Here is a 57,420-nt window from a genome sequence, read left to right as displayed (position 1 = left end):
CGACGTGCTGGTGATCGACACCGCCGCCGGGATCGGTGAGTCGGTGGTGAGCTTCGTGCGCGCCGCCCAGGAAGTGTTGCTGGTGGTCTGCGACGAGCCGACCTCCATCACCGACGCCTACGCCCTGATCAAGCTGCTCAATCGTGATTACGGCATGAACCGTTTCCGGGTCCTGGCCAACATGGCGCAGAGCCCGCAGGAAGGGCGCAACTTGTTCGCCAAGCTGACCAAGGTCACCGACCGTTTCCTGGACGTTGCCCTGCAGTACGTCGGCGCCGTGCCGTATGACGAATGCGTACGCAAGGCCGTGCAGAAGCAGCGCGCGGTGTACGAGGCGTTTCCACGCTCCAAATGCTCGCTGGCGTTCAAGGCCATCGCGCAGAAAGTTGACACCTGGCCGTTACCGGCGAACCCGCGCGGCCATCTGGAATTTTTCGTCGAACGTCTGGTGCATCACACCAGCGCAGGGCCCGTGTCATGACAGCAAGTGGGTATCGCATGTACAGCAAATCATCCCGTGATTCCCAATACGAGCTGATCGAGCGCTATGCGCCTCTGGTCAAGCGAATTGCCTACCACTTGCTGGCGCGTCTGCCGGCCAGCGTGCAGGTCGAAGACTTGATCCAGGCCGGCATGATCGGCTTGCTCGAAGTCTCGACCAAGTACGACTCCACCAAAGGCGCCAGCTTCGAGACCTACGCCGGGATTCGCATCCGCGGCGCCATGCTCGACGAGGTGCGCAAGGGTGATTGGGCACCGCGTTCGGTGCATCGCAACACGCGCATGGTCAGTGACGCGATTCGATCAATTGAAGCAAAAACCGGCCGCGACGCTAAAGATCACGAGGTTGCGGCCGAACTCCAATTGAGTCTCGATGATTACTACGGGATTTTGAACGATACCTTGGGCAGCCGACTGTTCAGTTTCGACGACCTGCTGCAGGACGGCGAACATGAAGGGCTGCATGAGGACGGCGCAAGCCAGTCGCTCGAGCCGTCGCGTGACCTGGAAGATGAACGTTTCCAGAGCGCGTTGGCTGAGGCCATTGCCAATTTGCCAGAGCGTGAGCGCCTGGTGTTGGCGCTGTACTACGACGAAGAGCTTAACCTCAAGGAAATCGGTGAGGTCCTGGGTGTCAGCGAATCGCGGGTCAGTCAGTTACACAGCCAGTGCGCAGCTCGTTTGCGAGGGCGTTTGGGAGAATGGCGAGCGCGTTGACAGGCAACGCGGCGGACCCATTGGGGCCGTGTTACCTGTAAAGCCGGCTGTGCAGAGCGTTCGTGGGAAACAAGAGAGACAAGGCTTGAGCCGGTCAGCGCAGACGCACATCGCGTGCGTCGCGCCGTGGTTCATGCCTGTTGATTTGCCAAGCCCGTCGTCGTTTCGTGCAGCCCGGTCAGCGAGCTGTACCGGTTTTGATTGAACGCGCGTCCAGGTGCTGGGCGCGTTAAAGACTGCTTGGAGGTCGAATTGGACAAGAACATGAAAATCCTCATCGTTGATGACTTCTCAACGATGCGGCGGATCATAAAAAACCTGTTGCGTGACCTTGGGTTCACCAACACGGCGGAAGCAGATGACGGCACGACCGCATTGCCGATGCTGCAAAGCGGCTCTTTTGACTTTCTGGTAACGGACTGGAACATGCCTGGCATGTCCGGCATCGACCTGCTGCGTCAAGTCCGTGCCGATGAGCGCCTGCGCAGCTTGCCGGTATTGATGGTCACCGCTGAAGCCAAGCGTGAGCAGATCATTGAAGCCGCCCAGGCCGGGGTAAACGGTTACGTGGTCAAGCCTTTCACAGCGCAAGTGCTGAAAGAAAAAATCGAGAAGATATTCGAGCGCGTCAATAGCTGATGTTCGCTGCGAGGGCGCTATGGATTCCAAAGATTCGACAATGGGTGACTTTGAGTCGACCCTGAAGAAACACGCACAAGAGCTGGTCGCAAGCCTTGAAAAAGGCAAGTTCGGCGAAGCCGTGCAACTGATCCATGAGCTGAACCAGACCCGCGATCGCGGCCTGTATCAGGAAGTCGGCAAGCTGACGCGTGAGCTGCACAGCGCCATCGTCAACTTCCAGATCGACCCGACCATGCCGCAAGCCGAAGAAGTGTCACAGATCACCGACGCCACCGAGCGCTTGTCGTACGTGGTCCGGCTGACCGAAAACGCGGCCAATCGCACCATGGATCTGGTGGAGCAAAGCACCCCCTTGATGAACGGACTCACGGCCGACGCCAAAGCGTTGAGCGCCGATTGGGGCCGCTTCATGCGTCGCGAAATCGGTGCCGAGGAGTTTCGTGATCTGGCCAAGCGTGTCGACGGTTTCCTGACACGCAGCGAGCAGGAAACCCACGAGGTTGCCGGCCACCTGAACAACATCTTGTTGGCTCAGGATTATCAAGACCTCACCGGTCAGGTGATCAAGCGCGTTACTCAGTTGGTGACCGAAGTCGAAAGCAATCTGCTCAAGCTGGTGCTCATGGCCAGCCAGGTCGACCGCTTTGCCGGTATCGAACACGACCAGGAACTGTTCCGTCAGCAAAAAGAACAAGAAAAACTTCATTCCAAGGGTGAAGGTCCGCAGATTCATGCCGATAAACGTGAAGACGTCGTATCCGGTCAGGATGATGTAGACGATCTGCTATCCAGCCTGGGTTTCTAGGTTCTGAGTAAGAAGGCGTTGTGAGCCTGCTGCGTGTTGATTGACCGCACCCGGCTCACCCGCTGACGACTTCGCGCATGACCTGGATCGGTTGACGGTTAATTTTAGGAGCACCCCCCCAATGAGCTTCGGCGCCGATGAAGAAATCCTTCAGGATTTTCTGGTTGAGGCCGGCGAGATTCTGGAGCAACTGTCCGAGCAACTGGTCGAGCTGGAAAGCCGACCGGATGACGCTGACTTGCTCAATGCAATTTTTCGCGGTTTTCACACTGTAAAAGGGGGCGCCGGCTTCCTCCAGCTCAATGAGCTGGTTGAATGCTGCCACATCGCGGAAAACGTCTTCGACATCCTGCGCAAAGGTGAGCGCCGGGTCGATTCCGAGCTCATGGACGTGGTGCTCGAGGCGCTGGATGCGGTCAACGCCATGTTCGGCGAGGTGCGCGAACGTACCGATGTCACGCCGGCAACGCCTGAACTGCTCGCTGCGCTGGCGCGTCTGGCCGAACCTGCATCTGCCGAGCAAGTGGCCGCAGCGCCGGTGATTGCCGAGCCTGTGGCTGAGGCGTCCGATGACATCACGGACGACGAATTCGAACAACTGCTGGACTCGCTCAACGCCGTCAAGGCTCAGGCTGCCGGTGGCACAGTGTCCGCGCCGATTGCCGCGCCCGTTGCCGCACCCGCCGCACCTGCCGCACCTGCTGCTAATAGCAGTGACGACATCACCGACGCTGAATTTGAGTCCTTGCTTGACCAGTTGCATGGCAAAGGTCAGTTCGCCGTGGACGCCGTTGCACCGCCCGCGGCGCCCGCACCAGCGCCTGCTGTGGCGAGCACGTCATCGGACGAAATCACTGACGACGAATTCGAAGCGCTGCTCGATCAGTTGCACGGCAAGGGCAACTTTTCAGCCGAGTCTGCTGCGAGTGCTCCGGCTGCCGCGCAGCCACCGGCCGCGCCTGCTGCCCCTATCGCGCCTGCCGCTGCCAATGGCAAGCCGTCGGACGAGATCACCGACAACGAATTTGAAGACCTGCTCGACCAGTTACACGGCAAAGGCAAGTTCGAACCCGATGCGATCACCATCGCTCCAGCGGCCGTTGCCCCGGTAAAGAAAGCCGAGCCCGTCAAGGCCGAACCGGCGAAAGCCGCTGCTCCGGTCGCAAAACCTGCAGCGCCAGCGCCCGCCAAAGCGGCAGCGCCTGCGGCCGAGAAGTCAGAAGCCGAAACCACCGTGCGCGTCGACACCGCGCGGCTCGACGAAATCATGAACATGGTCGGCGAACTGGTGCTGGTGCGTAACCGCCTGGTGCGCCTGGGTGCCAACAGCGCTGACGAAGCCATGTCCAAGGCCGTGTCCAATCTGGACGTGGTCACCGCTGACTTGCAGACCGCCGTGATGAAGACGCGGATGCAGCCGATCAAGAAAGTCTTCGGCCGTTTCCCGCGACTGGTTCGCGACCTGGCGCGTCAGTTGAAAAAAGAAATCGCTCTTGAGCTGGTCGGTGAAGAAACCGATCTGGACAAGAACCTGGTGGAGGCACTGGCCGACCCACTGGTCCACTTGGTGCGCAACGCGGTCGATCACGGTATCGAATCCCCGGAAGAGCGCGAAGCGTCGGGCAAACCCCGAGGTGGGCGCGTGATCTTGTCTGCCGAGCAGGAAGGCGATCACATCCTGCTGTCGATTTCCGATGACGGCAAAGGCATGGACCCGGCTGTGCTGCGGGCGATTGCCGTCAAGCGCGGCGTCATGGACAAGGACGCTGCCGACCGCTTGAGCGACAGTGACTGCTACAACCTGATCTTCGCGCCGGGCTTCTCGACCAAGACCGAGATTTCCGACGTGTCGGGGCGTGGCGTGGGCATGGACGTGGTAAAAACCAAGATTGCCCAGCTCAACGGCTCGATCAACATCTACTCGACCAAGGGCCAAGGCTCGAAGATCGTGATCAAGGTGCCGTTGACGCTGGCGATCATGCCGACGCTGATGGTCATGCTGGGCAACCAGGCGTTCGCATTCCCACTGGTCAACGTCAACGAAATCTTCCACCTGAACCTCTCGACCACCAACGTCGTCGACGGTCAGGAAGTGGTCATCGTGCGCGACAAGGCGCTGCCATTGTTCTACCTCAAGCGCTGGCTGGTCAGCTCTGCCGCTCACGAAGAACAGCGTGAAGGGCATGTGGTGATCCTGTCGGTCGGCACGCAACGCATCGGCTTTGTCGTCGATCAGTTGGTGGGCCAGGAAGAGGTGGTCATCAAACCGCTGGGCAAGATGTTGCAAGGTACGCCGGGCATGTCGGGCGCCACCATTACCGGTGACGGACGCATCGCGTTGATCCTTGATGTACCGAGCATGCTCAAGCGTTACGCCACGCGGCGTATTTGATTCTGGGTGAACGGGCCTCTCGAAGGCCTGCTCGCTCTATGGAGTTTTTATGGCAGTCAAGGTTCTTGTCGTCGACGATTCAGGGTTTTTCCGTCGCCGTGTCTCGGAAATTCTCTCTTCGGACCCGACCATTCAAGTGGTTGGTACAGCGACTAACGGCAAGGAAGCCATCGAACAAGCCTTGGCGCTCAAGCCTGACGTGATCACCATGGATTACGAGATGCCGATGATGGATGGCATCACGGCGGTGCGTCACATCATGCAGCGCTGCCCGACGCCGGTCCTGATGTTCTCGTCGCTGACCCACGAAGGTGCCCGGGTAACCCTCGATGCGCTGGACGCGGGGGCGGTGGATTTTCTGCCGAAAAATTTCGAAGACATCTCGCGCAACCCTGACAAGGTCAAGCAGATGCTCTGCGAAAAGGTCCATTCCATTTCGCGCAGTAACCGTCGGTTTGGCGGCTATGGCAGCACACCGACACCGGCCGCTGCGCCTGCGAGCGCCGCGCCGTCAGCGGTCAGTTCGCTGCACAGCGCGCCCGCAACGCCACGGCACGCGCCAACGCCTGCGCCGCGTCCGGTGGCTCACGCGGCACATTCTGCGTCCGCGCCCCATGCGCCTTCCTCCCCGGCACCTAAACGCAAGGCCTACAAGCTGGTAGCGATTGGTACTTCCACGGGCGGTCCGGTGGCGTTGCAGCGGGTATTGACGCAACTGCCGGCGAACTTTCCGGCGCCTATCGTGTTGATCCAGCACATGCCGGCAGCGTTTACCAAAGCGTTCGCCGAGCGTCTGGACAAGCTGTGTCGCATCAGCGTCAAGGAAGCCGAAGACGGCGACATCCTGCGTCCGGGCCTCGCCCTGCTGGCGCCGGGCGGCAAACAGATGATGGTGGACGGACGCGGCGCGGTGAAAATCCTGCCGGGTGACGAGCGCCTGAACTACAAGCCGTGCGTGGACATCACCTTCGGTTCCGCGGCCAAATCCTACGGCGACAAAGTGCTCGCGGTCGTGTTGACCGGCATGGGCGCCGACGGTCGCGAAGGCGCGCGCCTGCTCAAACAGGGCGGCGCTCACATTTGGGCGCAGGACGAGGCCAGTTGCGTGATCTACGGCATGCCGATGGCCATCGTCAAAGCGGACCTGGCGGACGCGGTTTATAGCCTGGATGACATGGGTCGTCACTTGGTCGAGGCCTGCATCTGATGGACGTTCTGAGCCTGATCGGGATCATCCTCGCGTTCGTCGCCATCATCGGCGGCAACTTCCTGGAAGGCGGACACCTGGGCGCCTTGCTCAACGGTCCGGCGGCCTTGATCGTGCTCGGTGGCACGCTGGCGGCGTGTCTGTTGCAGACCCCCATGAGCGCGTTCAAACGGGCGATCCAGATCTTCATCTGGATTCTATTTCCGCCGCGCGTGGACATGGCCGGCGGCATTGATCGTGTCATCAACTGGAGCCTGACGGCGCGCAAGGAAGGCTTGCTGGGTTTGGAATCCATCGCCGATTCCGAGCCTGATCCTTACTCGCGCAAAGGCCTGCAACTGTTGGTGGACGGCGCTGAGCCCGAAGCCATTCGCGGCATTCTGGAAGTGGATTTCATCACCCAGGAAACCCGCGATATTCAGGCCGCGAAAGTCTACGAAAGCATGGGCGGCTACGCGCCTACCGTGGGCATCATTGGCGCCGTCATGGGCCTGATTCACGTGATGGGCAACCTCGCCGACCCCAATCAGCTGGGCAGCGGCATCGCGGTGGCGTTCGTCGCCACTATCTATGGCGTGGCCTCGGCCAACCTGATCCTGCTGCCGGTGGCCAACAAGCTCAAAGCCGTTGCGATCCGTCAGTCGCGCTATCGCGAAATGCTGCTCGAAGGCCTGCTGTCGATTGCCGAGGGTGAGAATCCGCGCTCCATCGAACTGAAGCTGCAAGGCTTCATGGAGTGAGGCACTGACCATGGCCCGACGTCGGCGGCACGAAGAACATGAAAATCACGAACGGTGGCTGGTGTCCTACGCGGACTTCATCACCTTGCTGTTCGCTTTCTTTGTCGTGATGTACTCGATTTCGTCGCTCAATGAAGGCAAATACAAAGTGCTGTCCGAGGCGCTGGTCGGGGTGTTCAACGAGCCCGAGCGTAGCGTCAAGCCGATCCCCATTGGCGAGCAGAAACCCCAGACCGTCAGGCCAGCCGACCCGTTAGTGGTCGAAAGCGAGCAGAACGATACCGCCATCGGGCAGACCACAGACGATCCGCTGAAAAAAATGGCCGATGACGTCAATACCGCTTTCGGCGATTTGATCGCCTCCAAACAAATGACGGTGCGCGGCAACGAGCTGTGGATCGAAATCGAGCTCAACTCCAATCTGCTGTTCGGCAGCGGCGACGCGATGCCCAGCGACAAGGCGTTCGATCTGATCGACAAAGTGGCGAAAATCGTTAAACCGTTCGACAACCCGATCCACGTCGAAGGCTTTACCGATAACCAGCCGATCAATACTGCGCAGTTCCCGAGCAACTGGGAGCTGTCGTCGGCGCGCTCATCGAGCATCGTGCGCATGCTCGCCATGGACGGGATCAATCCCGCGCGCTTGGCCTCGGTCGGTTATGGTGAATTTCAACCGCTGACCTCCAATGCAACAGCCGATGGAAGAGGGCGCAACCGCCGCGTGGTGCTGGTGATTTCACGCAATCTGGAGGTGCGCCGCAGCTTGACCGGTTCCGGTACCGCAGCTAACGCAAAACCCGATGCCGCGATGCGCCGGGCTGGCACACAAACTGCACCTGCAGCAGCAAAGCCGCCGCAAGGCGTCAAATCTTCGTCATCCGCCCCATAATCAGTCTCGGTCGTGGTTTGACCGGCGGGAAAAACGAAACATGAGAGTGTGGGCAGTCGCCAATCAGAAAGGGGGAGTCGGTAAGACCACCACCACCATCGCGTTAGCCGGATTGTTGGCTGATGCCGGCAAGCGTGTGGTCGTCGTCGATCTCGATCCCCATGGCTCGATGACCAGCTACTTCGGCCACAACCCCGATGAGCTCGAGCACAGTTGCTTCGATCTGTTTCTGCACAAGGGTGTGGTGCCGGACGGTTTACCCGGCCAATTGCTGCTGCCCACCAGCGACAGCCGTATTTCCCTGCTGCCCTCGAGTACCGCACTGGCGACCCTTGAGCGTCAGTCGCCGGGGCAGAGTGGCCTGGGCCTGGTGATTGCCAAAAGCCTGGCGCAGCTGTGGCAGGATTTCGATTACGCGATCATCGACAGTCCGCCGTTGCTGGGCGTGTTGATGGTCAATGCCCTGGCCGCCAGCCAGCAGTTGGCGGTGCCGGTGCAGACTGAGTATCTGGCCGTAAAAGGCCTGGAGCGCATGGTCAATACGCTGGCAATGATCAACCGCTCGCGCAAAGTGCCGTTGCCTTACACCATCGTCCCGACGTTGTTCGACCGCCGCACTCAAGCGTCCATGAGCACTTTGAGACTGCTGCGCGACACCTTTCCCGAGCATGTCTGGAATGCCTATGTGCCGGTCGATACGCGCTTGCGTGATGCCAGCCGCGCGGGTGTGACGCCGTCGCAGTTCGACAATAAAAGCCGTGGCGTGCTGGCCTATCGGGCGTTGCTCAAACACCTGCTCACCGAACAACTCGTCGGGCAGGTGGCTTGAGATGGCCGCTGATCACTTATCGCCGCGCGATGTCATGCGGCATTCAAGTCAGCCGCCCCTTCAGCCGATACAACATTCAGGCGGCAATCGCGTTACTTATTTTCGGGCTCCACTATGAACCGCCCTCTGGACATTGCATCACGACCACAACTGGCGCTGCAGAACTACCTTGATGCGTTGCTGCAGGACGCGACCGAGGAGCTGCTGGCCGAGCCTGTTGCTGTCGACGATTTCGAAGCGGCCGTGCGCGAAGAACAGGCCCATGACGCCCGTTTGAGCGCGGTTGTAAAACCGGTGGCCGTTGCCATAGCAGCTGCAACGCCTGCGCCCGTGACCGCAGCGGTACTGATGGCCGATGCTGTTCGTGCTGCTCCGATTGCAGCCTCGGCGCCTGTGGTCGCTCGCGTTGTTGAAGCGCCGGTGATCATCAGTCCGGTCGTGCCGGTAATGGAAATACCTGCGCTGATCGAGCCGGTGGTGGAGGTTCATCTGCCGTCCCAGCGCAACCCGACACCACCGCCGACACCGGATGCACGCCCGGCCTGGGCTGCCGAGCCGTTCGAATGCCTGTTGTTCGACGTCGCAGGGCTCACATTGGCCGTGCCGCTGGTTTGCCTGGGGTCGATCTATCCGTTGGCCGGTCACGACCTGACGCCGCTGTTCGGTCAGCCGAACTGGTTTCTGGGGATTCTGCCCAGCCAGGCCGGCAACCTGAAGGTGCTGGACACGGCGCGCTGGATCATGCCGGATCGCTACCGCGACGATTTTCGTCAGGGGCTGCAATACGTGATTTCGGTGCAGGGCTACGAGTGGGGGCTGGCGGTTCATCAAGTCAGCCGTTCGTTGCGTCTGGACCCAAGCGAGATCAAATGGCGCTCCCATCGCGGACAGCGGCCATGGCTGGCGGGCACGGTGATTGAACACATGTGCGCGCTGCTGGATGTTTCCGAGTTGGCCGAGCTGATCGCCAGTGGCGCGGTCAAGCAAATGCACACGATCAAGTAACGTAATCAAACAAACACGGGCCGGCGTACGCAATGCCGGCCGTACAGCGCAACAGGCAAGGGGTTGGGGTTATGAATAAGTCGTCAGCACAGGGTTCCGAAGATCCGATTCTGCAGTGGGTCACCTTCCGCCTGGACAACGAGTCGTACGGCATCAACGTGATGCAGGTTCAGGAAGTGCTGCGTTACACCGAGATCGCGCCGGTCCCGGGTGCGCCGAGCTACGTGCTGGGCATCATCAACCTGCGCGGGAATGTCGTGACCGTGATCGATACCCGTCAGCGCTTCGGTCTGCCGCCGGTTGAAGTCAGCGATAACACGCGTATCGTGATCATCGAGGCCGACAAGCAAGTGGTCGGGATCATGGTCGACAGCGTGGCTGAAGTGGTCTATCTGCGTCAGTCGGAAGTCGAAACCGCGCCAAACGTGGGCAACGACGAGTCGGCCAAATTCATCCAGGGCGTGTGCAACAAGAACGGCGAACTGCTGATCCTCGTCGAACTGGACAAAATGATGTCCGAAGAAGAGTGGTCCGAGCTGGAGAGCATCTGATTGATTCTTGAGGTTGCGGTAATTTTTCTGGCGGTGTTGTGGCTCGCGAGCGTCGCGATGTTCATGGCCCACACCAAACGCCAGCGCACATTGGCCACGCAGCAGCTCGAAGCCGATTCGCTGCGTGACCAACGCATCCGCGAGTTGGCCCGACGCCTGGAAAACTACCAGGGCGGCACGGTCAGAATGGGCGAAGAACTCCATGAGCTGCGCGCCCTCGTCGCGCCGCTGCCGGACAAAATCACCGTCCTCGAACAGCGCGATCCCTCCACCTTGTCCTTCGCCCAGGCGGCTCGCCTGGTCACCATGGGCGCCAGCATCGACGAACTCACCCAATCCTGCGGCCTGACCCAGGCCGAGGCGCAGTTGATGACCAAAGTGCATGGCACCGGGAAGGGGTGAGGGGTATTCGCTGATTTCATGATTTGATCGTGTCCACGCGCCGCGTAGGCATGCCGCCCCCTCAAGCCCTGCGTCAACCGGGACGCAGAGCGTCCGTCACTGCATTGCCACGCAAAGCGTGGGAATGATCAAATTCGCTGCGGCCACCCCATTCAGCTAGACGCACATCCTTGTAGGAGCTGACGAGCCCGAGCGAGGCTGCGATGCGGTACATCTGACACACCGCTATCGGTCGAGCGCGACCCCGGAGCCTTCGGCAGCTCCTACAAATATTTTGTGTTGACCACACATTGCAGGGTAACCACAAACCCGTGGGAGCGGACCTGTCCGCGAAAGGGTCGGTACAGTCGACGTATCTGTAGCGTCTGTTCCTCAGTCTTCGCGGACAGGTCCGCTCCCACGGTTATTCGGTGAGTCGTGACGATGGGCACTTTGGCCGTCTCGCGAACAAGTTCGCTCCTGCAGAGAGCTGTATCGCTCAACGGGGCGTGATATCCCGCTCCACTGGCCCGGCGTCGGGATCGTACCCCACCGGAAATTTGCCTTTGAGCTGCCAGGCAAACGCGATGATTTCGGCGATGGTCAGGTACAGCGCTTCGGGGATGCTGTCGCCCAGTTCCATGCGCGCCAGCAGTTTCACCAGTTCGGCGTTTTCGTAGATCGGGACTCGGTATTCCCGAGCCATGGCCAGGATCGCTTCGGCCAGGGCGTCATCACCTTTGGCGGTCAGCGTTGGGGCTTGCTGGCCGTCGTAGTTGAGCGCGACGACTTGGCGGGGTTGGGCGTTTGGTGTAGTCATCAGGCGTTTTCGTCCACCCAGCGTTGTTCAAGCACGGTGCGTGTGCCTTGGGGCGGGACGCCGGTGTTGCAGGCAAGGTCGCCGACGTTCAGGCCGCAATTCACCAATCTTGCACGTAAGTTGCTCAACTCACTGTCGATCAGCGCGGCGCTGGACGCGCGTTCGGCCCACATCTGGCTCGACAGACTGCCGCCTAAAAGCTGCGCCTGAACCTGCAACGGCCCCAGCGGCTCAAGATCGAAGGCCAGTTCTACGCGCCAGAGTTTTTCTTTCTCTTTCACCTCGCGCTCCTCTTTCGGGGATTCGCGTTCCGGTGTGTCCTCGCGCTGCACTTTTACTTGCAGCGGCACGATGTCGTGGGCGTTGCGCATGGGGATTTCCAACTGCCAGGTCGTGATCTGCGTGCCATCGGCGGCGGTGCGGGTCTGTTCCAGTCCGCCCAACTGATGGCTTTGCAGGCGCGACACCGCCGCCGCCGCCAGTTTGAGCAGGGTTTCCAGGTCGTCCTCGTTTTCAGGATTGCCGAGCAAACGAGCGGGCAGAGGAAAGCTGGTGGGCGTGGTGCGCGCCGCGACCTGGCCGAGCATGCCTAGCGCGCTTCTGACCATGTTCGGCATCGCGCGGGCCAGCGTGTTGGCAGCAGCCGCTGCGTTGTAATTCACATTGTCCGGCAGGCCCGGCAGGATTTGCGAAATCAGCCGCAACAGGTTGGCCTTGGTGTCAGGCACCAGCGTGGGGTTGAGCCCGGCCATCAACCGCGATTCCATGAACAAGCCGCTGCCGTTAAGCGCCTGAGCGACTCCCTTGGGTGTCGTCATCTGCTGCACATCCGGCAAATCGGCCAGCAGTTGATCGATACTCGCTCGCAGCGCCGCGGGCATGTCGCTGGTCTGAGGCAGATTCTGCAATGCCCCCAGCAAACCCTGCAGCGAACCCTGACGGCTCTGCTGGGTAGTCAACTGCTGGGCCAGTGCCAACTGATCGAAACGGTTGGGCAGCGCGACAAAATTCAGCGCCTGGCTGTTCTGCACCTGAGCGCTGAGCAGGCTGCCCGCCCTGAGCGGCTGAGGGCTTTCGATAATCAGGTTGCTGCCGGCCAGCGCACTGTTGAGCAGGGTCACGATCGAACGGTAAGCGCCCGGTTGCCCGGAATCGGCCGGCAGCGGCTGCCCGTTCAACGGGTTAATGAGTTGGGTAGTCAGCACCTTGGCCTGCAGCAATGTACCCACCGGCAACTGCTGGGTGTTGATAGTGGTCAAGCTGTTGGCGACGGACTTTTGCAGGTCCAGCACGCTGATGGTCAACGTGTCTGCCGAACCTTGCGCGACGTTAACGCTGGTGCCGGGGGACAGCGGCAAGGTGCTGGTGACGGGGAAAGTGGTCTGGCGGCCATTGTTCAGCGTCAGCTTGAGCAACAGCTGAAAGTCCTGATCGAGCTGTTTGAGGCTCACAACCTGCGCGTCGGCCGTCTGTCCGGCAGGAAGCAGCCCATCGCGCGGCTGCAGCAATTGCAGCACTTGCGCCGGCGGCACACCGGCGCGCAACAAGGCCGTGGCGGCGGTCACCGGAGAGAGATTGGGAATATCGCCTGTCATCGAATACCGACCTGTGAAAAATTTGCCATCTTGGTGCCCGGAGATGGCATGTATAATCGCGCCGGCCGTCGCCAGCGCAGGCTGTTTAAGCCTGCATCAGTATAGCGGCCGCCTCAATGGCTACTTGAACCGCTCTTCAATACCTGCGTTAAGAAAAGAAGGTCCGCATGCCGATCCCTGTCCTGGAAGCCTCGGCGCTTGCTTGCGAGCGCGACTGGCGAATGCTGTTCGAAAACCTCGAGCTGCGTGTGACAGCGGGCGACATGCTGCAGATCAGCGGCCCTAATGGCAGCGGCAAAACCAGCCTGTTGCGCCTGTTGTCCGGCCTGATGCAGCCCACCTCGGGCTCTGTACTGTTCGACGGCCAGCCGCTGAATCAGCAAAAGTCGCAACTGGCGAACAACCTGTTATGGATCGGCCACGCCGCAGGCATCAAGGATTTGCTTACTCCTGTTGAAAACCTCACTTGGCTGTGCGCGCTGCACACCGGCGCCGCCACTGACGCCATCTGGCAAGCGCTGGATGCCGTGGGGCTGCGGGGCTTTGAAGACGTGCCGTGTCACACCCTGTCGGCAGGGCAGAAGCGTCGGGTGGCGTTGGCGCGGCTTTATTTGCCGGGCCCTGCACTGTGGATTCTCGACGAACCCTTCACCGCCCTCGACAAGCAAGGCGTCGCGCAACTGGAGCAGCATCTGGCTGAACACTGCGAGCAAGGCGGCGCGGTGGTGCTGACCACCCATCACACATTGAGACGCGTACCGGCGCGCTACAAAGATATCGATCTGGGGCAATGGGCCGTATGAGTCATGTGTTTACCCTGCTGATCGCCCGCGAAGCACGCTTGCTGTTTCGCCGTCCCGCCGAGCTGCTCAACCCGCTGGTGTTCTTCGCCATCGTGATCGCCCTGTTCCCCCTGGCGGTCGGCCCCGAAAGCCAATTACTGAAAACCATCTCGCCCGGACTGGTCTGGGTCGCGGCCCTGTTGTCGGTGTTGTTGTCGCTGGATGGGCTGTTTCGCAGTGATTTTGAAGACGGTTCACTTGAACAGTGGGTGCTTTCGTCGCACCCTCTGGCGCTGCTGGTGCTGGCAAAAGTGCTGGCACACTGGGCGTTTTCCGGTCTCGCGCTGGTGTTGCTGGCCCCGGTGCTGGCGCTGATGCTCGGCTTGCCGACTGAATGCCTGCCGGTGCTGTTGCTCTCGTTGCTGCTGGGCACGCCCGTGCTCAGCCTGCTCGGCGCAGTCGGCGCAGCGCTTACCGTTGGGCTCAAGCGCGGCGGTTTGCTGCTGGCGCTGTTGATTCTGCCGCTGTACATCCCGGTGCTGATTCTGGGCAGCGGCGCGTTGCAGGCCGCCCTTCAAGGCATGCCCGCGACCGGTTATCTGCTTTGGCTTGGCAGCCTGACAGCACTGGCGATAACCCTGACACCTTTTGCAATTGCCGCTGGCCTGAAGATCAGCGTCGGCGAATAATCGGGTTTTGACTGAGCGGACAACTTTCTGCTCGTCGCCCTAAAAAGCTTCAGCCAAAAGAAGCGCTTTCAACGAACACCGTGATCAAAGGCAGCGTGATGAACACAAGCGCCAAAGCTAAAAACGGCATCAGTTGGGCCTGGTTTCACAAGCTGGGCTCACCCAAATGGTTCTACGGCATCAGCGGCCTTCTGTTGCCGTGGCTGAGCATTGCCGCCGCGTTGCTGATTGGCATTGGCGTGGTCTGGGGCCTGGCCTTCGCGCCACCGGACTACCAGCAAGGCAACAGCTTTCGCATCATTTATATCCACGTGCCATCGGCCATGCTGGCGCAATCCTGCTACGTGATGCTGGCGGTGTGCGGTGTGGTCGGTCTGGTCTGGAAGATGAAGATGGCCGATGTCGCGCTGCAATGCGCAGCCCCCATCGGTGCCTGGATGACTGCCGTCGCGCTGGTGACTGGCGCAATCTGGGGCAAGCCGACCTGGGGCTCATGGTGGGTGTGGGATGCGCGACTCACATCGATGCTGATCTTGCTGTTTCTGTACTTCGGGCTGATCGCGCTGGGCAATGCGATCACCAACCGCGACAGCGCGGCCAAGGCCTGCGCGGTGCTGGCGATTGTGGGCGTGATCAATATCCCGATCATCAAATACTCGGTGGAGTGGTGGAGCACGCTGCACCAGGGCGCGACCTTCAGCCTGACTGAAAAACCGGCGATGCCCGCAGAAATGTGGCTGCCGCTGCTGTTTACGGTGCTGGGTTTCTACTGCTTCTTTGGCGCCGTGCTGTTGCTGCGCATGCGCCTGGAAGTGCTCAAGCGCGAAGCCCGCGCCAGTTGGGTCAAGGATGAGGTCCTGAAAAGCCTGAAAGGACGCGCCTCATGAGTTTCGATTCCTTCGGCGATTTCCTCGCCATGGGCAAGCACGGTCTGTTCGTCTGGAGTGCTTACGGCATCTGTCTGGCCGTGCTGGTCATCAATGTGGCGTTGCCATTAATGGCGCGTCGGCGTTACCTGCAACAAGAGGCGCGTCGTTTGCGCCGGGAGAGCTCCAAGTGAATCCGCTGCGCAAAAAGCGACTGTTGATCATCGTCGCGATTCTCGTCGGTGTCGGCATCGCCGTGACCCTGGCCCTCAGCGCCCTGCAGGAAAACATCAACCTGTTTTACACCCCGACCCAGATCGCCAGCGGCGAAGCCCCCCACGACACGCGGATTCGCGCCGGTGGCATGGTCGAGAAGGGCTCGCTGGAACGTTCCGGCGACTCGCTGGACGTCAAATTCGTGGTCACCGATTTCAACAAATCGGTGACCATCACTTACCGTGGCATCCTTCCGGACCTGTTCCGCGAAGGGCAGGGCATCGTCGCCCTCGGCAAGCTCAACGCGGATGGCGTAGTCGTTGCCGATGAAGTGCTGGCCAAGCACGACGAAAAATACATGCCGCCTGAAGTCACCAAAGCCTTGAAAGACAGCGGCCAACCGGCGCCGGGTTCGTCTTCCATGCCAGCCAAACAGGGTTAAACACCATGATTCCTGAACTCGGCCATCTGGCCATGATTCTGGCGCTGTGCTTCGCCATCGTGCAGGCCGTCGTGCCTCTGATCGGCGCCTGGCGCGGCGACCGTTTGTGGATGAGTCTGGCGCAACCGGCGGCGTGGGGGCAGTTTGCGTTCCTGCTGTTCTCGTTCGGCTGCCTGACTTACTCGTTCATGGTCGACGATTTTTCCGTGGCCTACATCGCCGAAAACTCCAACAGCGCGTTGCCTTGGTACTACAAGTTCAGCGCGGTGTGGGGCGCGCACGAAGGTTCGCTGTTGCTGTGGGCGCTGATTCTCGGCGGCTGGACCTTTGCCGTGTCGATCTTTTCCCGGCAATTGCCGCAGGTGATGCTGGCGCGTGTACTGGCCGTGATGGGCATGATCAGCATCGGATTTCTGCTGTTTCTGATCCTTACCTCCAACCCGTTCAATCGCATCCTGCCGCAGATCCCGCAGAACGGCCGTGACCTCAATCCATTGCTGCAGGACATCGGCCTGATCGTCCACCCGCCGATGTTGTACATGGGCTACGTCGGGTTTTCGGTGGCGTTCGCGTTCGCTATCGCCGCGTTGCTGGGTGGTCGCCTTGATGCTGCGTGGGCACGCTGGTCACGGCCGTGGACGATTGTTGCCTGGGCGTTCCTGGGTATCGGCATCACGTTGGGTTCATGGTGGGCGTATTACGAACTCGGCTGGGGCGGCTGGTGGTTCTGGGATCCGGTGGAAAACGCCTCCTTCATGCCTTGGCTGGTCGGCACAGCGCTGATCCATTCGCTGGCCGTGACCGAAAAGCGCGGCGTGTTCAAAAGCTGGACCGTGCTGCTGGCGATTGCGGCGTTTTCCCTGAGCCTGCTGGGAACCTTCCTTGTGCGCTCGGGCGTGCTGACGTCGGTGCATGCGTTCGCGTCCGACCCGGCGCGCGGCGTTTTCATTCTGATCTTCTTGTTGATGGTGGTCGGCGGTTCGCTGACGCTGTTCGCCGTCCGCGCGCCCGTGGTGAAAAGCCACGTCGGATTTGGCCTGTGGTCGCGGGAAACGCTGCTGCTGGGCAACAATCTGGTGTTGGTGGTCGCAGCGTCGATGATCCTGCTCGGCACGCTCTACCCGCTGGCGGTCGATGCGTTGAGCGGGGCGAAGATGTCGGTGGGGCCTCCTTATTTCAATGCGTTGTTCGTGCCGTTGATGGGGCTGTTGATGGCCGTTATGGCCGTGGGCGTGCTGGTGCGCTGGAAAGACACGCCGGTCAAATGGCTGCTGGGCATGCTCGCGCCGGTACTGGTTGGCAGTGCGGTGCTGGGCACCGTCGCTGCCTTTGCCATGAGCGATTTCCATTGGGCGGTGCTGGCGGTGTTCATGCTCGCCGCCTGGGTCTTGCTGGCCGGTGTGCGTGACTTGTTGGACAAGACTCGCCACAAGGGCCTGATCAAAGGCGCACGCTCGCTGACCCGAAGCTACTGGGGCATGCAGTTGGCGCACATCGGCATTGCGGTACTGGCGCTGGGTGTCGTGCTGTCGAGCCAGAACAGCTCCGAGCGCGACCTGCGCCTAGCCCCCGGCGAATCCATGGAACTGGGCGGTTACATGTTCGTCTTCGAGGGCGCCCAGCATTATCAGGGTCCGAACTTCACGTCTGATCGCGGGACGATCCGCGTGCTGGAAGACGGCAAGGAAGTCACCGTGTTGCACCCGGAAAAACGCCTGTACACCGTGCAGCAGTCGATGATGACCGAGGCCGGGATCGACGGCGGCTTTACTCGGGATTTGTATGTTGCCCTGGGTGAGCCGCTGGACAACGGCGCGTGGGCGGTGCGGGTGCACGTCAAACCGTTCGTGCGCTGGATCTGGTTCGGCGGGCTGATTACTGCGTTGGGCGGTTTGCTGGCAGCGCTGGACAAACGTTATCGGGTCAAAGTGCGTAGCAAAGTCCGTGACGCGCTGGGCATGTCGGGAGCGGCGGTATGAAGCGTTGGATGTTGTTGATTCCGCTGGTCCTGTTTCTGGGCATGGCGGCGTTTCTTTATCGCGGGCTGTACCTGGACCCGACCGAGCTGCCGTCGGCGCTGATCGACAAGCCGTTCCCGGAGTTTTCGCTGCCAGCGGTGCAGAGCGATAAGGTCATCACCCGCGCGGATCTGTTGGGCAAACCGGCGCTGGTGAATGTTTGGGGCACCTGGTGCATTGCCTGTCGCGTGGAGCATCCGGTGCTCAACAAGCTGGCGCAGCAGGGCGTGGTGATTGTCGGGATCAACTACAAGGACGTCAACGCTGACGCCCGGAAGTGGCTGAGTGAATTCCACGACCCGTACCAGATGAATATCCGTGACGAAGCCGGCAGCCTGGGCCTGAACCTTGGGGTGTACGGCGCGCCGGAGACTTTCCTGATCGACAGCAAGGGCATCATTCGCTACAAGCACGTCGGCGTGATCGACGAGACCGTCTGGCGCGACAAACTGGCCGGGCAGTATCAGGGTCTGGTTGATGAGGCCAAGCGATGAGGCGGGTGCTGCCATTTAAGAACCGTGGGAGCGGACCTGTCCGCGAAGAGGCCCGTGAGCCCAAAACATCTTTGGGGGCCGGCGGATGGCATTCGCGGACAGGTCCGCTCCCACGGATATATCGCGTCGTACTTGCGGGACTGTTTGCATTGGCCTGCGCGGGCACCGCCCAAGCAGCCATCGACGCCTACACCTTCAAAAACGAAGCCGAGCGCGCGCGATACAGCGAACTCACCAAAGAGCTGCGCTGCCCCAAATGTCAGAACCAGGACATCGCCGACTCCAATGCACCCATCGCCGCCGATCTGCGCAAGGAGATCTACCGCATGCTCGGTGAAGGCCAGAGCAATCAGCAGATCATCGATTTCATGGTCAACCGCTATGGCGAGTTCGTGCGCTACAAGCCCGAATTGACGGCGCGCACCTGGCTGCTGTGGTTCGGTCCTGCCGGGTTGCTGTTGGGCGGTGTGGTGGTGATCGGCGTGATGGTCGGTCGCCGCCGAGCCAAGCGTACTACTGAGACCGATGAGCTTTCCGACGAGGAGCGTCAGCGCCTCGCCCACCTGTTGGATAAAAACCACGAATGATTGATTTCTGGCTAGTCGCTGGCCTGCTGTTGCTGGTCGCTTTGGGTTTTCTGCTGATTCCCGTCCTGCGTGGTCGTCGCCTGCAAAGCGAAGAAGACCGCACCGCCCTCAACGTCGCGCTCTATCAGGAACGCCTGGCTGAGCTGCAAGGCCAGCAGGAGGAGGGCGTGTTGTCCGGCGCGCAAATGGACACCGGTCGCGCCGAAGCTGCCCGTGAACTGCTCTCGGACACCGAAGGCGTCGGCCCTGAACGTGTTTCGCGGCTGGGCAAACCGCTGCCGCTGCTGGCCGCTTTGTTGGTGCCGGTGTTGGGGTTTGCGCTGTATATGCATTTCGGCGCCAGCGACAAGGTTGAGCTGACGCGTGAGTTTTCCCAGCCACCGGGCTCGCTGGTGGAAATGACCAGCCGTCTTGAGCGTGCGGTCAAGGCGCAGCCGGATTCAGCCGAAGGGCTGTATTTCCTGGCGCGGACCTACATGGCGCAGGATCGCCCGGCCGATGCTGCCGCGATGTTCGAGCGCGCGGTAAATCTTGCCGGACGTGAGCCCGAGCTGCTGGGGCAGTGGGCGCAGGCGCTGTATTTTGCCGGGAACAAGCATTGGTCGCCGCAGATTCAGGCGTTGTCCGATGAGGCGTTGAAGCTTGATCCGAAGGAAGTGACCAGCCTTGGGCTCAAGGGCATTGCGGCGTTCGAGGGCCAGCGTTATCAGGAGGCGGTGGATTACTGGAAGCGATTGCTGGCGGTGCTGCCAGCGGATGATCCCTCACGCTCGGCGCTTGAGGGCGGTATCGCCCGGGCGGCGGACAAGGTCGTGGCGAACGGTGGCAAGCTGACCGAAACGCCGGTCGTTGCAGCCAAAAGCGCGTCGCTCAAAGTGCGGGTGACGCTCTCGGACGCGCTCAAGGCCAACGTGCTGCCGACCGACACAGTGTTCGTGTTCGCGCGCGCGGTATCGGGGCCGCCTGCGCCGTTGGCGGTCAAGCGGGTGACCGTGGCTGATCTGCCGGTGGATGTGGAGCTGAGCGATGCTGACGCAATGATGCCGCAGCTGAAACTGTCCAACTTTCCCGAAGTCCAACTCGTTGCCCGGGTGTCCCGCGCAGGCCAGCCCACCGCCGGTGAGTGGATCGGTCGCAGTCAGCCGCTGCCCAGCAATGTGACTGCCGCTCAGGCTTTGACCATCGACAGCCCCGATAAGTAGCCCTGATCCGAGAGAGTTTTCGCTTATGTATCGTGTCGCCCGTTTTGCCTTGTTGAGTGTGGTGGTGGCGCTGAGCGCTGCCTGTGCGGTCCAGCGTCCCGGCCCGCAGAGTTCCGAGCCGATCCAGACCATTCCTGGCGGCCCGTCGCCGACCCCGCAACCGGGGACGCCGCGCACCAAGCCACAGCCTTCTGCGCCCAAGCCTGCGCCGAAAACCTCCTCGCACTTCGCGCCACCGCCCGGCGGCAACAGCCATTGGGATGCAAGCCTGGGCGTTCATGTGCTGGACAACGTGCCAAACACCTTCTACCGCCAGCGCACCTACTACCGCTGGAACAACGGCTGGACCTGGGCCACCTCGCCCAGCGGCCCATGGCAGGAAACCGACTCCAGCGGCGTGCCACCGGGGCTGAGCAAACAGTTCGGCAATTAACGACTTCTTGTAGGAACTGTCGAGCACCGCAAGGCTGCGATGGCGGTGTACCAGGTGTACCGGATCGCAGCCTTCGGCAGCTCCTACAGTTCCAGCGTCGGACGCAAAACCCGTGGGAGCGGACTTGTCCGCGAAGGCGTTTGTCCAGGCGCTGGAGATGTATCGTTTGTTCTGGCCTCTTCGCGGACAGGTCCGCTCCCACAGGTTCGGTGTCGTGGCAGAACAACAAAAAACGGCGACCTCTTCAGGTCGCCGTTTTGTTTAGCCGGGCCGATTACTTGGCCGGGTAAATCTGATCGAACACCCCGCCATCATTGAAATGGGTCTTCTGCACGGTTCGCCAGTCGCCGAAGGTTTTCTCCACCGAGAGGAAGTCGACTTTCGGGAAGCGGTCCGTGTACTTCGCCAGTACTGCCGGATCGCGGGGGCGCAGGTAGTTGGCGGCGGCGATTTCCTGGCCTTCTGGTGACCACAGGTATTTCAGATAGTCCTCGGCCAGTGCGCGGGAGCCTTTCTTGTCGACCACTTTATCGACAACGCTCACCGGCGGTTCTGCTTCGGCGGAGACGCTCGGGTAGACCACTTCGAATTGATCGCGACCAAACTCGCGAGCGATCATTTCGGCTTCGTTCTCGAAGGTGATCAGCACGTCGCCGATCTGGTTGGTCATAAACGTGGTGGTCGCGCCACGGCCGCCGGTGTCCAGCACTGGTACATGGGCGAACAATTGACCGACAAACTTCTTGGCTGCCGCTTCGTCGCCGCCGTTCTTGAGCGTGTAACCCCACGCCGACAGGTAGGTGTAGCGACCGTTGCCCGACGTTTTCGGGTTAGGCACGATCACTTCCACGCCGTCCTTGATCAGGTCGTTCCAGTCCTTCAAGGCTTTGGGATTGCCCTTGCGCACGATGAACACCGTGGCCGAGGTGAACGGCGCGCTGTTATTGGGCAGGCGCGTCACCCAGTTGTTCGGCACCAGTTGGCCATTGTCGGCCAGGGCGTTGATGTCGGTGGCCATGTTCATGGTGATCACGTCAGCCGGCAGGCCGTCGATGACCGAACGCGCCTGTTTGCTCGACCCGCCAAAAGACATCTGCACCGCGACCTTTTCCTGATGTTCGGCTTCCCAATGCTTCTGGAACGCGGCGTTGTAGTCCTTGTAGAAGTCGCGCATCACGTCGTAGGAGACGTTGAGCAAAGTGGGCGCGGCCTGAGCGGCGCTGCCAAAAGCCAGTCCTGCGGCGAGCAGAGAAGCGGCGAAAAGTTTGTTCACTGCGAATTCCTTTTGGTGGTCGGCGTGTTGTTGTTATGAGTACGGGATGGCGAATTGCCCGCGACTATAACCAAAGTTCATCAGGCGTTTAAAGACTAAAAACTCATGTGCTTATGTCGGGTTTGCCATGCTCACCGGCCGCGATGCTATCGACCTTGGGGAACAGCGCATTGCCGCATCGCGAGCAAAACGCAGCGGCCGGTTCGTGGCTGTCTTTAGCGCACACCGGGCAATCGTGTTGCTGCTGTTTGCCGCGCATAGCGTTGGACAGTTCGGCGGTGAAGATCCCGGTCGGCACCGCGATGATCGAATAACCCATGATCATCACCAAAGAGGACAGAATCTGCCCCAGCGGCGTCTTGGGCACGATGTCGCCAAAGCCTACGGTGGTCAGCGTGACAATCGCCCAGTAGATGCCCTTGGGAATACTGGTGAAACCATGCTCCGGGCCTTCGATGACATACATCAGGGTGCCGAACACGGTCACAAGCGTGGAAACGGTGAGCAGAAACACCGTGATTTTCTGCCGGCTGCCGCGTAGGGCTGATAGCAGGTAATTGGCCTGCTTGAGATACGGGCTGAGCTTGAGCACGCGGAAAATCCGCAGCATCCGCACCACCCGCACGATCAACAGGTACTGCGCATCGGCGTAATAGATCGCCAGCACGCCGGGCAAAATCGCCAGCAAGTCGATGAGCCCATAAAAGCTGAAGGCGTATTTGAGGGGTTTTTCCGAGGCATACAAACGCGCCATATATTCAAGCGCGAAGATGGCGGTGAAGAACAACTCCAGGTAACTGAAGAACATGCCGAAGTCGCGATGGACCGATTCGATGCTGTCGATGACCACTGTGAACAGGCTGCAGAAAATGGTCACCAGCAGGATTTTGTCGAAGCGCCTGCCCGCCGTGGTGTCGCTTTGAAAGACGATGATGCGTAAGCGTTCGCGCCAGGTTGTGTTGCTGTCCATGGGGATTTCCGATTGGTAGATCGGGTGAGCCTAGGAGCATTCGGTTCAGGAGCGCAACCGGTGATCGATTGCCGACTGGCGCAACAGCCGGCTGCTGGCCTGCACCAGCCAGCAGGCGAGGATGAACGGCGCGGTGAGTGTCGCCACCCCGAGCCCGGAAAACCCCGGTTGCAAGAGGATCGCCAGCATCACGGCAATCGCCGGCAGCCACGGTTTATAGCGTTTGTCACCGAACGCCAGCGCCGCCAGTGCGGGGTTGTAACCGGCAAGCCCGAGCAGCGCTGCACTGGTTTCGTGCTGCCACACGGCGAACGCAATACCGGTGATGCAGCCCAGCGTTGCCCACAGTGCAGCGGTCCGATTGGCGAACAGCAAGCCTGCGCCAATCAATACGCCGGCCAGCGGGTGATCCAGCAGAAACACCTGCCCCAGGCCTTGGGGAAGGGCGTGCAACAGATCGGTGCTTGCGGCAGTTGTGGGGGTCGACAGCGGGTCGGCAAACATCAGCAGCAGCCAGCTCAACAGCACGAAGGGCGCGGTGTAGGCCTTGAGGCATGTGGCGCGCGGGGTGCGTTGCAGCCAGGCGTGCATCAGCATTGCGCTCAAACCGCCGCAGGCCATGACCAGTAACGGCAACATCGGCGACCACGGCAGGCGATAGCTGATCAGCAGCCCCAGCAGTACGCCGTTGTAACTGTAAAGCCCGGCCTGGCGTTCGGCTTTGGGGTATCCCCGTCGCTGAGCCGTGAGCAGCCCGGCGACCGCGCCCAACAACGCACCGCCTAGCAGCGAAGGTGCGGTGATCAGAATCGCCATCACGCAGAACACGCCGCACACCGGGCTGCGTTGCAGGAGGACTTGGCTGAAGCCGTTTAGCAGACATTCCGCCCAGTCTGGGCAGTGGGAGGCGGGCAGTGATTTCATATTATGTATTCAATAATTGTTGTTATTGTATACATAGTGGCGAAAGTTAAAGGTGTGTCAAGTCGCCTGATCAATCGCGCCTGACTCCATCTCCTCCAGGAGCTGCCGAGCCCGTGTGAGGCTGTGATCGCGGTGTGTCAGACACACCACATCGCAGCCTCGCGCTGCTCGTCAGCTCCTACAGGTTTTGTGTTTGTCCTGAGTTTCGGTAGCGGTCAAGATTCTGTTGGAGCGAGGCTTGCCCGCGAAGCTGACAACGGGGTCTGCCTGACACACCGCATTCGCAGCTTCGCGGGCAAGTCGGATTGCCGCCCACTCGCTCCAACAGGGATTCAGGGAGTTGCATTTACACGCGAAACTGGCGCAGCAACCCGTTCAACTGCTCACTCAGCCCTTTGAGATGAACGCTCGCCGCCGTGGACTGCTCAGCCGCCAGCGCGGTGCTTTGCGACAGTTGCGCGGCTTGGGTGACGTTCTGGTTGATGTCCTCGACGACATGGGATTGCTGCAAGGTCGCGCTGGCAATCGAGGCGTTCAGGCCATTGAGATTGCGCAGCGCCTGGCTGATGGACGTCAGGCTCTTGCCCGCCAGATGCGCCTGTTCGATGGTCAGTTGCGAGGCGCGGCTGCTGTCGCCGATCACCTTCACGGCGGCGTCGGAATGGGTCTGCAAGCGCTCGATCATCGCCTGAATCTCGGCGGTGGACTTTTGCGTGCGCTGTGCCAATAACCGCACCTCGTCTGCCACGACCGCAAATCCTCGTCCCTGATCACCCGCTCGTGCGGCCTCGATGGCAGCGTTCAACGCCAATAGATTCGTCTGTTCGGCAATCGAACTGATTACCTCCAGCACACCGCCGATCTGCGTGGTCTCGCTGGACAGTGTGCGAATGACGTCTACCGCCTGATTGATGGTGCCCGACAGGTGATCGATCTGCTTGAGGCTGCTGTCGATGTTGGCCTGACCCTGTTGCGCCTGGGACTCGGCGTCGCGCATCTCGCTGGCCGCGTGCTCGGCATTCTTGGCGACATCCTGCACGCCATAAGTCACCTCGTTGACTGCGGTTGCCACCAGCTCCATTTGTTGGGATTGCTGCTGACTGCGTGTCTGGGCCTGATCGGCATTGCTGCCCAGATCTGTCGACGCCTGGCCCAGCCCGACCGCCGAAACCTGCAACTGCGTGATCACCCCGCGAAGCTTGGCGGTGAAGGCATTGAAGTGCCGGGCCAGTTGCGTGACCTCGTCATTGCCTTCGGTTTGCAGGCTGCGGGTCAGGTCGCTTTCGCCACTGGCAATGTTGGCCATCGCCTCCACTGTTGCATTGAGCGGTCGGACGATGCTGCGGGCAATCAGGATCACCAGCAACGCCATGATCAGGACGATGCCCAGGCTGATGGAAGCAGCCTTGATGACCTGCTGCTGGAATTCCGCCTGCACGTCATCCACATAAACGCCCGAACCGATGATCCAGCCCCACGGCGCGAACAGCGAGATGTACGAGGTCTTCGCGACCGCATCAGTGGCGCCGGGCTTGGGCCAGCGGTAATTGACGATGCCGGCGCCCTTGGCTTTGGCCAGGGTGACCATTTCGTTGAATACTTGAAAGCCGTCGGGGTCCTTGATGGCGGACAAATCCTGACCCACCAGCTTGGGGTTGGCCGGGTGCATGATCATCACCGGGCGCAGGTCGTTGATCCAGAAATAGTCAGTCTGGTTGTAGCGCAGGCCGCGCAGGGCATCCATCGCCTGCTTCTGCGCTTGCTCGGTGCTCAACGTGCCGGCAGTCTCCAGCCCGTGGTAATAATCCAGCAAGCCGCTGGCGGTCTGGACGACGTGCATGGTCTTCAGTGCCTTGGCGGCGTACAGGTCGTCATGCACTTGTTTGAGCATGGCCACGGCCAAGGTAAAGAGCATCAGCACAGCGACGATAAGGATCAGCCATAGCCGCCGACTGATCGAAAGATTGCGCATATTCATAACCGTCACTCCGTCTGTTTTCTTGTTGTTCTGCCCTGGGTGCGCACGATTGCTCGTCAGCCGCTTCAAACCGCTGCGCCTGTTCGCTCAGTCCTCTACAGGCTCTCGGCTATAGATGAATAAACCTGAGGTCCAGGCTTGGGTTTTCTTGCGAATTCCCCGGCAATGGCAGAATCGGCCTACAACCGGAGGAAGAGCAGAGCCTGAAATACCGAGGTATGGCGAAAGGCTTACACGAAGACGAGAGGTTCGCTCTATGGCGCACACCGGCAAACCGGTAGATTTGGATCCATCAACTGCAGTGAAGGAAACGCCGCAGGATCAAGGACGATCGACCATGGCCCGGAGGGCTGCCGACAGGATGTTGGAATGGTCTTGGAAAAACCCGCTTCGGCGGGTTTTTTGTTGCCTGCAAAAAGCCGCTCACTCAAACGAATGGATGCCTTCAAACAGGCTATCCATCGCGCTGTCACCCGCCTTTCGACCGAATGTTGACGGGAAATTGAATTTCCTGACTTTCTGCTGCTCACAGTACGGACACAACCCGCGTCCAGGACAGGGCCGGCCGGGCAGGTATGGGAAGAATTTATTGTGGATGCGACGTCAATGGCAACATTAGAGCAGAACAAAGGACTCATTCTGGTGGTCGAGGACGAGTCGATCATTCGCGATTTCGTGTGTGAAATTCTCGGGGATGAGGGTTTTAGCACTTACGCATTGGAAAGTGCGGACGCCGCTGAGAAGTACCTCGACGAGCATGCAGCCGAAGTTTCTCTGTTACTGACGGATATCCTGATGCCGGGCGCCATCAACGGCGCAGACCTGGCGAACCTGTCAGGCAACAAATGGCCGCAGATTCCGATCCTGATCATGTCCGGCCATGAAACCCCCGAGAGTTCCGGCGTCGTTCACGAAGTCACGTTTATTCGCAAACCGTGGAGTTTTGGCCAGTTGCTAGATGGCGTCGACAAAGCCCTGCAGATGCAAAAAACCAGTTGAACCGTCGGGTGTCGCCCATTGGCCTGACAGTTACTTATCAGGCTCGCACCCTTTAAGCACCAAACGAATGATCGTCTCGGCAGCCGCTTCGTAATCGCTGTCGTCGAGCTTCGCTTTGCCGGTGACGGTCGAGATCTGCCAATCGAAATCAGCGTAGGTCTGGGTCGCGGCCCAGATGCTGAACATCAAATGGTGCGGATCGATGGGCGCGATCAAACCGCTGTCGATCCAGCCCTGAATGCATTCGATGTTGTGCCTTGCCTGCCCATTGAGTTGTTCCACCTGATCGGTCGTCAGGTGCGGCGCGCCGTGCATGATTTCGCTGGCGAAGACTTTCGAGGCGAACGGCAGATCCCGTGAAATGCGAATCTTTGATCGGATATAGCCACTGAGCACTTGCGCCGGCACGCCTTCGCGATTGAAAGGCGTCGAAGCCTGAAGAATGGGCTCGATGATGCTTTCCAAGACCTCGCGGTAGAGGTTTTCCTTGGATTTGAAGTAGTAATAAACGTTGGGCTTGGGCACACCGGCCTTGGCGGCGATGTCGCTGGTCTTGCTGGCGGCGAAACCCTTGTCGGCGAATTCTTCACTGGCCGCGCGCAGGATCAGTTCTTTGTTGCGCTCGCGAATGCTGCTCATAGACCGGATCGTTCCTTGCCTGTACGGCGGTCGCGCATGGTAGCACCGACCTCGCGGCAGGCTCAAGATTGGTGCATGGGCAGACCGGCAGCGTTGCAGGCGCTATGCTGGCGCCTATTCACTTGAGGAAACAAACCCATGGCGGGAAGCAGTTTGCTGGTATTGATCGACGACATCGCCACCGTGCTGGACGACGTCGCGCTCATGACCAAAATGGCAGCCAAGAAGACTGCTGGCGTGTTGGGCGATGACCTGGCGCTCAATGCCCAGCAAGTCTCCGGTGTGCGAGCCGAGCGCGAATTGCCGGTAGTGTGGGCCGTTGCCAAAGGCTCGTTTCTCAACAAATTGATTCTGGTGCCGGCTGCGCTTGCGATCAGCGCGTTCATTCCCTGGGCGGTCACGCCACTGTTGATGATCGGCGGCGCCTATCTGTGCTTCGAGGGCTTTGAAAAGCTTGCGCACAAATACCTGCACAGCCGGGCTGAAGATGAGGCCGGCCACGCCAGATTGACCGAGGCCGTTGCAGATCCCGCGACGGACCTGGTGGCTTTCGAGAAGGACAAGATCAAAGGCGCTGTGCGCACGGACTTCATCCTTTCGGCAGAGATCATCGCCATCACTCTGGGCACCGTGGCCGACGCGCCGTTGATGCAGCAAGTGATCGTGCTTTCCGGCATCGCCATCGTCATGACCATCGGCGTTTACGGGCTGGTGGGCGTGATCGTCAAGCTCGACGATGGCGGTCTGTATCTCAGCGAACTCAAAGGTGACAGCGCGGTACGTCGCGGGCAGCGGGCGTTCGGACGTGGCGTGCTTATTGCTGCGCCATACATGATGAAAAGCCTGTCGGTGATCGGTACCGCAGCGATGTTTCTGGTAGGCGGCGGCATTCTGACCCACGGCGTTCCAGCGCTGCATCACTGGATCGAGCAGGTGACGCTCGCGACTGCGGGGGCGATTGGGGGTTTCTCGGTGGTTATCCCGACATTGCTCAACGCGGTGGCGGGCATTATTGCCGGTGCTGTGGTATTGCTGGCCGTCTCGGTCATCGGCAAAATCTGGCGCGGTATCAAAGCCTGACCCTGTAACGCGAGGATTGGACATCAATGACGAGTAACAGCCCTTTGTTTTCCAGTGTGGTTGCCTATGCTCAGCATTGTGAGCGGCAGTTGGTGGAAATCCTGCATCGCCGGCCTACCCTGGATCGGCAGCAGGTGATGACGTGGGTTGATGAGCAAAGCCACGCCATGAAAGACCGCGACCCCCTGGATTTGCTGCGCTCGATCAATGCCAAAGTCAGGGCCGGCAAGCCGATGCCGTGGGAGGGGGATTAGCCTGCCTGCTTAAGGGAAACTCAGTACATGTGGGAGCGGACCTGTCCGCGAAGACGTCAGCTCAGGCAATGAAAATGTGTGGGGTGTACTGGCCTCTTCGCGGACAGGTCCGCTCCCACGGAATCTGCGCAACCTTGGCTGCGGTGCATTGATCCGAGACTCCGGGGTCGCGCTCGACCGATGAGGTGTACCTGACACACTGCTCTATTCAAGGAGAGAAAACCCAATGCACGGATACGGAATGCTCGGCGATCTGCTGCATCTGGCCCTGTATCTGATAATCATCGCGCTATGGATTTATTTCTGGCTGCTCTGCATGTTCAGTGCAGATGTCTCGTTGAAACGCTTTCTCGGCGCGCACGCGCAACTGATCTGCGCCTTGGGTATTCCCGCGGTGGCTGCAGGTCTGGTGGGCGCGGCGATTGTGTACTACGGCGTGAATTCGGTGGTCTGGGTACTTTCGGTCACCGGCATTGCCTTGCCACTGCTAGGCCTGCTGGTGCTGCGGCGGACCCGACGTCGCCGGTACTACTTCGACGGGCGCCCATAATTGCCTCGAGCACCTGATTCGTCGGGCAGCGCAGTCACCGGTACAGGTGCTGCGCCGTGCAGTGATCAGAAGAACACTTTCACCAGCAAACTTGCCGTGTTCTGGTCAGTGTCGAAGTAACGGGTGTCGTTGATCCCGTACTTGTTGCTCCAGTAGTCATATTCAATACCCACATACAACTGGCGTTCCGGCAGATTGATCGCCTTGCCCAAGTCGTATTTGATCTGCGGGTTGAAGTGCAGGTTGGAGTGGTAATCGCCATGTTTGGCCGAGGATTTGTTGTCCACCACCCAATCCATGAATCCGTCGATCAGAATGTCCGATTTGCCCACGGGGATGGTGTACGACCAGACCGGGGTGATCTGCCAGGTTCCATTGCCTGCGCGCTGACCGTCGTGATAACGCTTGTAGAAGTTAAGCTGGAAGTAATCGAAGCCTGGAAGATTAAGATCGAACCCCGGCCCGATCAGGTAAGACTCTACGTCGCCTTCTCCAAACTCGTAAGTGGTCGCCAGCAACACGTCCTTGATCGGACCGAGTTCGAACTTGCGGTCGAAAATCTTGCCCAGCGACAGGCGAGGTGAGAACTCCCCGTAGGTACTTGCGTTGCCGACGCCCGCATCTTTTTTACCGTTGTAACTGATGTAGTCGACAAACAGAAAGTTGTCGCCGTACTTCCAGCCGTCGGCATGTTCGAAAGTAAAGGTCTGCTGTGTCTCCGGGTTGACTTCAAAGTTCTTGCCGTAGAGATACGTCAGGCTGTTGCTTTGCCATTGCAATAAGTCGGCAGCCATTGTCGGACCGGCTGCCAGCACACTGCCGGCGACCATCAGGCTGGAAAATGTACGGTTCATGCGGTGCTCCCTTGGTTGAAATGAGTTGTTTTTTCTGTGGTTGGCGTTCTGTTCCGACGCCTTGTTTGGGGCTGATATTTCTGTCTAATCGGTCAGCTTTGTTTGCATAGCAAGAGCTACGCCAATACCTTGAAAAAAGACGAAAAAGCTCTGTCGCCCACTGTAAGAAGGGACGATTCAACGGATTTTTCGAATTATTGCGGCGAGCGTTATGCGAATCGGTTAGTTGTCTGGGCAGTCAACATATTCCACCTCGTAAAAATGCCCCGGTTTCGAGCGGCGGCGGAGAATACCGGCGCGCAACGAAGTCCTCAAGTGCTCTGCGACAGAGCACGGGTGACAAAACAGGGCAATGCGACCGAGCAGTCGCTCAGTGATTGTGGGCGGGCCCGGCCATCGCTGTGCGTTCAGCGCCGCCGAGCACGTTGAACAACAGATTCAACAGCACGGCGCTGAGGGTCGCCATGGCAATGCCGCTGTGGGTAATCGGGCCCATCCACAACGGCAAGTGGCTGAAGAATTCCGGTCGAACCACCGGGATCAGCCCCATGCCGATGCTCACTGCGACCAGCAACTGGTTACGGCGATCGCCGATGTCGGCTTCTTGCAGGATCTTGATCCCGGTCGCTGCGACCATGCCGAACATCGCGATGGCCGCGCCGCCCAATACCGCTGGCGGTATCGAGGCCACCAGGAACGCGGCTTTGGGCAGCAAGCTCAGCACGATCAGAAAGCCCCCCGCCACAATTGTCACCGAGCGGCAACGCACGCCGGTCATCTGCACCAGGCCGATGTTCTGAGCGAAGGAGGAGTGGGTGAAGGTGTTGAGGAAGCCTGCAAGAAACGAAGCGGCCGCATCGCACAACAAGCCACGGCGCAGCATGCCGGGTGTGACTTCGCGGTCGGTGATCTTGCCCAGCGCCAGAAACATCCCGGTGGACTCGACGAAGATGATCACCACCACCAGACACATCGACAGGATCGGCGCCAGGTGAAACTGCGGCATGCCAAAGTGCAGCGGCGTGACCACTTTGATCCAGTCAGCTTGAGCCAGACCGCTGAGGTCGACCATGCCGATCAGGCCCGAGAGGACGTAGCCCAAGCCCATGCCGATCAGCACCGAAATGTTGACCCAGAAACCGCGCATGAAGCGGTTGATCAGCAGGATCGTCAGCAGCACCAGTGCGGCTACGCCCAGGTATAGCGGGTCGCCGAAGCTGGCGGCTTTGCTGCCGCCTCCGGCCCAGTTCACGGCGACCGGGAACAGCGACAGTCCGATGGAAGTGATCACCGTGCCCGTCACCAGCGGCGGAAAGAAGCGCACGATTTTCGACATGAACGGCGCAACCAGCATCCCGAAGAAGCCTGCGGCGATGGTGGCGCCGAAGATCCCCGGCAGACCGACGCCGTCCATGCCCGCCATCGCGACCATGCTGCCAACAGCGGCGAAACTGGCGCCCATCATGATCGGCATGCGAATGCCCAAGGGGCCGATGCCGAGGGATTGCACAACCGTGGCGATGCCTGCGACGAGCAGATCGGCGTTGATCAAAAAAGCGATTTCTTCACGGGAAAGCCCGGCGGCCTGACCGATGATCAGCGGCACAGCGACCGCACCGCCATACATCAAAAGGACGTGTTGCAGGCCCACCAGAAACAACTGGAGCAGGGGCAAGGGCTGTCGTGGTGGCGCAGCAGGGATGCGCGCGTGAGTTGACTCGGACATGCAACACCTCGGATTTTGTTTTTGTTTTTTGAGTACGCCCGTTGCGATAGGGCGGTGGAACTTTTTACACCGGTTGAACGCGATCCCTGTAGGAGCGTGGCTTGTCCCGCGATGGCGTCCGTCCAGCTGAATAAATGTCGACTGACACGCCGCCATCGCGGGACAAGCCACGCTCCTACAATGGAAATCATCTGGCCCAGAGAATTCGGCCGTTCAATCAGTTCGTCTGCGCTCCCTTATCAATCCACTGCCCAATCAGCTCACGCTCTTGCTGGGTCATCTGGGTGATGTTGCCCAGCGGCATGATCTGCGACACCACGGCCTGGGCCTGGATGCGCGGAGCCTGTTGCTGGATCTGTTGCGGGGTGTCGAACATCACTCCCGCGGGTGCAGCGCTGAACAACGGGCTGGTGGGTTTGGCCGAATGACACACCGCGCAGCGCTCCTGAATCACGCTGTGGACCTTGTCGAAGTCCGCGCCGCCGCCAGCTTGGGCAACCGCCGGCTGAGCAGGCGTCTGTGCGGGGGCTGCGACTTCGGGCTTGGGCTCATCAGCACGGTGGCCGCCAATCGCAGTCCCTGGCAGCGGCTGATATTCAATCTTCGCAGGGCCTGCGGTTTCCGGACCGCGCGGCATTTGCGCAGGACCGGTGACGTACGCCAGGCAAATCATCCCCAGCGCGCCGACCGGCAAGGCCCACGCATATTTATGGCTATTGTGACGGGTGTTGAAGTAATGACGCACCACTACCGCGACTATGGCAATCCCGGCCAGGATCAGCCAGTTGTAGCGGCTGCCGTAAGTGCTCGGGAAATGGTTGCTGATCATGATGAACAGCACCGGCAGCGTGAAGTAGTTGTTGTGACGCGAACGCAGCAAGCCTTTGGCCGGCAGCGACGGGTCCGGCGTGCGGTTCTCGGCAATCGCCGCGACCAGTGCGCGCTGGGCAGGCATGATGATGCGGAACACGTTGCCGACCATGATGGTGCCGATGATCGCGCCGGTGTGCAGGTAAGCGCCGCGACCGCTGAATACCTGGCTGAAGCCGTAGCAGGCCGCGATGATCAGCACGAACAGCACTAGGCCCAACAGGCCAGGGCGTTTGCCCAGCGGCGAATCACACAGCACGTCGTAGATGAACCAACTGGCGATCAGCGAGCCGATGCCGATGGCCACGCCTTCAGGTCCGGTCAGGGTGCTGCCGGGGGCCAGCAGGTACAAAACCGGGTTGGCGTAAAAGACTACGCAGAGCAGCGCCACGCCTGACATCCAGGTCCAGTAGGCTTCCCATTTGAACCAGTGCAGGTTGTCCGGCATGGTCGGTGGGGCGAGTTTGTATTTTTCCAGGTGGTAGATGCCGCCGCCGTGAATCGCCCACAAATCGCCAGACAATCCATCGCGGGGGTTGACCCGGTTAAGGTTGTTCTCCAGCCAGACGAAGTAGAAGGATGCGCCAATCCAGGCGATCCCGACGATCATGTGAACCCAGCGCACGGCCAGGTTCAGCCATTCCATCAGATGTGCTTCCACAGTGCTTACCTCAGCCTGTCGCTACTTGCGAGCGTTCAGACCCTTTCTTATAAATGGGGATCGAGCATCATCAACTGATGCTCTTCGAAGAAATGCTCATCGCAGTTATTGCCTGATCCACTGCGATCAACCACCAGGAAGTCATCCCGCTTTTCGATCGTCAGCACCGGGTGGTGCCATACGCCGCGATGGTAATTAACACCCTGCCTGCCATTGGTGATGAAGGCGCGGGTCAACTCTGGTTCAGGTGCATCGCCAAGTGGCGCGACCACGACCAGAAAAGGGTTGCCGAGCAGCGGAATGAAAGCCTGGCTGCCCAGCGGATGGCGTTCCAGCATGCGAACGGTCAGCGGCATCTCCAGCGCATCGGCGCGGAAGATGCTGATGATGGCTTTGTCGTCCGGCGTGGCCGTTTCAACCTCGGCCAGACGATGAAAGCGCATGGTCGAGCCGTTGTTGATCATGAAGTGATCGCTGCCGTCGGTTTCGATGACATCACCGAATGGGGCGAAGGCTTCTTTGGTCAACGGCTCGATGGTCAGTGTGCGCATGTCGGAGTCTTCTGTTTTCATGATTAGTTGATAAACACCTGTAGGAGCGTGGCTTGTCCCGCGATCTGTCGCGCAGCGGCAGCAAACCGGTGAACGCGTTGTGTCAGAGACAACGCAATTGCATGTTTTACGACCGGTCCCCGGCCGATCGCGGGACAAGCCACGCTCCTACAGGCCAAGCATTACTTGGCGACCTTACCCAACACCCGCAACCGGCTCACGCCGCCATCGGGGAACACGTTCAGGCGAATGTGGGTGATCGGGCCCAGCGCTTTGATCTGTTCGTCGAAGCTGTGTTCGGCGTGCATTTCCAGCTTCTGGCTTGGCAGCAATTCGCGCCAGAACAGGCTCTGGGTTTCGATCTGGCTGTCAGTGCCGCCTTTCACGAACGCCCCCTGAATCGAGCAGCTGTCCGGGTAGTTGCCCTTGAAGTGCAACGTATCAACCACGACTTTCTCTACTTCGCCAGCATGGCCCAGGGCGACGATCACCCAGTCATTGCCTGGCGTGCGACGACGTGCGGTTTCCCAACCATCGCCCATGTTCACGCCTCGGCCTGGGTTGAGGATGTTGCTCATGCGCCCGAAATGCTCGTCAGAGCACGCCAGCGCACGACCGCCATTCAACGCAGCAGCGAGATCGATCTGCTCGTTGTCGCCCACGGTGGACCAGTCGCGATGCGGCACGCCGTACACGCGCAGACGCGCCACGCCGCCGTCCGGGTAAATGTTGAAACGCAAGTGGCTGTAAGCCTGTTGGTCGCTGATCTCGTGGAAGTGATGGCTGTCGCCTTTCAGCTCCACGGCAGACAAAACTTCAGTCCACTGGGTGTTGTCATCCGGCTCGCCCGAGGCCAGGAAGCACGCTTCAAGCGACGCCGACGGCGGGTAGTTACCGGTGAAAAACGAGGTGTCGATGTCCACGCCCTTGATCGAACCGGCCACGCCCAGGCGTATCACCGCACTGTCATAACCTTCGAAGCGCTTGCGGCGCGATTCCCAGCCGTCCATCCACTTACCGTTGTCGTCGAACACTCCTTCTTTGAACACGGCCGGGGTCGGCTGGAACAGGCGGTTGGCATCGGCGAACCAGTCGTCGCTGACGGAAATGATCTTGGTGCCCAGGCGCGCGTCGGCCAGGTTCACGAACTTCTCGAAGGGTACGGCGTAAGCTTTCATTCTTTTTGTCTGCCTTTTTTCAGGTGGCGTGGGAGAGGGCGGTCAGAGGGTTTGCAGGCGAAACAGGGCGATCTTGTTGATCTCGGCCAGCGCGCAGGCGAACTCGGTGTCTGCCGAGTTATGAATGCGCGTCTCGAAGGCCGCGAGGATCTGATGCCGGTTGCTGCCTTTCACCGCCATGATGAAGGGGAACGCAAACTTCGCTTTGTAGGCGTCGTTCAGCTCCGTGAAGCGCGCGAACTCATCGCGCGTGCATTGGTGGATACCGGCGCCAGCCTGTTCGTGGGTGCTGGCTTCGGTCAGTTGGCCCTGCACGGCGGCTTTGCCGGCAAGGTCCGGGTGAGCGTTGATCAATGCCAGCTGCGCGGCATGATCAGCGCTCAACAGGATGTCGCTCATTCTGGCGTGCAGCACATCGATATCGTCGATGTCGCTGGCATGTCCCAGGTCGTAGGCTTTTTCAGCGACCCAGGACGAGTGCTCGTAGATGTCGGCGAAGGTTTCGACGAACGCTTCGCGGCTCAGGTTTGACGGGGTGATGGTCTGGAAGCGGCTCATTGCGCGGCTCCTTTTGTGTCAGTGAACGGATGCACGGTGTGCCAGTGACGGGCGATATCGACGCGGCGGGCGATCCACACCTGTTCGTGGCCTTTGACGTATTCGAGAAAACGTTGCAACGCGGCAAGGCGGGCAGGGCGGCCAATCAGGCGGCAGTGCAGACCGATAGAAAGCATCTTCGGCGCTTCGGCACCCTCGGCGTACAGCACGTCGAACGCGTCTTTGAGGTATTCGAAAAAGTCGTCGCCCTTGTTGAAACCCTGCACCTGGGTGAAGCGCATGTCGTTGGTGTCCAGCGTGTACGGGATCACCAGATGTGCTTTGCCGGTAGGGTTGTTCGGCTCCCAGTAGGGCAAGTCGTCGTCGTAGGTGTCGCTGTCATAAAGAAAGCCGCCTTCTTCCATCACCAGACGCCGGGTGTTCGGCCCGGTGCGGCCGGTGTACCAACCCAGCGGACGTTCGCCGGTGAGCTCGGTGAGGATGCGAATGGCTTCGAGCATGTGCTCGCGCTCTTGCGCTTCGTCCATGTACTGGTAGTCGATCCAGCGATAACCGTGGCTGCAGATCTCGTGACCGGCGGCGACCATGGCGCGAATCACGTCAGGATGACGCTCGGCAGCCATGGCCACGGCGAACACGGTCAGCGGGATATCGAATTGCTTGAACAGCTTGAGAATGCGCCACACCCCAGCCCGGCTGCCGTATTCGTAGAGCGATTCCATGCTCATGTTGCGCGCGCCTTGCAGCGGCTGGGCGGAGACCATTTCGGAGAGAAACGCTTCGGACTCTTTGTCGCCGTGCAGAATATTGCGCTCGCCGCCTTCTTCGTAATTGAGCACGAAAGACAACGCGATCCGGGCATTGCCTGGCCAGTGTGGATGGGGCGGGTTACTGCCATAACCGATCAGGTCGCGAGGGTAGTCGGCGCTCACTGCGAGATTCCTTCTGTGCGTGTTGTCTGTTGCAGTGGCTGTCTGACATTGCAAGAACGGTTGCAGTGGACTGCCGTTGCGGTGAAAGGATTGTATACAACTTTAATTGCAATTTGTAAGCCTGTTTTTTCTTTTCTTACGTAGATTCCTGCTGCAAGAAATCTGCCTGAGTGGTCAGGATATGCAGAAAAATCCTAATACTTTCCTGTCCGCGCTGCAAAACGGTGTTTGCTGGGAGGTGACCAGCGGCACCGCTTAAAAAAGCACATTTATTGTGTACAATCTTTTTCGAAAGTGTCTTAATCGTTCATCGCTCGCACCCATTGAGCCCTTAATCGGTGCGTGCACCTGACTTCCACTTCTCAAGCGAGGCACAGACAAGCATGGGACGACTGACCACACACGTACTGGACGCCGCTCATGGCTGCCCCGGCAGCTCTATAAACATCGCGCTGTACCGGGTTGAAGGCGAGCGGCTGGAGAAAGTCGCCGACGCCGTCACCAACGCCGACGGCCGCTGCGACGCGCCATTGTTACAGGGCGATGATTACCGTTCCGGCGTCTACCAGTTGCAATTCCAGGCGGGGGATTACTACCGCGCCAAAGGCGTTCAGCTGCCGGACACCGCGTTTCTCGATGTCGTCGTACTGCGCTTCGGCATCGATGCCGCACAGGACCACTACCACGTGCCACTGCTGATCTCGCCCTACAGCTACTCGACCTATCGCGGCAGCTGATCAACGTTTTCAGCCATACCGATTACCTCTTGCCCGCCCCACACTGCGGGCTTTTTTTCGCCCGCAGTTCCTAAGCGCTAAATGACGATCACTCTACGGTCCGCAACGCACATCCCTGTAAACGCAAATCCCTGTAGGCGCTGCCGAGCACCGCGAGGCTGCGAAGCGATCTATTACCCACCCCACATCGCAGCCTTCACGCACTCACCGACTCAGCAAAGACACCGTCCCCGCCGTCCCGAACAGCGCCGCACTCACACGATTGAACCAACTCTGGCCCTTGCCACTGCGTAAATAGCGCGAAGCACCCTGAGCGCTCAAGCCGTAGAACAATTTGCAGGCCAGATCCAGCACGGTCCAGGTGATGATCATGGTGATCAACTGACCCAGAAACGGTTGATCGGCCTTGAGAAACTGCGGCAGAAACGCTGCGAAAAACAGGATGTCCTTGGGGTTGCTGCCGCCCAGCACGAACGCGCGCCAGAACAGCGAGCCGAAGCGTGGCGGGCTCACGGCAACCGGAACGTCAGACGCATTGACCAGCTGTCGCGACTGTTTCCAGCTTTGCCATGCCAGATAAAACAGGTACAGCGCGCCGACGATCTTCAGCGCGCTGAACAGCTGTTCCGATGCCATCAGCAACGCGCCCAACCCCAATGCCGAGGCACTGAGCAGGCAGACCGACGCGAGCACGCCGCCGAGAAAGGCGGGGTAGGAACGCAGCAGCCCGTGATTGAGGCTGTTGCCGATCATCAACAGGGACAACGGCCCCGGTATCAAAATCACCACCAGCGCCGCGCCGCTGAACAGCAGCCAGGTTTCCAGGGTCATGCGGTTTCTCCTTGAATGAAAAGGCCCCGAATGTCGGGGCTTTTTTTGCGGGTCGCGCAAGCGTTGACTCTGTAGGAGCCAACTTGTTGGCGAGAGGGCCGAGGTGGCAAGTCAGTCACTACGCCTCGCGAACAAGTTCGCTCCTACAGGTGTCGCGTCTGGCGCTCTACAAAAACACAAACTTGGCAATGAAGATCACGCACAGCGCCCACAGGCTCACGGAAATCTCCTTGTGCTTGCCGGTCCCGGCTTTCAACACCACGTAGGTGATGAAGCCCAGCGCAATCCCGTCCGCCACCGAAAATGTCAGTGGCATCATGATTGCGGTAACGATCGCCGGAATGCTGTCGGTTGCCTCGTCCCAATTGATGTGGGCCATGCCGCCCATCATCAGCATCGCCACGTAGATCAGAGCGCCTGCGGTGGCATAAGCCGGAATCATGCCAGCCAGCGGCGCGAAGAACATAGCTGCTACAAACAACACGCCCACTGTCACGGCGGTCAGACCAGTCCGACCACCAGCCGCTACGCCGGACGCGCTTTCCACGTAGCTGGTAACCGGTGGCACGCCGACCATCGCGCCGAACACGCTGGACGCACTGTCGGCCTTGAGTGCTCTGGAAAGGTTCTCGATTCGACCGTCTTCGCGCACCAGGCCGGCGCGCTGCGCCACACCCATCAGCGTCCCCGCGGTGTCGAACATGTGCACGAATAGAAAGGCCAGCACCACGCTGATCATGCTGATGTTGAACACCCCGGCGACGTCCATCGCCATCCACGTCGGCGCAAGGCTCGGTGGCATCGAATAAATGCCGTTGTACTGCACCAGCCCCAGACCCCAACCGGCGAGGGTCACGGTGATGATGCTGATCAGAATGGCCCCGAACACACGGTGATAACTGAGCACGGCAATCATCAGAAAGCAGACCGCCGCCAGCAGCGGTCCGGGTTCGCGCAACGAACCCAGCTTGATCAGCGTGGCCGGGCTGTCGACCACGATGCCTGCAGTCTTCAAGCCGATCAGCCCGAGGAACAACCCAACCCCCGCGCCCATGGCGTAACGCAGGCTTACCGGAATGCTGTTGAGCAGCCATTCACGAATGCGTGACAGGGTCAGGAACATAAAGATCACGCCCGACACAAACACCGCACCCAGCGCGGTTTCCCAGCTGTAGCCCATGGTGCCAACCACGGTGTAGGTGAAGAAAGCGTTCAGCCCCATACCCGGCGCCAGCCCCACCGGCCAGTTGGCGTACAGACCCATCAGCAGACAGCCCAATGCCGCCGCGATGCAGGTGGCGACGAACGCTGCGCCGTGATCAATGCCGGCGTCGGCCATGATGTTGGGGTTGACGAAAATGATGTAAGCCATGGTGATGAAGGTGGTCAGGCCCGCCAGCAGCTCGGTTCTGACGGTAGTGCCATGCAGGCTCAGCTTGAAGATGCGCTCAAGCAGACCGCTGCGTGGCGGCGTGAGATCCAGCGGCGAAGCTTCGGATTTGCGGCTTTCCACAGTGAAATTCCTCGGAACGTTTTTGTTGTTTTTTTCAGAGCCGGTAACTGCTCCGTGAGGCGAGACTTCGCTTCAGTTTCGATTTGTTGACTGAAAGGTCAGAAACGTGCACGCCTCGGATTATGCTTTTGTATACAAGAAATGCAAATAATGTTTTAGATATTGTCGTGGGGAATTTTGCGATTGTGTGCATAACGGGTGAATAAACAGGAGCGTGTTCACACTTTGCGCACTGTGTACAATGCGCCATTACCTTTACTGTGACTTTGCCGCGATATCTGGTATTGATTCGCACCACAGCGATCACAGTCACGGCCCAGCGCCGGATTCAGTTCTCACGAGTGCCCATGAACGAACAGTTGCAACCCCTCAAGAAACAGCCGCGCACCGTCAAGGCGGGTCGCAGTGGAACCCAGGACGACATCGTCTACGCCCACATTTTCGAGGCCATCCTCGAACAGCGACTGGCGCCCGGCACCAAGCTGAGCGAAGAAGCCCTCGGCGAGATTTTCGGGGTCAGCCGCACCATCATTCGTCGCGCATTGTCGCGACTGGCCCACGAAGGTGTTGTGTTGTTGCGGCCCAATCGTGGCGCCGTGGTAGCCAGTCCGAGCGTGGAGGAAGCGCGCCAGGTGTTCTTCGCCCGGCGCATGGTCGAGAAAGCCATCACCGAGCTTGCTGTGGAGCATGCCTCGCCGGAGCAACTGGCCGAGTTGCGCAAGATGGTCAGCGATGAGCGCGACAGTTTTTCCAGAGGGGATCGCGGGGCGGGGATTCGTCTGTCCGGGGAGTTCCATCTCAAGCTGGCGGAAGCTGCGAAGAATGCGCCACTGATCAGCTTCCAGCGCAGTCTGGTTTCCCAGACCTCATTGATCATCGCGCAGTACGAAAGCGGCAATCGCTCGCACTGCTCCTACGATGAACACACCCAACTGATCGACGCCATCGAAGCGCGGGACGCGCCCTTGGCCGTGAACCTGATGATGCATCACATGGATCACATCGACAGCAAGCTCAACCTCGACGAAGACAGCGCCTCGGACGACCTGCACGCGGTGTTCTCGCACCTGATGCTGCCGAAGAAAAAGCCAGGGCGCAGCCCGGCGGTTTGATTCAGCGCGAGTCTGGCTTCTGCCCGAAGGGCGTAGGAGCCATGCTTGCAGGCGATGGGCAGCAAAGCGGCCCCAATAGCTCGCGACTGCGGTTCGATCAGGCACACCGCGTGCTCAGGTTTTACGACCGGTTCCCAGCCGATCGCTGGCAAGCCAAGCTCCTACGCCTTCGGCAGAAGCGACCGTAGTTCACTCAGCGTCAAGCATCGGAGCTCTCGAACAGGTCGCGCTATCATGCTTCTGCCCGAAGGGCGTAGGAGCCATGCTTGCAGGCGATGGGCTGCGAAGCGGCTCCAAAATCTCGCGACCTCGGTTCGATCATGTACACCGCGTGCTCAGGTTTTACGACCGGTTCCCGGCCGATCGCTGGCAAGCCAAGCTCCTACGCCTTCGGCAGAAGCCACCGCATTCCACGGCAAGCCACTTCGGCAGAAGCGACCGCGTTCCACTCAACGCTTGTGAACGAGCGCCCCCGCCGAGTAGGTCTCGCTTACGGTGCGGTCATCCCCCAGCGTCATCAGCACAAACAGCCGCTCCTCGATGCTCTGTGCCTGCTTCATGCGGTACGACAGCAGCGGCGTGGCGTTGTAATCCAGCACCACGAAATCCGCCTCGTTACCCACCTGCAAACTACCGATTTTGTCCTCCAGCCGCAGTGCCCGGGCGCCGCCCAGTGTCGCCAGATACAACGACTTGAACGGGCTCAGCTTCGCCCCTTGCAGTTGCATCACCTTGTACGCCTCGTTCAGCGTCTGCAGGATTGAGAAGCTGGTACCGCCGCCCACATCCGTGCCCAATCCAACATTGACCTTGTGTCGCTCGGCCATCGGCAGGTTAAACAGCCCACTGCCCAGGAAGAAGTTCGACGTCGGACAAAACGCAATCGCTGACCCGGTTTCAGCCAGTCGCGCGCATTCGTCGTCGCACAGATGCACGCCATGGGCGAACACCGAGCGCTCGCCGAGCAGCTTGAAGTGGTCGTACACATCCAGATAGTTTTTACGCTCCGGGAACAGCGCTTTGACCCACTCGACTTCTTTCAGGTTTTCGCTGATGTGGGTCTGCATGTACAGGTCGGGATACTCCGTCAGCAACTGACCGGCCAGCGCCAATTGTTCCGGCGTGCTGGTCGGTGCGAAGCGCGGGGTGACGGCGTAATGCAGACGGCCCTTGCCGTGCCAGCGCTCGATCAATGCCTTGCTGTCGACGTAGCTCGATTCAGCGGTGTCCACCAGATAGTCCGGCGCGTTGCGGTCCATCATCACTTTGCCGGCGATCATCCGCAGATTGAGCTTCTCGGCGGCGGTGAAAAACGCTTCTACAGACTCCTTGTGTCGACTGCCAAACACCAGCGCGGTGGTGGTGCCGTTGCGCAGCAGTTCTTCGAGAAACAGGTCAGCTACTTCGGCCGAATGCGCAGGGTCTTCGAACTGCTTTTCGCAGGGGAAGACGTAGGTGTTGAGCCAGTCCAGCAGCTGCTCGCCGTAGGACCCGACCATTCCGGTTTGCGGCAGATGGATATGGGTGTCGATGAAGCCAGCGCTGATTAAGGCGTCTTTGTAGGTAAGCAGCTGCACGTCATCGCCGAGCGTACCCAACAAATCGGCAGCATGGCCTACAGCGGAGATCTTGCCGTTTTCGACCATCATCAGGCCGTCTTCGAAGTACGCGTAAGAATCCTCCACCGCGACTTCGGCAGGGTCGCCGAGGCTGTGGACGATTGAGGCGCGGTAGGCTTTTTTGCTGGCAGAATCGGAAGTCATGGGGTTCTCGTGAAAAATTTAGATAGCGTGCTGGCGGTTATCAATTCGTGGGAGCGGACCTGTCCGCGAAGACAATGTGTCAGGCGATAGACAGGCATCGGGCACACCGGCCTCTTCGCGGACAGGTCCGCTCCCACGGGGATTGCGTTGATTCCTACAACGCGTTCTGACGCCGCGACACCGGCATCAACTTGGCGATCGGTTCGGCACCCGAGCTTTGCTCGCCAAAGTTGGCGTTGTAGGTGGCGATGACCTCGGCGGCGATGGACACGGCGATCTCGATCGGCAGTTTGCCTTTCACTTCGGTCAGGCCCATCGGGCAGCGCATGCGTTGCAGCAGTGCAGCGTCGAAGCCGCGATCACGCAAGCGATGTTCGAATTTTACCCGTTTGGTTTTGGAACCTATCAAGCCGAAGTAGGTGAAGTCGCCGCGCTTGAGAATCGCCGCGGTCAATTCCAGGTCCAGCTGATGGTTGTGGGTCATGACGATGCAGTAACTGCCAGCGGGCAGGTTGTCGACTTCATCGATCACCTCGTCGTTGATGATGCGCGTCACGCCATGGGGCAGGTGTTCGGGGAATTCCTGCTCACGGGAGTCGATCCAGCGCACGCGGCAGGGCAGGCTGGCCAGCAGAGGCACCAACGCGCGGCCGACGTGACCGGCGCCAAACACGGCGATGTGCGCCTGGGGCTGGCCCATCGGTTCAAAGAGCAACACGTTCACCCCGCCGCAGCACTGACCCAGGCTGGCGCCGAGGCTGAAGCGTTCGAGCCGGGTTTGCTGGCTGCCGCTGGCGAGCATTTCACGGGCGATTTCCATGGCTTTGTATTCCAGATGCCCGCCGCCAATGGTGTCGAAAATTCGCTCGGCGCTGACCACCATCTTCGAGCCGGCATTGCGCGGCGTCGAGCCACGTTCCTCGATGATCGTCACCAGCACGCAGGCGTGGGCTTGGGATTGCAGATCGGCGAGGGCACTGATCCAGTTGTTCATGTGTGTCTCCTGATCGTTCAAACGATCAAAATTTTGTTCATCCGGACTGACGTCTTCGCGGACAGGTCCGCTCCCACAAAAGCACCTCATATTCACTGTGGGAGCGGACCTGTCCGCGAAGGCGCCAGTTCAGGCACCCACCATCAAACCGGCGAAACCGTTAACTCATGGGCGACACCCACCGCCTCAGCATCAGCCAGTTTCAACTGCCGCATCTGTTCACACCCCCACAACACCCGCTCCGGGGTGGCAGGCGCGTCGATTTTCGGCTGATGTTTGTAATCGCCCAGGCTCGCCACGGCATCCTTGAGCGCACACCACGCGGCGATCCCCAGCATGAACGGCGGCTCGCCCACGGCTTTGGAATGGAACACCGTGTCTTCCGGGTTCTTACGGTTTTCCACCAGCTTCACGCGCAAATCCAGTGGCATGTCCGCCACCGCCGGGATCTTGTAGCCAGCCGGCCCGTTAGTGACCAGTTTGCCCTTGGCGTTCCACACCAGTTCTTCGGTGGTCAGCCAGCCCATCCCCTGAATGTAGCCGCCCTCGACCTGGCCGATATCGATCGCCGGATTCAACGATGCGCCGACGTCGTGCAGGATGTCCGTGCGCAGCATTTTGTACTCGCCGGTGAGGGTGTCGATGATCACTTCGGTGCAGGCCGCGCCGAACGCAAAGTAGTAGAACGGGTGGCCGCGCGCCTGGCTGCGGTCGTAGTAAATCTTCGGTGTTTTGTAATAGCCGGTGCTCGACAGCGACACCTGGCCCATCCACGCCTGCTGCGCCAGGGTCTCGAACGAGATCACCTGATCACCGACCCGCACATGGCCGTTGCGGAACTCGACCTGCGAGGCCTCGACCTTGTAATGCCGCGCCGCGAACTCGACTAACCGCGCTTTGATGATCTCGGCTGCGTTCTGCGCCGCCTTGCCGTTCAAATCCGCACCGCTGGAGGCAGCGGTGGGGGAGGTGTTCGGCACCTTATCGGTGTTGGTGGCGGTGATCTGCACGCGGTCGATGTCCACCTGAAACACCTCGGCCACCACCTGCGCGACCTTGATGTTCAAACCCTGGCCCATCTCGGTGCCGCCGTGGTTCAGGTGAATGCTGCCGTCGGTGTAGATATGGATCAGCGCGCCGGCCTGATTGAGGAAACTGGCGGTGAAGGAAATGCCGAATTTGACCGGGGTCAACGCCAGTCCTTTCTTCAGAATAGGGCTATGAGCGTTGTAGGCCGTGATCGCCTTGCGCCGCTCGGCGTACTGGCAGCTTTCTTCCAGCTCAGCGGTCATTTCTTCGAGCATGTTGTGCTCGACGGTCTGGTAGTAGTGCGTGACGTTGCGCTCGGTCTTACCGTAGTAATTGACCTTGCGCACGTCCAGCGGGTCCTTGCCCAAGTGGCGAGCGATGGCGTCCATCACTTCCTCGATGGCAACCATGCCCTGAGGCCCGCCGAAGCCCCGATAGGCCGTGTTCGACGCGGTATTGGTTTTGCAGCGATGGCCATTGATCGTGGCATCGCCCAGGTAATACGAGTTGTCGGCGTGGAACATCGCGCGGTCGACGATGGACGCCGACAGGTCCGGCGAATACCCGCAGTTGCCTGCCAGCTCCAGATTGATGCCGTGCAGGCGCCCGGTCTCATCGAAACCCACGTCGTACTCGACATAAAACGGATGGCGCTTGCCGGTCATCAGCATGTCTTCGACGCGAGGCAGGCGCATCTTGGTCGGTTGACCAGTGAGCCGCGCGACCACCGCGCACAGGCAGGCGGGGCTCGCCGCTTGAGTTTCTTTGCCGCCGAAACCTCCGCCCATGCGACGCATGTCGACGACGATCTTGTTCATCGACACGTCCAGCACTTCGGCCACCAGCTTCTGCACTTCGGTGGGGTTTTGCGTGGAGCAATAAACGATCATGCCGCCATCTTCGGTGGGCATGACCGAGGAGATTTGCGTCTCCAGATAAAAGTGCTCCTGGCCGCCAATGTGCAGCGTGCCCTGAATCCGATTCGGCGCGCTGTTCAATGCCGACACCGAATCGCCGCGCTTATGGGTGTGGCTGTCGAGCACGAAATGCTTCTTGCGCAGCGCCTCCACCACGTCCAGCACGGGCTCCAGATCTTCGTATTCGATGATCGCCGCCATCGCCGCTTTGCGCGCGGTTTCCAGATCTCGCGCAGCAACGGCGATCACCGGCTGACCCACGAACTCGACCACATCGATCGCCAGCAGCGGATCGCCTGGCAGCAACGGACCAATGTCTTTCAGGCCGGGAATGTCATCGTGGGTGATGACGATGCGTACGCCGTCGAAGGCGTAACACGGCGCGGTGTCGACGTTGAGAATGCGCGCGTGGGCGCGGTCGGACAGGCGCGCGTAAACGTGCAGTTGATTGGGGAATTCCAGGCGGTCGTCGATGTAGATCGCTTCGCCCGACACATGTTTGTCGGCGCTGTCATGCTTGACGCTACGGCCGACGCCGGTGGTGAGGTCCTGCTGAAACAGCGCGACCATTTCTTCCTGGGTTTTTTGAGGGGCGTGATTAGACATAAGAGGTCACCCGCGTCTCGATGTGTGGCGTTTGCAGCTCGATAAAGTATTTGCGCAACAGATTCTGCGCACTGAGCAGGCGATATTCCTTGCTGGCGCGAAAATCCGACAGCGGCGTGAAGTCGTCGGCGAGCGCTGCGCAGGCGCGCTCAACCGTGGCGGATGTCCAAGGCGCGCCGATCAGCGCTTTCTCACAGGCAGCTGCCCGTTTTGGAATCGCTGCCATGCCGCCGAACGCTGCGCGGGCATCGACGATGGCGCCGTTTTCCACCTGAACGCGGAAGGCCGCGCAGACCGCCGAGATGTCGTCGTCCAGCCGTTTCGACACTTTGTAGGCGCGGAACACCTGTTTGCCGTTGGCCTTGGGCACGATGATCTTCTCGATGAACTCGCTTTCCTGGCGGGCCGTCACCCGGTAATCGATGAAGTAATCCTCAAGTGCCAGAGTGCGGGTTTGCTCGCCTTTGCGCAGGACGATCTTGGCGCCGAGGGCGATCAGCAGGGGAGGCGAGTCACCGATCGGCGAGGCATTGCCGATGTTGCCGCCCAGCGTGCCTTGATTGCGGATCTGCAACGACGCAAAACGGTGCAGCAATTCGCCGAAATCCGGGTATTGCTCGCTCAACGCGCCATAGCAGTCGGTCAGCGCGGTGGCGGCGCCGATCTCGATGCGGTCATCGAAGTGCTCGATTTTCTTCATTTCGGCGACGTTGCCGACGTAGATCATCACCGGCAGCGGGCGATGGAACTGCGTGACTTCCAGCGCCAGATCGGTACCGCCGGCCAGCAGGCGTGCCTGGGGATAGGCGTCATACAAATCGGCCAGATCGGCCACGGTCATCGGCACCAGACAGCGCTTGTCGCCACTGTTCAGTTCGCCGGTTTCTGATGGGGCAATGGCTTTGAGACGGGTGATGGTCTGCGCTAGGCGTTGATCGAATTGATCGGGCTGGCGCTGACCACAGGCCTGTTCGGCAGCGGCCAGGATCGGGCGATACCCTGTGCAGCGGCAAAGATTGCCGGCCAGGGCTTCGTGAGCCTGATGAGTGTCGGGCTGGGTGCTGTTCTTTTGGAGCGCGAACAACGACATCACAAAGCCCGGCGTGCAGAACCCGCACTGCGAACCGTGACAGTCGACCATCGCTTTTTGCACGCTGTGCAGCTGGCCCTGATGCTTGAGGTCTTCAACGCTGATCAGCTGTTTGCCGTGCAACGAGGCCACGAACGTCAGGCATGAGTTGAGGCTGCGGTAGCTCAGCGTGTCATTGCCGTCGGCATCCATCGTCAGCTCGCCGACCACGACCGTGCAGGCACCACAGTCGCCGCTCGCGCAGCCTTCTTTGGTGCCGGACTTGTGCACGTGCTCACGCAGGTAATTGAGCACCGTCACATTGGGGTCCAGAGCGTGCTCGGTTTTTAGCTCTTGGTTCAGTAAGAACTGGATCACGGGTCGTGCCTCATTTCTTGTAATAAGAGTAGTCGTGCAGAGTTGTAATCGAACGTGTCGATGAATCTATCAGCTCTGACTATCGGGTCAATAATTTTCTGACCTTTAAGTCAGGAAATTTGAGTTTTGATCGTTTTGCCGATTAACGGCGCACAAGGGATGAAATAAAAGCGCACCTGGATGCACCAACTTTTGCTTATTTCGTGCCAGTTTCCACACAAGTGGCCCTGCGCCACGGGGGTGCAGTGCGATACACTTCGCCGCTTGTGCGCAGTTAGGGTTTAAAAGAAAGAAATGACGTTCAAGGCACCGGACAGCCTCGCCGAGCAAATCGCTCATCATCTTGCCGAGCGCATCATTCGCGGCGAGCTAAAACCCTCCGAGCGGATTCAGGAACAGAAGGTTACGGCTGCCCTGAATGTCAGCCGTGGATCGGTGCGCGAAGCGCTGCTGATTCTCGAGCGTCGCCACCTGATCGTGATCCTGCCCCGCCGTGGCGCCCAGGTCTCGGTGCTGACGCCACATAACGTCGAAAGCCTCTGCGCGCTGATGAGCGAACTCTATATCCTGCTGGCGATTGCCGTGGGCGAGCGCTGGAAAGATGAAATCGAGCTGGCGCCCTTTATGCAGATTCAGCAACGCCTGATCGCCAGTTGCGAACGCCAGGACGTGAAATCCTTTGTCGAAGACAGTTTCAATGTGATGCGCGCCGCTTATCCGTTCGCCAACAACCCCTATCTGGAAGAGACCATCGAAAACCTGCAGCCGTCCATGAGCCGTTTCTATTTCCTGGCGCTGGAGCAGCGCAAGGCCGAGATGAGCGAGTACCTGACGCTGTTCGGTCAGTTGCTCGAAGCGGTAATCGCCCGCGACGCCGTGCAGATTCGCGCCGTGCTGACCCAGTATGGTCAGCGCAGTTGCCAGTCGGTCCTCGCAGCCCTGGCGGCCGGCTAACCGATGCGTCTTAAATGCATCAAGCTGGCGGGGTTCAAATCCTTCGTCGATCCGACGACGGTGAACTTCCCCAGTAACATGGCGGCCGTGGTCGGCCCCAATGGATGCGGCAAATCCAACATCATCGACGCGGTGCGCTGGGTCATGGGCGAAAGCTCGGCCAAGAACCTGCGCGGCGAGTCGATGACCGATGTCATCTTCAACGGCTCCACCAGCCGCAAACCGGTGAGCCAGGCCAGCATCGAGCTGGTGTTCGATAACTCGGACGGCACCCTCATCGGCGAGTACGCCAGTTACGCGGAAATCTCCATCCGTCGCAAAGTGACCCGCGACAGCCAGAACAGCTATTACCTGAACGGCACCAAATGCCGTCGTCGCGACATCACCGATATCTTTCTCGGCACCGGCCTTGGGCCACGCAGCTACTCGATCATCGAGCAGGGCATGATCTCCAAGCTGATCGAAGCCAAGCCCGAAGACCTGCGCAATTTCATCGAAGAAGCCGCCGGCATCTCCAAGTACAAGGAGCGCCGTCGCGACACCGAAAACCGCATCCGCCGCACCCACGAAAACCTTGCGCGTCTTACCGACCTGCGCGAAGAGCTTGGCCGGCAGCTGGAGCGTTTGCAGCGTCAGGCCCAAGCGGCCGAGAAGTATCAGGAATACAAAGCCGAAGAACGTCAGCTCAAGGCGCAGCTCTCGGCCCTGCGCTGGCAGGCTTTGAATGAGCAAGTCAGCCAGCGCGAAGGGGTGATCGGCAATCAGGAAGTCGGCTTTGAGGCGCTGGTGGCCGATCAGCGCAGCGCCGATGCCGCCATCGAGCGTCTGCGCGACGGACATCACGACCTGTCCGAGCGATTCAACCTTGTACAGGGCCGCTTTTATTCAGTGGGCGGCGACATCGCCCGGGTCGAGCAAAGCATCCAGCACGGCCAGCAACGCCTGCGCCAGTTGCAGGACGATCTGCGCGAAGCCGAACGCGCACGCCAGGAAACCGAATCCCACCTGGGCCACGACCGCACGCTGCTGGCAACCTTGGGCGAAGAGCTGGAAATGCTCGAGCCCGAACAGGAAATGACCTTGGCCGCCGCTGAAGAGTCCGCAGCCTCTCTTGAGGACGCCGAAACCCTGATGCACGGCTGGCAGGAGCAGTGGGACAGCTTCAACCTGCGCTCCGCCGAACCCCGGCGTCAGGCCGAAGTGCAGCAGTCGCGTATTCAGCAACTGGAAACCAGCATGGAACGCCTGGGCGAGCGTCAGCGCCGCCTGGGTGAAGAGCGTCAGTTGCTGGCGGCCGACCCGGAAGACGCAGCCATTCTGGAATTCAGCGAAGACCTCGCCGCCCGCGAGATGACTTTCGAAGAACTCACCGCCGAAGAAGAGCAACTCATCGAGCGTCTGGAACAACTGCGCCTCGAGCTGCAACAGGCCAGCCAGTCCCAGCAGCAGGCCCAAGGCGACTTGCAGCGGCTGAACGGCCGATTGGCGTCGCTGGAAGCCTTGCAGCAGGCCGCCCTTGATCCTGGCACTGGCACCGCCGAATGGCTGCGCGATCAACAATTGAACGAGCGCCCGCGTCTAGCCGAAGGCTTGCGCGTTGAAGCCGGTTGGGAGCTGGCGGTGGAAACCGTGCTCGGCGCTGACCTGCATGCAGTATTGGTCGATGACTTCAACGGCCTCGATCTGGCCGGCTTCGAGCAGGGTGATTTGCGCCTGGTCAGGCCTTCCTCCGACATCGCGCGCATTCCCGGCAGTCTGCTGGACAAGGTCGAAACCAATGTCGATCTGACCAGTTGGCTGGGCCCGGTCAAACCTGTTGAAACTCTTGATGACGCGCTGTCCCTGCGCAGCGAGCTTGCCGCCGGGCACAGCCTTATCAGCCGCGACGGCTATTGGGTGGGGCGTGACTTCTTGCGCGTTCGTCGTGCCAGCGAAGCAGAGAGCGGCGTGCTCGCCCGAGGTCAGGAACTGCAACGCCTGGAGCTTGAACGCGAAGAGCGCGAAGCGACCCTCATGGCGCTGGAAGAACAACTGCTGACCCTGCGCGAGCAACAACGCGTGCAGGAAGACAGCCGCGAACAATTGCGTCGCCGCCTGCAGGACGAAGCCCGCCAGCAGAGCGAGCTGAACGCCAAACTGTCTGCCACCAAAGCCAAGGTCGAGCAACTGACCCTGCGTCGCACGCGGCTGGATGAAGAACTCACCGAACTGAGCGAACAGCGCGCCATCGAGCATGAAAGCGTGGGCGAAGCGCGGCTGCAATTGCAGGACGCACTCGACGCCATGGCGCTCGACACTGAGCAGCGCGAACTGCTGCTGGCCCAGCGAGACAGCCTGCGCGAGCGGCTTGATCGCGTGCGTCAGGAAGCCCGTCAGCATAAAGATCACGCCAACCAGTTGGCCGTGCGCTTGGGTTCGCTGAAGGCCCAGTACGACTCGACGCGTCAGGCGCTGGAGCGTCTTGAAATGCAATCCGAGCGCCTGACCGAAAAGCGCGAACAACTTGATCTGAATCTGGAGGAGGGCGCCGCACCGCTGGAAGAGTTGCGCCTGAAACTCGAAGAGCTGTTGGAAAAGCGCATGGTCGTTGACGACGAAATGCGCACCGCCAAGATCGCCCTCGAAGACGCCGACCGCGAACTGCGCGACGCCGAGAAACGCCGAACTCAGGCCGAGCAGCAGTCGCAATTGCTGCGCGGCCAGTTGGAACAGCAACGTCTTGAATGGCAATCGCTGACCGTGCGCCGCAAAACCCTGGAAGATCAGTTGCTCGAAGACGGCTACGATCTACAGGGCGTGCTGGCGACGCTGACTGATGAAGCCAGCGAGAAAGCCGCCGAAGAAGAACTTGAACGCATCGCCGCGCGGATTCAGCGTCTGGGCGCCATCAACCTGGCAGCGATTGACGAATATCAGCAGCAGTCCGAGCGCAAAAACTACCTGGACGCGCAGAACGCCGATCTGGTGGAAGCGCTGGACACCCTTGAAAACGTGATTCGCAAGATCGACAAAGAAACGCGCAATCGCTTCAAAGAGACCTTTGATCAGATAAACAGCGGAATTCAGGCACTTTTTCCAAAAGTTTTCGGTGGCGGCAGCGCTTATTTGGAACTGACGGGCGAAGATTTACTCGATACAGGGGTGACAATCATGGCGCGCCCGCCCGGCAAGAAGAACAGCACGATTCATTTGCTGTCCGGCGGCGAGAAAGCCCTCACTGCATTGGCTCTGGTTTTCGCGATTTTCAAGCTCAATCCCGCACCGTTCTGCATGCTCGACGAAGTCGATGCGCCGTTGGACGATGCGAACGTAGGACGCTATGCCCGACTGGTGAAGGAGATGTCGCAGACCGTGCAGTTCATCTACATCACCCACAACAAGATCGCCATGGAAATGGCCGATCAATTGATGGGCGTTACCATGCACGAACCAGGGTGTTCGCGGTTGGTTGCGGTGGACGTAGAGGAGGCGATGGCGCTGGTGGACGCGTAGTCGAGCGAAGGATTTACAGGGAAAAGTGGCTCGTTGGCGGCTCAGTACAGGCAAGCGTGCAGGGCCAGTACAGAACGCCTGGCATGGCAGATGTAAGAGACGGTGTAAAGTTGCCTTTGGTCGTGCTAGCTTAATGACCACTTTTCTTTTTTTCACGTGGGAAAACGCCATTCAGAACAGAGAGTTGGCGCCACGTTTTAAAGGGGTTTAACGCCCTTAATTTTCAGAATTTTTCACTAGAGGCACTGGATTACATGGAAATCGGTCTGCGCGAGTGGCTGATCGTCATCGGCATTATTGTCATTGCCGGTATTCTTTTTGATGGCTGGCGCCGGATGCGCGGCGGCAAAGGTAAATTGAAATTCAGGCTGGACCGCAGTTTTTCTAATCTTCCGGACGACGAAGAGCCTTCCTCCGCCGAGGTGCTGGGCCCGGCGCGTGTGCTGGACAATCAGAAAGAACCCAAGCTTGACGAGCACGATTTGCCGACCATGAGCGCCGCTCGCGAGCGGCCTGAACGCGAATCCAAGCGCGGCAAGCGCAAGGACGAACCGCAGCAGGGCGACCTGAATCTGGACATGGACGGCCCAAGCCTGTTTTCCGGCCGTGATGATGATTTCCCGGACGACAAGCCTGCCCAGCGCATCACCGAAGACAAAGATCTGCCGCCGGTGGAAGAAGTGCTGGTGATCAGCGTGATTTCCCGTGATGAAAGCGGCTTCAAAGGGCCTGCCTTGCTGCAGAACATCCTGGAAAGCGGCCTGCGTTTTGGCGAGATGGATATCTTCCATCGTCACGAAAGCATGGCGGGTAACGGCGAAGTGCTGTTCTCGATGGCCAACGCGGTCAAGCCAGGCGTGTTCGATCTGGACGACATCGACCATTTCAGCACCCGTGCTGTGAGCTTCTTCCTCGGCTTACCGGGTCCTCGTCATCCGAAACAGGCTTTTGATGTGATGGTCGCTGCGGCACGCAAGCTGGCTCATGAACTCAACGGCGAATTGAAAGATGATCAGCGCAGCGTCATGACCGCGCAGACCATCGAGCATTACCGCCAGCGTATCGTCGAATTCGAACGCCGCGCGCTGACTCAACGTCGTTAAAAGCAGGCGCCTGAATTGGAACCGTGGGAGCGGACCTGTCCGCGAAGAGGGCGGTACAGTCGATAGGAATTTGTCGTCAGTGCCACAGTCTTCGCGGACAGGTCCGCTCCCACGGGTCCCGGAGCACAAGCCGAATATAAATATTGAGCAGCCACGGCTGCTCTTTTGCTTTCCGAGAACACACCGTATGAACGCCGCCGAAACCCGAATCCTTGAATTGCGCGCCGAGCTGGATCAGCACAATTACCGCTACCACGTCCTTGATGATGCAAGCATTCCCGACGTCGAATACGACCGCCTGTTCCACGAACTCAAGGCACTGGAAGCAGAAAACCCCCATTTGGTAACCCCCGACTCGCCGACTCAGCGTGTAGGCAGCGCGGCGTTGTCGGCGTTTACGCAGGTGCGTCACGAAGTCCCGATGCTCAGCCTGGGTAACGCTTTCGAAGAAACTGACATGCGCGAGTTTGATCGCCGTGTCACCGAAGGCCTCGATCTGCCGGTGGGCGACTTGCTCGATAGCGGCGCCAAGGTTGAATACAGCTGCGAACCCAAACTTGATGGCCTGGCCGTCAGCCTGCTGTATCAAAACGGCGCGTTGGTGCGCGGTGCCACCCGCGGCGACGGGGCGACCGGTGAAGACATCAGCGTCAACGTGCGCACCGTGCGCAATATTCCGCTGAAGCTGCACGGCAAAGGTTGGCCGGAAACCCTGGAAGTACGCGGCGAAGTGTTCATGTCCAAAGCCGGCTTCGAGCGCCTGAACGCCAGCCAGCTGGAAATCGGCGGCAAGACCTTTGCTAATCCGCGTAACGCTGCTGCCGGCAGCCTGCGTCAGTTGGATTCGAAGATCACCGCCAATCGGCCGCTTGAGTTCTGCTGTTACGGTTTGGGCCAGGTCTCCGCAGACTTTTCCGACACCCACATTGGTAATCTCACGCAGCTCAAAGAATGGGGCATGCCGGTTAGTCGCGAACTGAAGGTCGCCAACGGCATCGACGATTGCCTGGCGTATTACCGTGACATCGGCGAACGACGCCTGTCGTTGGCGTATGAAATCGACGGGGTCGTGTTTAAGGTCAACAGCATTTCGGCCCAGCGTGAACTGGGTTTTCGCGCCCGCGAACCGCGCTGGGCCATTGCCCATAAATTCCCGGCTCTGGAAGAGCTGACTGAACTGCTGGACGTGGAATTCCAGGTGGGCCGCACAGGCGCTGTGACGCCGGTCGCACGCCTCAAGCCGGTCAAGGTCGCTGGGGTGACCGTCGCCAACGCGACGCTGCATAACATGGACGAGGTCGCCCGGCTGGGCTTGATGATTGGCGACACCGTGATCATCCGCCGCGCCGGAGATGTGATTCCGCAGGTGGTGCAAGTGGTGCTCGAACGCCGTCCTGACGACGCGCGCAAGGTCGAGATTCCGCAGACTTGCCCGGTTTGCGGCTCCCATGTCGAGCGCACGCAACTGATCAAACGCAGCAAGGGTAAGGAGACTGTCAGCGAAGGCGCGGTCTATCGCTGCATCGGGCGTCTGGCCTGCGGCGCGCAGCTCAAGCAGGCGATCATCCATTACGTCTCGCGCCGGGCGATGGATATCGAAGGGCTGGGCGACAAAACCATCGAGCAACTGGTGGATGAGAAACTCATTGGCTCGCCGGCTGACCTCTACAAACTGAAATTCGAACAGATCATCGACCTGGAAGGCTTCGCTGAGATTTCCAGCAACAAGCTGCTCAAGGCCATCGCCGACAGCAAAAAGCCGACACTGGCGCGCTTCATCTATGCGCTGGGCATACCTGACGTTGGCGAAGAAACGGCCAAGGTGCTGGCACGTTCGTTGGCTTCGCTTGAGCGGGTCAAGCAGGCGCTGCCGGAAGTGCTCACCTATTTGCCGGACGTCGGGCTGGAAGTGGCCCACGAGATTCATAGCTTTTTCGAGGACTCCCACAACCAGCAAGTCATAGGCGCGCTGTTGGGCGAGTGCGGGATGGAACTGCAGGACACCGGTGACCTCAGCGCCGAATTCGCCGCTAGCGCGACACTGGGCGGCATGCTCGACAAGTTGAATATCCCGACGGTAGGGCCGGGCGCTGCGCAAAAGCTCGCCGACAAGTTCGGCACGCTGGAAGGCGTGGTGAGGGCCGACTGGCTGGACATGCGTCAGGCGCTGCCGGAGAAGCAGGCCAAAGCCGTGCGTGATTTCTTTGATGTGAAGGACAACGCTGCGCGTGCTGTCGCCATCGAGCAGCAGCTGCGGGACTTCGGCATGCACTGGCAGAGTGAGAAGAAGGTCGTCGAAGGCTTGCCGCTGGCCGGGCAGACCTGGGTGTTGACAGGTTCGCTGGAACTGATGAGCCGGGATATCGCCAAGGAAAAACTCGAAAGCCTGGGCGCGAAGGTGTCGGGTTCTGTGTCGGCCAAAACTCATACTGTGGTGGCTGGGCCGGGCGCAGGTTCGAAGCTGACCAAAGCTAATGAATTGGGGTTGAAGGTGATGGATGAGGACGGGTTTGTGGCGTTCCTGAAAAAACACGACATCTCAGTCGATTGATTGAATTGTAGGAGTGAGCTTGCTCGCGATCGCGTCGTGCCATTCGGTGAGGGGTTACAGACCCATCGCTATCGCGAGCAAGCTCACTCCTACAGGGAGTCATCGTCGTAATTCACGATCACACTACCCACCATCAAATCCACGGAACCGCCACAAACGCTGATGATCTAGTGCTTGCAACCTCACAAGGAGATCGTCATGTTCCAGTTCTTCGAACAACTCAGCACACGAATTGCCGCGCCTTTCGTCGGTGAGAGCAAGCGTAACAACAAGGTCTGGCAATGCCGTTGCGGACAGTCGATCTTCTTTCAAAACACTCAATGCCTGGCCTGCTCGGCCGCGCTGGGCTATCTGCCTGAGCAGGGCAAAGTCGCGGCGCTTGATCCGGGGCCCGATCTGGGTACCTGGCGCCTGAGCGATGAGCCCGGTGCGGGCTTGTATCGACGATGCGCGAATCTCGATACCCCGGCAGCGTGCAATTGGTTGTGTCCGGCGCACAACCTGGGCGAATTTTGCACCGCGTGTGCGCTGAACAAGACCATTCCAGACCTGAGCATCCCGGAAAACGGCGGCCATTGGCTGAAAATCGAAACCGCCAAGCGTCGTATGGTCGCGCAGCTGATTTCATTGGGTCTGCAGGTCATCCCCAAGAGCGTCGATGAGGAGCGCGGTCTGGCATTCGAATTTCTCGGGGTCAATCTTGAAGGCGAGGCGCCGACGACAGGCCACGCCAATGGACTGATTACCCTGAATATCAACGAAGCGGATGACGCGATCCGTGAGAAAACCCGTGTGCAGATGCACGAACCGTATCGCACGTTGCTCGGGCATTTCCGTCACGAAGTAGGGCATTACTACTGGGATCGTCTGGTAGCCAATACGTATTGGCAGGATGGCTTTAGAAATCTGTTTGGTGATGACCGCGCCAGCTACGCCGAGGCTCTTGATCACCACTACAAAAATGGCGCTCCGGCGGATTGGCCTCAGCACTACGTCAGTGCCTACGCCACCATGCATCCATGGGAAGACTGGGCTGAAACCTGGGCGCATTACCTGCACATGATGGATGCGGTCGATACCGCGCTGAGCCTGGGCATGAGCGCGCGGGACATGGATCTGGACTACACGCCGTTCCCGCTGGAAACCTTGTATGACCCGCAACACCCAGGGGGGCCGGCGTTCCTGGCGTTCGTCAATGCCTGGATCGAGCTGGCCGGTATGCTCAACGAACTGTCCCGCGCCATGGGTCAACCGGATTTCTATCCGTTCGTGGTGCCGCCTGCCGTGGTCACCAAGCTGCACTTCATTCACCTGGTGATTCAGGATGCGGGTGGCAAAGCGGATGATGTGTTGCAGGTCTCGTAACGCGCCAAACCTGTAGGAGCGAACTTGTTCGCGAGACATCAGGCCTGACACACCGGGTAACCCGCCTCGCCAACAAGTTGGCTCCTACAGGGATTGGTGTTTAGCCGATCCAAAGCACGCAAACCCCGCCAAACCTGTAGGAGCGAACTTGTTCGCGAGACATCAGGCCTGACACACCGGGTAACCCGCCTCGCCAACAAGTT

At 59.8% G+C, this 57,420-nt stretch carries 51 protein-coding genes and 3 pseudogenes (1 of these 54 only partly in view); 33 read left to right on the top strand and 21 right to left on the bottom strand.

Annotation, left to right across the window (positions count from 1 at the left end; translation table 11 throughout):
- The 12 genes from fleN to ACWKWM_RS26945 form a co-directional block, all read left to right on the top strand.
- Positions 1 to 481 carry the 3' portion of a flagellar synthesis regulator FleN gene (fleN, locus tag ACWKWM_RS27000; protein WP_483837451.1) on the top strand. Its footprint begins 353 nt before the window's first position, so only the last 481 of its 834 coding nucleotides appear in the window; its start codon lies off the left edge, out of view; it ends in the stop codon at positions 479 to 481.
- Positions 478 to 1,218 (top strand): RNA polymerase sigma factor FliA, encoded by a 741-nt coding sequence (gene fliA, locus ACWKWM_RS26995; protein ID WP_349798962.1) that lies wholly within the window; start codon positions 478 to 480, stop codon positions 1,216 to 1,218. The genes fleN and fliA overlap by 4 nt, the downstream gene beginning before the upstream one ends.
- 264 nt (positions 1,219 to 1,482) lie before the next feature.
- Positions 1,483 to 1,857 (top strand): chemotaxis response regulator CheY, encoded by a 375-nt coding sequence (locus ACWKWM_RS26990; protein ID WP_483837452.1) that lies wholly within the window; start codon positions 1,483 to 1,485, stop codon positions 1,855 to 1,857.
- A 19-nt stretch (positions 1,858 to 1,876) separates the two neighbouring features.
- A complete protein-coding gene (locus tag ACWKWM_RS26985; protein ID WP_483837453.1) occupies positions 1,877 to 2,665 on the top strand; it encodes a protein phosphatase CheZ in 789 nt (262 codons plus the stop codon).
- Positions 2,666 to 2,786: 121 nt separating this feature from the next.
- Positions 2,787 to 5,057, top strand: coding sequence for a chemotaxis protein CheA (locus ACWKWM_RS26980; protein ID WP_483849029.1), 2,271 nt, complete (start codon positions 2,787 to 2,789; stop codon positions 5,055 to 5,057).
- A gap of 49 nt (positions 5,058 to 5,106) precedes the next feature.
- Positions 5,107 to 6,264, top strand: coding sequence for a protein-glutamate methylesterase/protein-glutamine glutaminase (locus tag ACWKWM_RS26975; protein WP_483849028.1), 1,158 nt, complete (start codon positions 5,107 to 5,109; stop codon positions 6,262 to 6,264).
- Positions 6,264 to 7,004: a flagellar motor protein gene (locus tag ACWKWM_RS26970; RefSeq protein WP_483849027.1), complete on the top strand. Its 741-nt coding sequence runs from the start codon at positions 6,264 to 6,266 to the stop codon at positions 7,002 to 7,004. The genes ACWKWM_RS26975 and ACWKWM_RS26970 overlap by 1 nt, the downstream gene beginning before the upstream one ends.
- A gap of 10 nt (positions 7,005 to 7,014) precedes the next feature.
- Positions 7,015 to 7,896, top strand: coding sequence for a flagellar motor protein MotD (motD, locus tag ACWKWM_RS26965; protein ID WP_483849026.1), 882 nt, complete (start codon positions 7,015 to 7,017; stop codon positions 7,894 to 7,896).
- 40 nt (positions 7,897 to 7,936) lie between these two features.
- A complete protein-coding gene (locus ACWKWM_RS26960; RefSeq protein ID WP_483849025.1) occupies positions 7,937 to 8,725 on the top strand; it encodes a ParA family protein in 789 nt (262 codons plus the stop codon).
- Positions 8,726 to 8,839: 114 nt separating this feature from the next.
- Positions 8,840 to 9,730: a CheW domain-containing protein gene (locus ACWKWM_RS26955; protein WP_483849024.1), complete on the top strand. Its 891-nt coding sequence runs from the start codon at positions 8,840 to 8,842 to the stop codon at positions 9,728 to 9,730.
- A gap of 71 nt (positions 9,731 to 9,801) precedes the next feature.
- Positions 9,802 to 10,281 carry a chemotaxis protein CheW gene (locus ACWKWM_RS26950; RefSeq protein WP_349798945.1) on the top strand — a complete coding sequence of 160 codons (480 nt, stop codon included), beginning with the start codon at positions 9,802 to 9,804 and terminating at the stop codon, positions 10,279 to 10,281.
- Positions 10,282 to 10,683: a DUF2802 domain-containing protein gene (locus ACWKWM_RS26945; RefSeq protein ID WP_483849023.1), complete on the top strand. Its 402-nt coding sequence runs from the start codon at positions 10,282 to 10,284 to the stop codon at positions 10,681 to 10,683.
- A 478-nt stretch (positions 10,684 to 11,161) separates the two neighbouring features.
- Here ACWKWM_RS26945 and ACWKWM_RS26940 read toward each other — a convergent pair whose 3' ends face one another.
- Positions 11,162 to 11,482 (bottom strand): EscU/YscU/HrcU family type III secretion system export apparatus switch protein, encoded by a 321-nt coding sequence (locus tag ACWKWM_RS26940; protein ID WP_483849022.1) that lies wholly within the window; start codon positions 11,480 to 11,482, stop codon positions 11,162 to 11,164.
- Positions 11,482 to 13,077, bottom strand: coding sequence for a flagellar hook-length control protein FliK (gene fliK, locus ACWKWM_RS26935; protein ID WP_483849021.1), 1,596 nt, complete (start codon positions 13,075 to 13,077; stop codon positions 11,482 to 11,484). The genes ACWKWM_RS26940 and fliK overlap by 1 nt, the downstream gene beginning before the upstream one ends.
- 167 nt (positions 13,078 to 13,244) lie before the next feature.
- On the opposite strand from fliK, the gene ccmA reads away from it, so the two are divergent.
- The 10 genes from ccmA to ACWKWM_RS26885 all read left to right on the top strand — a co-directional run bounded on the left by ccmA (position 13,245) and on the right by ACWKWM_RS26885 (position 20,806).
- Positions 13,245 to 13,880, top strand: a complete 636-nt coding sequence (gene ccmA / locus ACWKWM_RS26930) for a cytochrome c biogenesis heme-transporting ATPase CcmA (RefSeq protein WP_483849020.1) — start codon at positions 13,245 to 13,247, stop codon at positions 13,878 to 13,880.
- Positions 13,877 to 14,548, top strand: a complete 672-nt coding sequence (gene ccmB, locus ACWKWM_RS26925) for a heme exporter protein CcmB (RefSeq protein ID WP_483849033.1) — start codon at positions 13,877 to 13,879, stop codon at positions 14,546 to 14,548. Before ccmA ends, ccmB begins: the two co-directional genes overlap by 4 nt.
- A 98-nt stretch (positions 14,549 to 14,646) precedes the next feature.
- The gene (locus ACWKWM_RS26920) at positions 14,647 to 15,435 is read left to right on the top strand and encodes a heme ABC transporter permease (RefSeq protein WP_483849019.1); all 789 of its coding nucleotides are present in this window, start codon (positions 14,647 to 14,649) and stop codon (positions 15,433 to 15,435) included.
- Positions 15,432 to 15,608 (top strand): heme exporter protein CcmD, encoded by a 177-nt coding sequence (gene ccmD / locus ACWKWM_RS26915; protein WP_483849018.1) that lies wholly within the window; start codon positions 15,432 to 15,434, stop codon positions 15,606 to 15,608. The genes ACWKWM_RS26920 and ccmD overlap by 4 nt, the downstream gene beginning before the upstream one ends.
- A complete protein-coding gene (gene ccmE, locus ACWKWM_RS26910; protein WP_483849017.1) occupies positions 15,605 to 16,072 on the top strand; it encodes a cytochrome c maturation protein CcmE in 468 nt (155 codons plus the stop codon). The genes ccmD and ccmE overlap by 4 nt, the downstream gene beginning before the upstream one ends.
- A gap of 5 nt (positions 16,073 to 16,077) precedes the next feature.
- On the top strand, positions 16,078 to 18,051 hold the full coding sequence (locus ACWKWM_RS26905; protein WP_483849016.1) for a heme lyase CcmF/NrfE family subunit: 1,974 nt from the start codon (positions 16,078 to 16,080) through the stop codon (positions 18,049 to 18,051).
- Positions 18,048 to 18,584, top strand: a complete 537-nt coding sequence (locus ACWKWM_RS26900) for a DsbE family thiol:disulfide interchange protein (RefSeq protein WP_483849015.1) — start codon at positions 18,048 to 18,050, stop codon at positions 18,582 to 18,584. The genes ACWKWM_RS26905 and ACWKWM_RS26900 overlap by 4 nt, the downstream gene beginning before the upstream one ends.
- Positions 18,585 to 18,700: 116 nt before the next feature.
- Entirely contained in the window at positions 18,701 to 19,171 is a 471-nt protein-coding gene (locus ACWKWM_RS26895) for a cytochrome c-type biogenesis protein (RefSeq protein ID WP_483849032.1), read from the top strand.
- Positions 19,168 to 20,373, top strand: a complete 1,206-nt coding sequence (ccmI, locus tag ACWKWM_RS26890) for a c-type cytochrome biogenesis protein CcmI (RefSeq protein ID WP_483849014.1) — start codon at positions 19,168 to 19,170, stop codon at positions 20,371 to 20,373. Before ACWKWM_RS26895 ends, ccmI begins: the two co-directional genes overlap by 4 nt.
- Positions 20,374 to 20,398: 25 nt before the next feature.
- Positions 20,399 to 20,806 carry a hypothetical protein gene (locus ACWKWM_RS26885; protein ID WP_483849013.1) on the top strand — a complete coding sequence of 136 codons (408 nt, stop codon included), beginning with the start codon at positions 20,399 to 20,401 and terminating at the stop codon, positions 20,804 to 20,806.
- 274 nt (positions 20,807 to 21,080) lie between these two features.
- On the opposite strand, the gene ACWKWM_RS26880 is transcribed toward ACWKWM_RS26885, so the two are convergent.
- The 5 genes and pseudogenes from ACWKWM_RS26880 to ACWKWM_RS26860 form a co-directional block, all read right to left on the bottom strand.
- On the bottom strand, positions 21,081 to 22,079 hold the full coding sequence (locus ACWKWM_RS26880) for a sulfate ABC transporter substrate-binding protein (RefSeq protein ID WP_483849012.1): 999 nt from the start codon (positions 22,077 to 22,079) through the stop codon (positions 21,081 to 21,083).
- A 103-nt stretch (positions 22,080 to 22,182) separates the two neighbouring features.
- Positions 22,183 to 23,049: an ion transporter gene (locus ACWKWM_RS26875; protein WP_483849011.1), complete on the bottom strand. Its 867-nt coding sequence runs from the start codon at positions 23,047 to 23,049 to the stop codon at positions 22,183 to 22,185.
- A 26-nt stretch (positions 23,050 to 23,075) separates the two neighbouring features.
- A pseudogene (locus ACWKWM_RS26870) lies at positions 23,076 to 23,973 on the bottom strand (urea transporter); the annotation flags it as partial.
- Positions 23,974 to 24,319: 346 nt separating this feature from the next.
- A pseudogene (locus ACWKWM_RS26865) lies at positions 24,320 to 24,907 on the bottom strand (methyl-accepting chemotaxis protein); the annotation flags it as partial.
- Positions 24,908 to 25,177: 270 nt separating this feature from the next.
- A pseudogene (locus ACWKWM_RS26860) lies at positions 25,178 to 25,813 on the bottom strand (cache domain-containing protein); the annotation flags it as partial.
- 744 nt (positions 25,814 to 26,557) lie between these two features.
- Here ACWKWM_RS26860 and ACWKWM_RS26855 point away from each other — a divergent pair.
- Positions 26,558 to 26,950, top strand: a complete 393-nt coding sequence (locus tag ACWKWM_RS26855) for a response regulator (protein WP_483849010.1) — start codon at positions 26,558 to 26,560, stop codon at positions 26,948 to 26,950.
- A 30-nt stretch (positions 26,951 to 26,980) separates the two neighbouring features.
- Here the strand turns inward: ACWKWM_RS26855 and ACWKWM_RS26850 are convergent, their stop codons facing one another.
- Complete coding sequence (locus ACWKWM_RS26850) at positions 26,981 to 27,589, bottom strand: TetR/AcrR family transcriptional regulator (protein WP_483849009.1); 609 nt, start codon at positions 27,587 to 27,589, stop codon at positions 26,981 to 26,983.
- A 138-nt stretch (positions 27,590 to 27,727) separates the two neighbouring features.
- On the opposite strand from ACWKWM_RS26850, the gene ACWKWM_RS26845 reads away from it, so the two are divergent.
- The 3 genes from ACWKWM_RS26845 (at position 27,728) to ACWKWM_RS26835 (ending at position 29,473) form a co-directional block, all read left to right on the top strand.
- Positions 27,728 to 28,669, top strand: coding sequence for a DUF808 domain-containing protein (locus tag ACWKWM_RS26845; RefSeq protein WP_483849008.1), 942 nt, complete (start codon positions 27,728 to 27,730; stop codon positions 28,667 to 28,669).
- 26 nt (positions 28,670 to 28,695) lie between these two features.
- On the top strand, positions 28,696 to 28,923 hold the full coding sequence (locus tag ACWKWM_RS26840; RefSeq protein ID WP_483849007.1) for a hypothetical protein: 228 nt from the start codon (positions 28,696 to 28,698) through the stop codon (positions 28,921 to 28,923).
- 226 nt (positions 28,924 to 29,149) lie between these two features.
- Complete coding sequence (locus ACWKWM_RS26835; protein WP_483849006.1) at positions 29,150 to 29,473, top strand: hypothetical protein; 324 nt, start codon at positions 29,150 to 29,152, stop codon at positions 29,471 to 29,473.
- A gap of 65 nt (positions 29,474 to 29,538) precedes the next feature.
- Here the strand turns inward: ACWKWM_RS26835 and ACWKWM_RS26830 are convergent, their stop codons facing one another.
- The 7 genes from ACWKWM_RS26830 to puuE form a co-directional block, all read right to left on the bottom strand.
- A complete protein-coding gene (locus ACWKWM_RS26830) occupies positions 29,539 to 30,327 on the bottom strand; it encodes an outer membrane protein OmpK (RefSeq protein ID WP_483849005.1) in 789 nt (262 codons plus the stop codon).
- Between the two features lie 370 nt (positions 30,328 to 30,697).
- A complete protein-coding gene (locus ACWKWM_RS26825) occupies positions 30,698 to 32,053 on the bottom strand; it encodes a nucleobase:cation symporter-2 family protein (protein WP_483849004.1) in 1,356 nt (451 codons plus the stop codon).
- Positions 32,054 to 32,270: 217 nt separating this feature from the next.
- Positions 32,271 to 33,584 (bottom strand): urate hydroxylase PuuD, encoded by a 1,314-nt coding sequence (locus ACWKWM_RS26820; RefSeq protein WP_483849003.1) that lies wholly within the window; start codon positions 33,582 to 33,584, stop codon positions 32,271 to 32,273.
- Between the two features lie 47 nt (positions 33,585 to 33,631).
- Positions 33,632 to 34,135, bottom strand: coding sequence for an ureidoglycolate lyase (locus ACWKWM_RS26815; RefSeq protein ID WP_483849031.1), 504 nt, complete (start codon positions 34,133 to 34,135; stop codon positions 33,632 to 33,634).
- Between the two features lie 182 nt (positions 34,136 to 34,317).
- Positions 34,318 to 35,313 carry an allantoicase gene (alc, locus tag ACWKWM_RS26810; protein WP_483849002.1) on the bottom strand — a complete coding sequence of 332 codons (996 nt, stop codon included), beginning with the start codon at positions 35,311 to 35,313 and terminating at the stop codon, positions 34,318 to 34,320.
- Between the two features lie 42 nt (positions 35,314 to 35,355).
- A complete protein-coding gene (gene uraD / locus ACWKWM_RS26805) occupies positions 35,356 to 35,871 on the bottom strand; it encodes a 2-oxo-4-hydroxy-4-carboxy-5-ureidoimidazoline decarboxylase (RefSeq protein ID WP_483849001.1) in 516 nt (171 codons plus the stop codon).
- Complete coding sequence (gene puuE, locus ACWKWM_RS26800; RefSeq protein WP_483849000.1) at positions 35,868 to 36,803, bottom strand: allantoinase PuuE; 936 nt, start codon at positions 36,801 to 36,803, stop codon at positions 35,868 to 35,870. The genes uraD and puuE overlap by 4 nt, the downstream gene beginning before the upstream one ends.
- 383 nt (positions 36,804 to 37,186) lie before the next feature.
- On the opposite strand from puuE, the gene uraH reads away from it, so the two are divergent.
- Positions 37,187 to 37,540 carry a hydroxyisourate hydrolase gene (gene uraH, locus ACWKWM_RS26795; RefSeq protein WP_483848999.1) on the top strand — a complete coding sequence of 118 codons (354 nt, stop codon included), beginning with the start codon at positions 37,187 to 37,189 and terminating at the stop codon, positions 37,538 to 37,540.
- A 204-nt stretch (positions 37,541 to 37,744) separates the two neighbouring features.
- Here uraH and ACWKWM_RS26790 read toward each other — a convergent pair whose 3' ends face one another.
- Both ACWKWM_RS26790 and ACWKWM_RS26785 read right to left on the bottom strand, forming a co-directional pair.
- Positions 37,745 to 38,371: a LysE family translocator gene (locus ACWKWM_RS26790; RefSeq protein WP_483848998.1), complete on the bottom strand. Its 627-nt coding sequence runs from the start codon at positions 38,369 to 38,371 to the stop codon at positions 37,745 to 37,747.
- A gap of 166 nt (positions 38,372 to 38,537) precedes the next feature.
- Positions 38,538 to 39,884, bottom strand: coding sequence for an NCS2 family permease (locus ACWKWM_RS26785; protein ID WP_483848997.1), 1,347 nt, complete (start codon positions 39,882 to 39,884; stop codon positions 38,538 to 38,540).
- A gap of 347 nt (positions 39,885 to 40,231) precedes the next feature.
- Between ACWKWM_RS26785 and ACWKWM_RS26780 the strand changes: the two genes are divergently transcribed.
- Positions 40,232 to 40,996: a GntR family transcriptional regulator gene (locus ACWKWM_RS26780; protein ID WP_483848996.1), complete on the top strand. Its 765-nt coding sequence runs from the start codon at positions 40,232 to 40,234 to the stop codon at positions 40,994 to 40,996.
- Between the two features lie 449 nt (positions 40,997 to 41,445).
- Here ACWKWM_RS26780 and guaD read toward each other — a convergent pair whose 3' ends face one another.
- The 4 genes from guaD to xdhA all read right to left on the bottom strand — a co-directional run bounded on the left by guaD (position 41,446) and on the right by xdhA (position 47,752).
- The gene (gene guaD, locus ACWKWM_RS26775; RefSeq protein WP_483848995.1) at positions 41,446 to 42,759 is read right to left on the bottom strand and encodes a guanine deaminase; all 1,314 of its coding nucleotides are present in this window, start codon (positions 42,757 to 42,759) and stop codon (positions 41,446 to 41,448) included.
- A 154-nt stretch (positions 42,760 to 42,913) separates the two neighbouring features.
- Positions 42,914 to 43,753: a xanthine dehydrogenase accessory protein XdhC gene (gene xdhC, locus ACWKWM_RS26770; protein WP_483848994.1), complete on the bottom strand. Its 840-nt coding sequence runs from the start codon at positions 43,751 to 43,753 to the stop codon at positions 42,914 to 42,916.
- 143 nt (positions 43,754 to 43,896) lie between these two features.
- Positions 43,897 to 46,305: a xanthine dehydrogenase molybdopterin binding subunit gene (xdhB, locus tag ACWKWM_RS26765; protein WP_483848993.1), complete on the bottom strand. Its 2,409-nt coding sequence runs from the start codon at positions 46,303 to 46,305 to the stop codon at positions 43,897 to 43,899.
- Positions 46,298 to 47,752, bottom strand: a complete 1,455-nt coding sequence (gene xdhA / locus ACWKWM_RS26760; protein ID WP_483848992.1) for a xanthine dehydrogenase small subunit — start codon at positions 47,750 to 47,752, stop codon at positions 46,298 to 46,300. The genes xdhB and xdhA overlap by 8 nt, the downstream gene beginning before the upstream one ends.
- 294 nt (positions 47,753 to 48,046) lie before the next feature.
- Here xdhA and ACWKWM_RS26755 point away from each other — a divergent pair, with 294 nt between their 5' ends.
- The 5 genes from ACWKWM_RS26755 (at position 48,047) to ACWKWM_RS26735 (ending at position 57,217) form a co-directional block, all read left to right on the top strand.
- Positions 48,047 to 48,706: a GntR family transcriptional regulator gene (locus ACWKWM_RS26755; RefSeq protein ID WP_483848991.1), complete on the top strand. Its 660-nt coding sequence runs from the start codon at positions 48,047 to 48,049 to the stop codon at positions 48,704 to 48,706.
- Between the two features lie 3 nt (positions 48,707 to 48,709).
- Entirely contained in the window at positions 48,710 to 52,198 is a 3,489-nt protein-coding gene (gene smc, locus ACWKWM_RS26750; RefSeq protein WP_483848990.1) for a chromosome segregation protein SMC, read from the top strand.
- Positions 52,199 to 52,452: 254 nt separating this feature from the next.
- Entirely contained in the window at positions 52,453 to 53,301 is an 849-nt protein-coding gene (zipA, locus tag ACWKWM_RS26745; RefSeq protein ID WP_483837496.1) for a cell division protein ZipA, read from the top strand.
- A 187-nt stretch (positions 53,302 to 53,488) separates the two neighbouring features.
- The gene (ligA, locus tag ACWKWM_RS26740; RefSeq protein ID WP_483848989.1) at positions 53,489 to 55,852 is read left to right on the top strand and encodes an NAD-dependent DNA ligase LigA; all 2,364 of its coding nucleotides are present in this window, start codon (positions 53,489 to 53,491) and stop codon (positions 55,850 to 55,852) included.
- Between the two features lie 198 nt (positions 55,853 to 56,050).
- On the top strand, positions 56,051 to 57,217 hold the full coding sequence (locus tag ACWKWM_RS26735; RefSeq protein ID WP_483848988.1) for a zinc-binding metallopeptidase family protein: 1,167 nt from the start codon (positions 56,051 to 56,053) through the stop codon (positions 57,215 to 57,217).
- Positions 57,218 to 57,420 lie beyond the last annotated feature (203 nt).

Source organism: Pseudomonas rosaeacicularis (assembly GCF_057128745.1).
The sequence above is the reverse complement of the archived record's forward strand: the minus strand, read 5'-3'. Positions and strand labels throughout refer to the sequence as shown.

Coding starts and splice junctions, on each gene's coding strand:
- ACWKWM_RS26940 (WP_483849022.1), bottom strand. CDS start 11,482: ATGACTACACCAAACGCCCAACCCCGCCAAGTCGTCGCGCTCAACTAC.
- ACWKWM_RS26960 (WP_483849025.1), top strand. CDS start 7,937: ATGAGAGTGTGGGCAGTCGCCAATCAGAAAGGGGGAGTCGGTAAGACC.
- fliK (WP_483849021.1), bottom strand. CDS start 13,077: ATGACAGGCGATATTCCCAATCTCTCTCCGGTGACCGCCGCCACGGCC.
- ACWKWM_RS26825 (WP_483849004.1), bottom strand. CDS start 32,053: ATGTCCGAGTCAACTCACGCGCGCATCCCTGCTGCGCCACCACGACAG.
- xdhB (WP_483848993.1), bottom strand. CDS start 46,305: ATGTCTAATCACGCCCCTCAAAAAACCCAGGAAGAAATGGTCGCGCTG.
- ACWKWM_RS26755 (WP_483848991.1), top strand. CDS start 48,047: ATGACGTTCAAGGCACCGGACAGCCTCGCCGAGCAAATCGCTCATCAT.
- uraD (WP_483849001.1), bottom strand. CDS start 35,871: ATGAGCCGCTTCCAGACCATCACCCCGTCAAACCTGAGCCGCGAAGCG.
- ACWKWM_RS26735 (WP_483848988.1), top strand. CDS start 56,051: ATGTTCCAGTTCTTCGAACAACTCAGCACACGAATTGCCGCGCCTTTC.
- ACWKWM_RS26985 (WP_483837453.1), top strand. CDS start 1,877: ATGGATTCCAAAGATTCGACAATGGGTGACTTTGAGTCGACCCTGAAG.
- ccmA (WP_483849020.1), top strand. CDS start 13,245: ATGCCGATCCCTGTCCTGGAAGCCTCGGCGCTTGCTTGCGAGCGCGAC.
- ACWKWM_RS26840 (WP_483849007.1), top strand. CDS start 28,696: ATGACGAGTAACAGCCCTTTGTTTTCCAGTGTGGTTGCCTATGCTCAG.
- motD (WP_483849026.1), top strand. CDS start 7,015: ATGGCCCGACGTCGGCGGCACGAAGAACATGAAAATCACGAACGGTGG.
- xdhC (WP_483848994.1), bottom strand. CDS start 43,753: ATGAACAACTGGATCAGTGCCCTCGCCGATCTGCAATCCCAAGCCCAC.
- ACWKWM_RS26950 (WP_349798945.1), top strand. CDS start 9,802: ATGAATAAGTCGTCAGCACAGGGTTCCGAAGATCCGATTCTGCAGTGG.
- ccmI (WP_483849014.1), top strand. CDS start 19,168: ATGATTGATTTCTGGCTAGTCGCTGGCCTGCTGTTGCTGGTCGCTTTG.
- alc (WP_483849002.1), bottom strand. CDS start 35,313: ATGAAAGCTTACGCCGTACCCTTCGAGAAGTTCGTGAACCTGGCCGAC.
- ACWKWM_RS26850 (WP_483849009.1), bottom strand. CDS start 27,589: ATGAGCAGCATTCGCGAGCGCAACAAAGAACTGATCCTGCGCGCGGCC.
- ACWKWM_RS26975 (WP_483849028.1), top strand. CDS start 5,107: ATGGCAGTCAAGGTTCTTGTCGTCGACGATTCAGGGTTTTTCCGTCGC.
- ACWKWM_RS26885 (WP_483849013.1), top strand. CDS start 20,399: ATGTATCGTGTCGCCCGTTTTGCCTTGTTGAGTGTGGTGGTGGCGCTG.
- ACWKWM_RS26830 (WP_483849005.1), bottom strand. CDS start 30,327: ATGAACCGTACATTTTCCAGCCTGATGGTCGCCGGCAGTGTGCTGGCA.
- ACWKWM_RS26780 (WP_483848996.1), top strand. CDS start 40,232: ATGAACGAACAGTTGCAACCCCTCAAGAAACAGCCGCGCACCGTCAAG.
- uraH (WP_483848999.1), top strand. CDS start 37,187: ATGGGACGACTGACCACACACGTACTGGACGCCGCTCATGGCTGCCCC.
- ACWKWM_RS26855 (WP_483849010.1), top strand. CDS start 26,558: ATGGCAACATTAGAGCAGAACAAAGGACTCATTCTGGTGGTCGAGGAC.
- ACWKWM_RS26905 (WP_483849016.1), top strand. CDS start 16,078: ATGATTCCTGAACTCGGCCATCTGGCCATGATTCTGGCGCTGTGCTTC.
- ACWKWM_RS26875 (WP_483849011.1), bottom strand. CDS start 23,049: ATGGACAGCAACACAACCTGGCGCGAACGCTTACGCATCATCGTCTTT.
- ligA (WP_483848989.1), top strand. CDS start 53,489: ATGAACGCCGCCGAAACCCGAATCCTTGAATTGCGCGCCGAGCTGGAT.
- ccmB (WP_483849033.1), top strand. CDS start 13,877: ATGAGTCATGTGTTTACCCTGCTGATCGCCCGCGAAGCACGCTTGCTG.
- zipA (WP_483837496.1), top strand. CDS start 52,453: ATGGAAATCGGTCTGCGCGAGTGGCTGATCGTCATCGGCATTATTGTC.
- ACWKWM_RS26920 (WP_483849019.1), top strand. CDS start 14,647: ATGAACACAAGCGCCAAAGCTAAAAACGGCATCAGTTGGGCCTGGTTT.
- ACWKWM_RS26815 (WP_483849031.1), bottom strand. CDS start 34,135: ATGCGCACACTGACCATCGAGCCGTTGACCAAAGAAGCCTTCGCCCCA.
- ACWKWM_RS26790 (WP_483848998.1), bottom strand. CDS start 38,371: ATGACCCTGGAAACCTGGCTGCTGTTCAGCGGCGCGGCGCTGGTGGTG.
- guaD (WP_483848995.1), bottom strand. CDS start 42,759: ATGACTTCCGATTCTGCCAGCAAAAAAGCCTACCGCGCCTCAATCGTC.
- smc (WP_483848990.1), top strand. CDS start 48,710: ATGCGTCTTAAATGCATCAAGCTGGCGGGGTTCAAATCCTTCGTCGAT.
- ACWKWM_RS26955 (WP_483849024.1), top strand. CDS start 8,840: ATGAACCGCCCTCTGGACATTGCATCACGACCACAACTGGCGCTGCAG.
- ACWKWM_RS26970 (WP_483849027.1), top strand. CDS start 6,264: ATGGACGTTCTGAGCCTGATCGGGATCATCCTCGCGTTCGTCGCCATC.
- fliA (WP_349798962.1), top strand. CDS start 478: ATGACAGCAAGTGGGTATCGCATGTACAGCAAATCATCCCGTGATTCC.
- ccmD (WP_483849018.1), top strand. CDS start 15,432: ATGAGTTTCGATTCCTTCGGCGATTTCCTCGCCATGGGCAAGCACGGT.
- ACWKWM_RS26845 (WP_483849008.1), top strand. CDS start 27,728: ATGGCGGGAAGCAGTTTGCTGGTATTGATCGACGACATCGCCACCGTG.
- ACWKWM_RS26835 (WP_483849006.1), top strand. CDS start 29,150: ATGCACGGATACGGAATGCTCGGCGATCTGCTGCATCTGGCCCTGTAT.
- ACWKWM_RS26900 (WP_483849015.1), top strand. CDS start 18,048: ATGAAGCGTTGGATGTTGTTGATTCCGCTGGTCCTGTTTCTGGGCATG.
- ACWKWM_RS26980 (WP_483849029.1), top strand. CDS start 2,787: ATGAGCTTCGGCGCCGATGAAGAAATCCTTCAGGATTTTCTGGTTGAG.
- ACWKWM_RS26990 (WP_483837452.1), top strand. CDS start 1,483: ATGAAAATCCTCATCGTTGATGACTTCTCAACGATGCGGCGGATCATA.